General features: G+C 65.3%; 49 protein-coding genes, 2 pseudogenes and 2 riboswitches (2 of these 53 cut by a window edge). Of the genes and pseudogenes, 19 read left to right on the forward strand and 32 right to left on the reverse strand.

The window, feature by feature from the left end; translation table 11 throughout:
• From RMR04_RS12800 to RMR04_RS12820, 5 genes are all read right to left on the reverse strand, one after another.
• A protein-coding gene (locus tag RMR04_RS12800; RefSeq protein WP_311914994.1) for an aminotransferase class V-fold PLP-dependent enzyme crosses the window boundary here: on the reverse strand, positions 1-497 show its 5' portion. 646 nt of this gene lie to the left of the window's left edge; 497 of the gene's 1,143 nt are visible here — the first part of the coding sequence; its start codon is at positions 495-497; its stop codon lies off the left edge, out of view.
• A gap of 10 nt (positions 498-507) precedes the next feature.
• Positions 508-1,236: an amino acid ABC transporter ATP-binding protein gene (locus RMR04_RS12805; protein WP_311915822.1), complete on the reverse strand. Its 729-nt coding sequence runs from the start codon at positions 1,234-1,236 to the stop codon at positions 508-510.
• A 71-nt stretch (positions 1,237-1,307) separates the two neighbouring features.
• Positions 1,308-1,967 (reverse strand): ABC transporter permease subunit, encoded by a 660-nt coding sequence (locus RMR04_RS12810; RefSeq protein WP_311914995.1) that lies wholly within the window; start codon positions 1,965-1,967, stop codon positions 1,308-1,310.
• A gap of 3 nt (positions 1,968-1,970) precedes the next feature.
• The gene (locus RMR04_RS12815; protein ID WP_311914996.1) at positions 1,971-2,687 is read right to left on the reverse strand and encodes an amino acid ABC transporter permease; all 717 of its coding nucleotides are present in this window, start codon (positions 2,685-2,687) and stop codon (positions 1,971-1,973) included.
• A gap of 28 nt (positions 2,688-2,715) precedes the next feature.
• Positions 2,716-3,615 (reverse strand): amino acid ABC transporter substrate-binding protein, encoded by a 900-nt coding sequence (locus RMR04_RS12820; protein ID WP_311914997.1) that lies wholly within the window; start codon positions 3,613-3,615, stop codon positions 2,716-2,718.
• A 284-nt stretch (positions 3,616-3,899) separates the two neighbouring features.
• On the opposite strand from RMR04_RS12820, the gene RMR04_RS12825 reads away from it, so the two are divergent.
• Positions 3,900-4,880: a LysR family transcriptional regulator gene (locus RMR04_RS12825; RefSeq protein WP_311914998.1), complete on the forward strand. Its 981-nt coding sequence runs from the start codon at positions 3,900-3,902 to the stop codon at positions 4,878-4,880.
• A 90-nt stretch (positions 4,881-4,970) separates the two neighbouring features.
• Here the strand turns inward: RMR04_RS12825 and RMR04_RS12830 are convergent, their stop codons facing one another.
• The 3 genes from RMR04_RS12830 to RMR04_RS12840 form a co-directional block, all read right to left on the reverse strand.
• Positions 4,971-5,513 carry a flavin reductase family protein gene (locus tag RMR04_RS12830; protein WP_311914999.1) on the reverse strand — a complete coding sequence of 181 codons (543 nt, stop codon included), beginning with the start codon at positions 5,511-5,513 and terminating at the stop codon, positions 4,971-4,973.
• A gap of 129 nt (positions 5,514-5,642) precedes the next feature.
• The gene (locus RMR04_RS12835; protein ID WP_311915000.1) at positions 5,643-6,098 is read right to left on the reverse strand and encodes an RrF2 family transcriptional regulator; all 456 of its coding nucleotides are present in this window, start codon (positions 6,096-6,098) and stop codon (positions 5,643-5,645) included.
• A gap of 270 nt (positions 6,099-6,368) precedes the next feature.
• Positions 6,369-7,313, reverse strand: a complete 945-nt coding sequence (locus tag RMR04_RS12840) for an NADPH-dependent oxidoreductase (protein WP_311915001.1) — start codon at positions 7,311-7,313, stop codon at positions 6,369-6,371.
• A 346-nt stretch (positions 7,314-7,659) separates the two neighbouring features.
• Between RMR04_RS12840 and RMR04_RS12845 the strand changes: the two genes are divergently transcribed.
• From RMR04_RS12845 to RMR04_RS12865, 5 genes are all read left to right on the forward strand, one after another.
• Entirely contained in the window at positions 7,660-9,006 is a 1,347-nt protein-coding gene (locus RMR04_RS12845; protein ID WP_311915002.1) for an LLM class flavin-dependent oxidoreductase, read from the forward strand.
• Between the two features lie 75 nt (positions 9,007-9,081).
• Entirely contained in the window at positions 9,082-9,978 is an 897-nt protein-coding gene (locus RMR04_RS12850) for a helix-turn-helix transcriptional regulator (RefSeq protein ID WP_311915003.1), read from the forward strand.
• Between the two features lie 292 nt (positions 9,979-10,270).
• On the forward strand, positions 10,271-12,559 hold the full coding sequence (locus tag RMR04_RS12855) for a TonB-dependent siderophore receptor (RefSeq protein ID WP_311915004.1): 2,289 nt from the start codon (positions 10,271-10,273) through the stop codon (positions 12,557-12,559).
• A 32-nt stretch (positions 12,560-12,591) separates the two neighbouring features.
• Entirely contained in the window at positions 12,592-13,518 is a 927-nt protein-coding gene (locus RMR04_RS12860; RefSeq protein WP_311915005.1) for an alpha/beta hydrolase, read from the forward strand.
• Complete coding sequence (locus tag RMR04_RS12865) at positions 13,515-14,648, forward strand: ABC transporter substrate-binding protein (protein ID WP_311915006.1); 1,134 nt, start codon at positions 13,515-13,517, stop codon at positions 14,646-14,648. The genes RMR04_RS12860 and RMR04_RS12865 overlap by 4 nt, the downstream gene beginning before the upstream one ends.
• A 157-nt stretch (positions 14,649-14,805) precedes the next feature.
• Here the strand turns inward: RMR04_RS12865 and RMR04_RS12870 are convergent, their stop codons facing one another.
• The 9 genes from RMR04_RS12870 to RMR04_RS12910 all read right to left on the reverse strand — a co-directional run bounded on the left by RMR04_RS12870 (position 14,806) and on the right by RMR04_RS12910 (position 24,187).
• On the reverse strand, positions 14,806-15,138 hold the full coding sequence (locus RMR04_RS12870; protein WP_069691812.1) for a cupin domain-containing protein: 333 nt from the start codon (positions 15,136-15,138) through the stop codon (positions 14,806-14,808).
• A 41-nt stretch (positions 15,139-15,179) separates the two neighbouring features.
• Positions 15,180-16,058 carry a branched-chain amino acid ABC transporter permease gene (locus RMR04_RS12875; protein ID WP_311915007.1) on the reverse strand — a complete coding sequence of 293 codons (879 nt, stop codon included), beginning with the start codon at positions 16,056-16,058 and terminating at the stop codon, positions 15,180-15,182.
• On the reverse strand, positions 16,051-16,836 hold the full coding sequence (locus tag RMR04_RS12880; protein ID WP_311915008.1) for an ABC transporter ATP-binding protein: 786 nt from the start codon (positions 16,834-16,836) through the stop codon (positions 16,051-16,053). The genes RMR04_RS12875 and RMR04_RS12880 overlap by 8 nt, the downstream gene beginning before the upstream one ends.
• The gene (locus RMR04_RS12885) at positions 16,833-17,798 is read right to left on the reverse strand and encodes a branched-chain amino acid ABC transporter permease (protein WP_311915009.1); all 966 of its coding nucleotides are present in this window, start codon (positions 17,796-17,798) and stop codon (positions 16,833-16,835) included. The genes RMR04_RS12880 and RMR04_RS12885 overlap by 4 nt, the downstream gene beginning before the upstream one ends.
• Positions 17,767-18,507 carry an ABC transporter ATP-binding protein gene (locus tag RMR04_RS12890; RefSeq protein ID WP_311915010.1) on the reverse strand — a complete coding sequence of 247 codons (741 nt, stop codon included), beginning with the start codon at positions 18,505-18,507 and terminating at the stop codon, positions 17,767-17,769. Before RMR04_RS12890 ends, RMR04_RS12885 begins: the two co-directional genes overlap by 32 nt.
• Complete coding sequence (locus RMR04_RS12895; protein ID WP_311915011.1) at positions 18,504-19,643, reverse strand: ABC transporter substrate-binding protein; 1,140 nt, start codon at positions 19,641-19,643, stop codon at positions 18,504-18,506. Before RMR04_RS12895 ends, RMR04_RS12890 begins: the two co-directional genes overlap by 4 nt.
• A gap of 89 nt (positions 19,644-19,732) precedes the next feature.
• A complete protein-coding gene (locus RMR04_RS12900; protein WP_311915012.1) occupies positions 19,733-21,301 on the reverse strand; it encodes a hydantoinase B/oxoprolinase family protein in 1,569 nt (522 codons plus the stop codon).
• A gap of 23 nt (positions 21,302-21,324) precedes the next feature.
• On the reverse strand, positions 21,325-23,388 hold the full coding sequence (locus RMR04_RS12905) for a hydantoinase/oxoprolinase family protein (protein ID WP_311915013.1): 2,064 nt from the start codon (positions 23,386-23,388) through the stop codon (positions 21,325-21,327).
• A gap of 4 nt (positions 23,389-23,392) precedes the next feature.
• Positions 23,393-24,187, reverse strand: coding sequence for an IclR family transcriptional regulator (locus tag RMR04_RS12910; RefSeq protein WP_311915014.1), 795 nt, complete (start codon positions 24,185-24,187; stop codon positions 23,393-23,395).
• 364 nt (positions 24,188-24,551) lie between these two features.
• Here RMR04_RS12910 and RMR04_RS12915 point away from each other — a divergent pair, with 364 nt between their 5' ends.
• Positions 24,552-25,928, forward strand: a complete 1,377-nt coding sequence (locus RMR04_RS12915; protein WP_311915015.1) for a M20/M25/M40 family metallo-hydrolase — start codon at positions 24,552-24,554, stop codon at positions 25,926-25,928.
• A 26-nt stretch (positions 25,929-25,954) separates the two neighbouring features.
• Here RMR04_RS12915 and RMR04_RS12920 read toward each other — a convergent pair whose 3' ends face one another.
• Positions 25,955-27,499, reverse strand: coding sequence for a GMC family oxidoreductase (locus RMR04_RS12920; RefSeq protein ID WP_311915016.1), 1,545 nt, complete (start codon positions 27,497-27,499; stop codon positions 25,955-25,957).
• Between the two features lie 635 nt (positions 27,500-28,134).
• Here RMR04_RS12920 and RMR04_RS12930 point away from each other — a divergent pair.
• The gene (locus RMR04_RS12930) at positions 28,135-29,757 is read left to right on the forward strand and encodes a B12-binding domain-containing radical SAM protein (protein ID WP_311915017.1); all 1,623 of its coding nucleotides are present in this window, start codon (positions 28,135-28,137) and stop codon (positions 29,755-29,757) included.
• A gap of 15 nt (positions 29,758-29,772) precedes the next feature.
• Here the strand turns inward: RMR04_RS12930 and RMR04_RS12935 are convergent, their stop codons facing one another.
• A complete protein-coding gene (locus tag RMR04_RS12935) occupies positions 29,773-30,480 on the reverse strand; it encodes a DUF1345 domain-containing protein (protein ID WP_311915018.1) in 708 nt (235 codons plus the stop codon).
• 97 nt (positions 30,481-30,577) lie between these two features.
• On the opposite strand from RMR04_RS12935, the gene RMR04_RS12940 reads away from it, so the two are divergent.
• A complete protein-coding gene (locus tag RMR04_RS12940; protein WP_311915019.1) occupies positions 30,578-30,763 on the forward strand; it encodes a hypothetical protein in 186 nt (61 codons plus the stop codon).
• Positions 30,764-30,788: 25 nt separating this feature from the next.
• On the opposite strand, the gene RMR04_RS12945 is transcribed toward RMR04_RS12940, so the two are convergent.
• Positions 30,789-31,448 (reverse strand): HD domain-containing protein, encoded by a 660-nt coding sequence (locus tag RMR04_RS12945; protein ID WP_311915020.1) that lies wholly within the window; start codon positions 31,446-31,448, stop codon positions 30,789-30,791.
• Between the two features lie 34 nt (positions 31,449-31,482).
• Positions 31,483-32,763 (reverse strand): MFS transporter, encoded by a 1,281-nt coding sequence (locus RMR04_RS12950; protein ID WP_311915021.1) that lies wholly within the window; start codon positions 32,761-32,763, stop codon positions 31,483-31,485.
• 139 nt (positions 32,764-32,902) lie between these two features.
• On the opposite strand from RMR04_RS12950, the gene RMR04_RS12955 reads away from it, so the two are divergent.
• Positions 32,903-33,805 carry a LysR family transcriptional regulator gene (locus RMR04_RS12955; RefSeq protein ID WP_311915022.1) on the forward strand — a complete coding sequence of 301 codons (903 nt, stop codon included), beginning with the start codon at positions 32,903-32,905 and terminating at the stop codon, positions 33,803-33,805.
• Between the two features lie 128 nt (positions 33,806-33,933).
• On the opposite strand, the gene RMR04_RS12960 is transcribed toward RMR04_RS12955, so the two are convergent.
• The 6 genes from RMR04_RS12960 to RMR04_RS12985 all read right to left on the reverse strand — a co-directional run bounded on the left by RMR04_RS12960 (position 33,934) and on the right by RMR04_RS12985 (position 39,910).
• Positions 33,934-34,671 carry an ABC transporter ATP-binding protein gene (locus tag RMR04_RS12960; protein ID WP_311915023.1) on the reverse strand — a complete coding sequence of 246 codons (738 nt, stop codon included), beginning with the start codon at positions 34,669-34,671 and terminating at the stop codon, positions 33,934-33,936.
• A complete protein-coding gene (locus RMR04_RS12965) occupies positions 34,668-35,690 on the reverse strand; it encodes a FecCD family ABC transporter permease (RefSeq protein ID WP_311915024.1) in 1,023 nt (340 codons plus the stop codon). Before RMR04_RS12965 ends, RMR04_RS12960 begins: the two co-directional genes overlap by 4 nt.
• Positions 35,691-35,710: 20 nt before the next feature.
• On the reverse strand, positions 35,711-36,787 hold the full coding sequence (locus RMR04_RS12970) for an ABC transporter substrate-binding protein (RefSeq protein ID WP_311915025.1): 1,077 nt from the start codon (positions 36,785-36,787) through the stop codon (positions 35,711-35,713).
• Positions 36,787-38,916, reverse strand: a complete 2,130-nt coding sequence (locus RMR04_RS12975; RefSeq protein WP_311915026.1) for a TonB-dependent siderophore receptor — start codon at positions 38,914-38,916, stop codon at positions 36,787-36,789. The genes RMR04_RS12970 and RMR04_RS12975 overlap by 1 nt, the downstream gene beginning before the upstream one ends.
• Before the next feature lie 357 nt (positions 38,917-39,273).
• A complete protein-coding gene (locus RMR04_RS12980; RefSeq protein WP_311915027.1) occupies positions 39,274-39,486 on the reverse strand; it encodes a hypothetical protein in 213 nt (70 codons plus the stop codon).
• A gap of 139 nt (positions 39,487-39,625) precedes the next feature.
• Positions 39,626-39,910: a hypothetical protein gene (locus RMR04_RS12985; protein WP_311915028.1), complete on the reverse strand. Its 285-nt coding sequence runs from the start codon at positions 39,908-39,910 to the stop codon at positions 39,626-39,628.
• Positions 39,911-40,288: 378 nt separating this feature from the next.
• On the opposite strand from RMR04_RS12985, the gene RMR04_RS12990 reads away from it, so the two are divergent.
• On the forward strand, positions 40,289-41,149 hold the full coding sequence (locus tag RMR04_RS12990; RefSeq protein ID WP_311915029.1) for an ATP-binding cassette domain-containing protein: 861 nt from the start codon (positions 40,289-40,291) through the stop codon (positions 41,147-41,149).
• A gap of 35 nt (positions 41,150-41,184) precedes the next feature.
• Positions 41,185-41,925 (forward strand): invasion associated locus B family protein, encoded by a 741-nt coding sequence (locus tag RMR04_RS12995; protein WP_311915031.1) that lies wholly within the window; start codon positions 41,185-41,187, stop codon positions 41,923-41,925.
• 43 nt (positions 41,926-41,968) lie between these two features.
• On the opposite strand, the gene RMR04_RS13000 is transcribed toward RMR04_RS12995, so the two are convergent.
• The 3 genes and pseudogenes from RMR04_RS13000 to RMR04_RS13010 all read right to left on the reverse strand — a co-directional run.
• Positions 41,969-43,096 carry a ribonucleotide-diphosphate reductase subunit beta gene (locus RMR04_RS13000; RefSeq protein WP_311915032.1) on the reverse strand — a complete coding sequence of 376 codons (1,128 nt, stop codon included), beginning with the start codon at positions 43,094-43,096 and terminating at the stop codon, positions 41,969-41,971.
• A 172-nt stretch (positions 43,097-43,268) separates the two neighbouring features.
• Positions 43,269-46,145, reverse strand: a complete 2,877-nt coding sequence (locus tag RMR04_RS13005; RefSeq protein ID WP_311915033.1) for a ribonucleoside-diphosphate reductase subunit alpha — start codon at positions 46,143-46,145, stop codon at positions 43,269-43,271.
• 164 nt (positions 46,146-46,309) lie between these two features.
• Positions 46,310-46,511: riboswitch (cobalamin riboswitch) on the reverse strand.
• Positions 46,512-46,653: 142 nt separating this feature from the next.
• Positions 46,654-46,834, reverse strand: a pseudogene (locus RMR04_RS13010) (Tn3 family transposase); the annotation flags it as partial.
• Between the two features lie 180 nt (positions 46,835-47,014).
• On the opposite strand from RMR04_RS13010, the gene RMR04_RS13015 reads away from it, so the two are divergent.
• From RMR04_RS13015 to RMR04_RS13045, 7 genes and pseudogenes are all read left to right on the forward strand, one after another.
• On the forward strand, positions 47,015-47,515 hold the full coding sequence (locus RMR04_RS13015) for a DinB family protein (RefSeq protein ID WP_311915034.1): 501 nt from the start codon (positions 47,015-47,017) through the stop codon (positions 47,513-47,515).
• A 337-nt stretch (positions 47,516-47,852) separates the two neighbouring features.
• Positions 47,853-48,614 carry a precorrin-6A synthase (deacetylating) gene (gene cobF, locus RMR04_RS13020; RefSeq protein ID WP_311915035.1) on the forward strand — a complete coding sequence of 254 codons (762 nt, stop codon included), beginning with the start codon at positions 47,853-47,855 and terminating at the stop codon, positions 48,612-48,614.
• Between the two features lie 69 nt (positions 48,615-48,683).
• Positions 48,684-48,903, forward strand: a riboswitch (cobalamin riboswitch).
• A 110-nt stretch (positions 48,904-49,013) separates the two neighbouring features.
• A complete protein-coding gene (gene metE, locus RMR04_RS13025) occupies positions 49,014-51,374 on the forward strand; it encodes a 5-methyltetrahydropteroyltriglutamate--homocysteine S-methyltransferase (protein ID WP_311915036.1) in 2,361 nt (786 codons plus the stop codon).
• 175 nt (positions 51,375-51,549) lie between these two features.
• Positions 51,550-53,358 carry an aminodeoxychorismate synthase component I gene (gene pabB / locus RMR04_RS13030; protein ID WP_311915037.1) on the forward strand — a complete coding sequence of 603 codons (1,809 nt, stop codon included), beginning with the start codon at positions 51,550-51,552 and terminating at the stop codon, positions 53,356-53,358.
• Positions 53,359-53,525: 167 nt separating this feature from the next.
• Positions 53,526-53,780, forward strand: a complete 255-nt coding sequence (locus RMR04_RS13035; RefSeq protein WP_311915038.1) for a DUF2171 domain-containing protein — start codon at positions 53,526-53,528, stop codon at positions 53,778-53,780.
• 36 nt (positions 53,781-53,816) lie between these two features.
• Positions 53,817-53,990: pseudogene (locus RMR04_RS13040) on the forward strand (encapsulin); the annotation flags it as partial.
• The gene (locus RMR04_RS13045) at positions 53,987-55,267 is read left to right on the forward strand and encodes an NAD(P)/FAD-dependent oxidoreductase (RefSeq protein WP_311915040.1); all 1,281 of its coding nucleotides are present in this window, start codon (positions 53,987-53,989) and stop codon (positions 55,265-55,267) included. The pseudogene RMR04_RS13040 and the gene RMR04_RS13045, both read left to right, overlap by 4 nt.
• A 56-nt stretch (positions 55,268-55,323) precedes the next feature.
• Here the strand turns inward: RMR04_RS13045 and RMR04_RS13050 are convergent, their stop codons facing one another.
• On the reverse strand, positions 55,324-56,418 hold the full coding sequence (locus tag RMR04_RS13050) for a hypothetical protein (protein WP_311915041.1): 1,095 nt from the start codon (positions 56,416-56,418) through the stop codon (positions 55,324-55,326).
• Between the two features lies 1 nt (position 56,419).
• Positions 56,420-56,788: the 3' end of an AMP-binding protein gene (locus RMR04_RS13055; RefSeq protein WP_311915042.1), read on the reverse strand. It continues 1,161 nt past the right edge of the window; only the last 369 of its 1,530 coding nucleotides appear in the window; its start codon lies beyond the right edge, outside the window; the stop codon is at positions 56,420-56,422.

A 56,788-nucleotide genomic window follows, 5' to 3' on the forward strand; every position in this document is an offset into this window, starting at 1 on the left:
AGGCAGCCGGCAGGACGCGGCAACGCGGCGATGGCCGCAACCGGCTGGCGCAGGCCGTAGCCGCTGCTGACCACGGGCAGGCAGACCGCGATCGTCCGATCATCGATCAGCGCCGCGGTTCGTGCGACATCGATCAGGCCGGCCTCGTCCATGGGCATGATCTCGATGACCACGCCGCAGTCGCGCCGGAGCTTGAGCAGGTTGAGGATGTTGCTCGCCCATTCCGAGCGGGCGACCAGTATCCGGGCCCCGGCGGTCACGGGCCGGCTCAGCAAGGCCATCGCCCAAAGGCGCCCGGCGCTGGGGCCAAAGGCGATGTTCCGCGCGCGGCATCCCAGCAATGCCGATGCGCTGCTGCGGACAGCGTTGAGCCGCTCGCGTGCTTCCGAAGCAGCCCAATGCGGCCCCATCTCCGCCTCGCGGCGGAGATGGTTCACGATCGTCTCGGTGACGATCGCTGGAGGCAGGCCGGCCCCGGCTGCGTTCAGATGAAGCATGACGGCAGTCTCAATGCTGCAGGATCTTCGACAGGAAGCTCCGGGCGCGTTCGCTTCGTGGCGCTTCGAAGAAGGCCGTGGTCGACGCTTCCTCCAGGATCTGGCCGCCATCCATGAACAGGACCCGGTGAGCGACCCGGCGGGCGAAGCCCATCTCGTGCGTCACGACCATCATCGTCATGCCGTCCGCCGCGAGCTCCGTCATGACGTCGAGAACCTCGTTGATCATCTCCGGATCGAGCGCCGAGGTCGGCTCGTCGAAGAGCATCGCGATCGGGTCCATGGCGAGCGCGCGCGCGATCGCGACGCGCTGCTGCTGCCCTCCCGAGAGCTGCCCCGGGAAGCGATCGGCCTTGTCGGCCAATCCCACGCGGGCCAGCAGTGCCTCGGCCTTGCCGATTGCCTCGTCGCGGGAGCGCCGCAGGACATGGCGTGGCGCCAGCGTGATGTTGTCGCGAACGGTGAGGTGGGGATAGAGCTCGAAATGCTGAAACACCATTCCGATCCGCGATCTCAGGCGTGTCAGATCGGTCTTCCGATCCCCGACCGACAGGCCCTCGACGCTGATCGAACCCGATTGGAACGGCTCGAGGCCGTTGACGCATTTGATCAGCGTCGATTTTCCAGAGCCCGACGGGCCGCAGACGACCACGACCTCGCCGCGGGCGACCGAGGTCGTGCAGTTCCTCAGCACCTGCAGGGAGCCGTAGGCCTTCGAGACATCGTCGATGGCGATGATTGGCGATTTGGTCTCAGGGCCGGTTCGGGGCATGGCCGTGCCTTTGAGGCGGGACTGCGGAAACGGAGCTGTCATGACGTCGCTATCCGGCGTTTCAGCGCCTGGACCGACTGTGAGGCAGCCAGGCACAGCGCCAGGTAGATGGCGGCTGCGAAAAGGTAGAGCTCGATCAGGCGTCCCTCCCGGTTGGCGGTGATCGACGCGGCCGTCATGAAGTCGTGAAGGCCGATGACATAGACCAGCGAGGTGTCCTGGAAGAGCGCGATGCTCTGGGTCAGCAGGATCGGCGTCATGCGGCGGAATGCCTGTTGCAGGACGATGAACCGGTAGGCCTGGAGCCGGGACATGCCCGCTGCCTGCGCTGCCGCCATCTGGCCTCGCGACACGCCCTGGATTCCGGCCCGGATGATCTCGGAATAATAGGCAGCCTCGAAAAGCGTGAAGGCTACGATCGCCGAAACGAAGGCGCCGACCGGCCGGCCGATGATCAGCGGTACGAGCAGATAGAACCAGAAGATCACCATGATCAACGGCACGGAGCGCAGCCCGTTGACATAGCCTGCCGCGATGGCAGCGATAGGCCTGGGCGCGGAGAGGCGCAGCATGGCGATCACGGTGCCGAGCAGGATGCCGCCCGTCATGGCGATGGCGAGCAGGGTCAGGCTCGTGATCATGCCGCTCCATAGGAAGGGCAGGGCGAGCCGGACCGCATCGACGTCGAAGGCGTGCATCGATCAAGCCCTCGCCAAGGTGCCGGGGATGGCGGTCGCCCGCTCCACGCTCCGCATCGCGGCGATCACCAGCATCGTCAGCAGCACGTAGATCAGCGTCGCCGCGGTGAAGGCCTCGATGCCCTGAAAGGTGTTGCTTTCGATCTGGCGGCTCTGGCCGGTGAGTTCGAGGACGCCGATGGTGAGAGCCAGCGACGAGTTCTTGACGATGTTGAGGAATTCGGAGGTCAGCGGCGGCACTATGTTGCGGGCCGCGATCGGCAGCAGCACATGGCGATAGGCCTGGGCGGTGGAGAGGCCGCTCGCGGCTGCCGCCATGGCCTGGCCGCGCCCGACCGCCTCAATGCCGGCGCGCACCTGCTCGGCGACGCGGGCCGCGGTGAAAAGACCGAGCCCAAGTGCTGCCGTCCAGAATTCCGGCATCGGCAGGTCGCGCTTGATCCAGCGACCAATCTCCGCCGGCAGCAGCTCCGGTATCACGAAATACCAGAGGAAGAGCTGCAACAGCAGCGGGATGTTGCGGAAGATCTCGACATAGACCGCGCCGAAGGCGCGCGCGGTTCGTGATGGAAGCGTGCGCAGGATACCGATCCCGGTTCCGATCAGGAGCGCGACGATCCAGGCGACCCCTGCGACCAGAAGCGTCCATGTCAAGCCTGACAGCAGCCAGCCCAGATAAGGCTCCGTGACGAGCACGCTCCAGTTCCAGCGATAGGTCATCGCAGCCTCCGAGATGGGCGCGCGGGTCTCAGCGCGGCAGGGCCTGGATCTCAAAGGCGGCCTTAAGGATCGGATCGATCTCGATGCCGAGCGGCCCGAACCATTTGGCGTAAAGCTGTTCCGCCTCGCCGGCGCGGAAGGTCTCGGCGAAGACGCGCGAGACCAGCTGTGCGAATTCCGGGTCGCCGCGCTGGATCATCACGCTGTAGGGATCATAGGTCAGCAGACGCCCGACCACGGAAAGCGAGCCTTTGCGCTGCGCGCGCGTCGCGGCGTAGACCTTGATCTGGCCGCCATCGGCAGCGAAGGCGTCGACGCGATCGGTCTCGACCAGAAGCGCGCCCTCGCCGAGATCCTTGGCATAGACCAGGGAGATGTTGAGCTTCTTGCCGTCGTTGAGTGCGCGCAGCGATTGCTCGTTGCTGGAACCCTGGAGCACGGCGACGCGCTTTCCCGCCAGGTCCTCGACCTCCTTGAAGCCGCTATTGGTCTTCACCAGCAATTGCGTGCCGGTGATGTAGAAGATCGGCGAGAACGCCACCTGCTCATGGCGGGCGAGCGTGTTGGTGGTGGTGCCGCATTCCAGGTCGATGGTGCCGTTGGCGACCAGCGGAATGCGGTTGGTCGTATTGATCGGCACGTAGTTGATCTGCAGGCCGGGCTTGCCGAGACGTTCCTTCACCGCCTCGACGACCTTCAGGCAGAGGTCGACCGAGTAGCCTTCGACCTTCTGCTCCCGGTCGATGTAGGAGTAAGGCACGGACGCCTCGCGATGGCCGATCGTCAGGGCATTGCGCTCGGCGATGCGCTGGAGGATGGGGCTGGTCCCGGCGCCGCTGCCCGCGCCCTGCGCCAGGCAGGGAGGCGCGGCCAGGACCAGGGCGCCAAGAAGGCCGGCGACCGCCAGCCCTTGCACGAATTTCGACATGATGATGCTCCCCTCTGCGTCGGGCATGACGGCATGGCGCCCGAACGCTGCTGCTCGGACGGGCCGCGGATCCTGGAATACGGTCGTTCCCGCCGGTCTTGACCGCAGAGGGCTTGCTGCCCCGCAGCGATATGCCAGCTTTCGACCCCGACAATGCTGGGCCGAGGACAGGCTGGCCAATGCGGATCGCTGGGTGAGCGATGAGATATCCGCATGGCGGCGCCGCGCCGGCCGTGACATGCTCAGCGTCGCCCCGATCGCTGCCGGCCCCTTTGGAGAGAGCCATGCTGGACATCCGCTGGCTGGAAGACCTCATCGTCGTCGCGGAGACGCGCAATCTCACGAAGGCGTCCGAGATCCGCAACGTCACGCAATCGGGCCTGAGCCGCCGGATCCAGTCGCTCGAGCACTGGGTTGGCGCGCCGCTCATTGATCGCCGCAAATCGCCGCTGGATTTGACCGAAGCCGGCTACAAGCTGCTGGAGGTCGCCAACGACACGCTGGGCCGCCTCAAGGGTGCGCGCCGGGCGATCCGCGAGGATCAGGACGAACGCCTGCGCAGCATCCGCTTCGCTGCTCCGCACATCCTCTCGATGACGTTCTTTCCACGCTGGATTCCCGCGATCCAGAGCAGCCTCGGCGCGACGCGGCTTTCAGTCATGTCCGACAACCTGCCCGGATGCGCCAGCGCCTTCGAGGATGGCTCGGTCGATTTCGTCGTCTGCCTCGCCGATGCGGGGGATGCGATCTTCAAGGCGGCTGGGCGGCCGCTCTCCATCGAGGGCTGCGCCTCCCTGACCATCGGCCGCGAGACGCTGATCCCGCTATCGGCTCCAGACGGCAACGGCGGCCCGCTGCACCGGCTCGACATCGGCCCGCGGCTGTCGACCTCCTATCTCGGCTACAGCCGCGAATGCTCGCTGGGTTGGGCAGTCGAGCAATTGATCGCCACGCGCCGCGACCTGCCGCAGCTCAATGCGCTCTATGAGAACTCGCTCGCCGACGGGCTTCGCTCGATGGCGCTGTCGGGGCTCGGCGTCGCCTGGCTGCCGCTGACGACGACGCATAACGACATCCTGCGCCGCCGGCTGGTGCGCGCCGGCGATAGTGCGCTCGACCTGACGCTCGACATTCGCATCTACCGGCCGCCGCAGAAACTGCCCCGGCGCGCGGAGGAACTCTGGACGAAGCTCTGCACTGACGGGCCTGGCCTGATCCAGAGCGAGCCGTCGCTGCAGATGGAGGAACTCGCGGCGCTGCGTTGAGGTCGCCGTAGGCGGCCATGCGCCCATCGGCAAGGATTTGGAACTCTGTCGGTCAGCCGCAACCGCGCCGCAGGGCGCCTCCGGCTTCCGTCAGATGCCGGCGCCGTATTGCAGGGTCTCGTCGAGCTTGCCGTAGATCCCGCGCCAATAGAGCAGGGCGCCCTCGGTCTCGGCTTCGCGGATCGCCTTGACGCGGCCGATCAGGATTGTATGCGAGTGCCGCTCGATCGCCTCCTCGGTCTCGCAGTCGAGGATGGCGAGCGCCCCTTCCAGCACGGGAGCGCCCGTGACCAGGCGGGTCCAGTCGCCCTCGCCAAAGCGCTCATCGCCCTTGAACCCGCCCCGGCCGGCGAAACGGTCGGCGATCGACTGATGCCGGGCGGCCAGCACGTTGATGGCGAAATGGCCGGCGCGCTCGATTGTCGGCCAGGCCGATGCCGTTCTGTTGACGCAGACGATCACGGCTGGCGGCTCGGCCGACAGGGCCGTCAGGGAGGTTGCGGTCAACCCCGCGCGGGCGCCGCCATGCGTGGCTGTCACGATGCTGACGGCGCCTGCGACGTTGCGCATCACGGATTTGAACGCCACGGCTTCGATATCGGCCGGCCTGAAGCCGCTGACCTGCTGATTCATGGAAACTGCCCGGGAAGGATGGGGAAGGGGCGCGGAACCGTGGCGCACCCGAACGGACAGTCAGCCTAGGATCCTGATCGGAAATTGTCTATAGAGAAACTAGACAAAATCAGAGTAGGTTGCCGCCTGCTAGAGCGCGAGCTGTCCCGCTGGTGCGGCCTGATGCCCGCGAGACCGCGCCACGAGGTCGGCGATGGTGGTGTTGTCGACGACCGAGGCCATGGCGTCGCGAACCTCGCTCATCACCGAGCGGACCGCGCAGGTTTCGATGTCGCCGCAATCCTCGCAGGCGCGGAAGGCCGAGCGGCTCGCGCAGGCGATGGGTGCGATGGGGCCTTCCAGGGCGCGAATGACGGCGCCCACCTTGATCGCTCGCGCGGGTTTCGCCAGTGCGTAGCCGCCGCCAGGTCCCTTCTTGCTGCGCAACATGCCGGCGTTGCGCAGATCGAGCAGGATTGCGTCGAGGAACTTCTTCGAGATGTTGTTCGTCTGCGCGATGTGAGCGACCTGAGCGGTTTCGCCTGCTTCCAGCTTGGCCAGGTGAATGATCGCCTTGATGCCGTATTTGCCTTTGTTGGTGAGCATCGCGCCAATCCCCGTTTATGCTCTTATTTGTATATGGCCTATCTCAATTTCTATGGCTGCATCAACATAATTTTCTCGTTTGATCGGCTCCGGCGCGGCGCGCATGCCGATCAGGCGAGGTTGCGTAGATCAAAATTCCGGAGCGGGCTCCCGGCTTGAGGATCGCGCTGTCGCGTCGAGCGCCGCACGGACCGACCCCACGGCAATATGCGCTCCAGGGTCGGTGCTCTCAGGCGATGACCAAGCCGGTGAAAGCCGCGCAGCCTTGCTTCAGCGCAGGACGAAGCCGAGCCCGGCGAGGGCGTCCCGGATCCGGTCGCGCCCGCTCAGCGATTGCGGCCCTGCGACGCGGTTGAGCGCCTGCCGGGACCATGGCATCTGGGGAATGCCCTGTTCGACCTGAAGGCCCTGGATGGCGGCGTCATAGGCAGCGACCGCCGCCGATTCATAGCCCGCGCCATAGGTTTCCTGGTGCAGGACGAGCGAAGGCGCGAGCCTGGGCTTGATGCCGGAGACGACCTGCGGATCGGGATAGCCCAGGCAGAGCCCGAAGACCGGCAGCACCTTCGGCGGCAGGTTCAGCTCGGCCGCGACCCGTTCCGGGTCGTTGCGCAGGGCGCCGATATAGACCGTGCCAAGGCCCAGGCTTTCGGCGGCGATGACGGCATTCTGGGCGGCGAGTGCCGCGTCGATGATGCCGACGAAGAGCGTTTCGAGATAGTCGAGCGCCTCGACCTGCTGCTGCCGCTCCTCGCCGAGCGCATTCAGCCGGTTGAGGTCGGCGAGCCAGACCAGCAGCACAGGAGCTTGCAGGATATGCTTCTGGCCGCCGGTGACTTCGGCAAGGCGCGCCTTGCGGGCCGGGTCGGTGACCGCGACGACGCTCCAGCTCTGCAGGTTGGACGAGCTTGCCGCCGACTGGGCCGCCGCGACCAGCGTCTCGATCGTGCCCTCCGGCAAGGGATCAGGTTTGTAGGCGCGGATGGAGCGATGGGCGAGCAGCGTCGCCAGCACATCATTCCAGTCGCGCGGCGAGGCTGGATCGTCTGTCCGGTAGCGCGCCGCAATCAGGGCGTCCGGACCATCCTGCGCAGTGACTTCGGAGAGCGCGGCGGTTTTCGGCAGCGGGGCGGCGGCATGGTGGCTCGAGGTCTGGTGGGTCAAGGTCTGGAGCTCCGGAAAGAGGGAGGCGAAGATCACAAGCGAGATCGGCATATGCGCGGCAGCGCCTACATTTGGAGGGATTGGGGGATACCGAGCCTGACCATGGATCGTGCCCTGGTCAATGGAATGTTCTTTTTAAAGAACCATCGAACTCCAAACGCATCTCTCGCAATATGCAGCCTCCTGGGAAGGTTTTCGCTTCGGCTTCTCCCCAAGCCGAACGGTCGCCGCGAAATTCATCCCGACCCCGAAGCGCGGATCTTCTCTAGAGTGCGTTCGATTTAAAATACGGTTCTCTTGACCGTCTCAGCCCCGGCCGAGCATCGTTGCGGGTAGGCCGCTGCGGTGCGCTGGCCGAGTTGAGGCCGAGGCGTAGCAGCACGCAACGAGGTTCCCCATGTCCAGTTCCGATCGCCAGCTGACGTTGAACCTCTTCATCTATCCCGGCGGCCACCATGAAGCGGCCTGGCGCTACAAGGAATCCGAGCCCAAGCGGGTGCTCGACATCAGCTATTATCAGGAGCTTGCTCGGCGCGCCGAGGCTGCGAAGTTCGATGCGATCTTCTTCGCCGACGGGCCGTCCTTGCCCGAGAATGTGCGTTATTCCTCCCGGCTGCGCTTCGAGCCGATCACCTGGCTCGCGGCGATCGCGGCCGCCACCAGCCGGATCGGACTGATCGCGACGGCTTCGACCACCTATACCGAGCCCTATAATCTTGCGCGGCTCTTCGCCTCACTCGACCATATCAGCCATGGCAGGGCGGGTTGGAACATCGTCACCACCAGCGACGCCGGAGCCGCGCAGAATTTCGGCCTGCCCGAGCATCCACCGCATGCCGACCGCTATGAGACGGCGCGCGAATTCCTCGAGGTCGTGACCAAGCTCTGGGACAGCTGGGAGGACGATGCGCTGGTCGCTGACGCGCAAAGCGGCGTCTTCGCCGACAGCGACAAGGTTCATCGCATCGACCATGCCGGCAAGCACTACAAGGTGCGCGGGCCGCTCAACATCGCTCGCACGCCGCAAGGCAGGCCGGTCTATGTCCAGGCGGGCTCCTCCGAGGACGGCCGCTCCTTCGCAGCCCAGCATGCCGAGGCGATCTTCACGGCGCATCAGACGCTGGCGAGCGCGCAGGGCTTCTACGCCGACATCAAGAAGCGCGCCGTGGCACTGGGCCGCCGGCCCGAGCATATCCGCGTGCTGCCTGGCATCAGCCCCTATCTCGGCTCGACGCAGGCCGAGGCGGACCGGCTGGAAGAGGAGATCAATGATCTAATCCAGCCGGCGGCCTCGCTCGAGCAGCTCAAGCGCATGATCGGGCTCGATCTCTCGGGGTTCGATCTCGACGGGCCGTTCCCGCGCCATCTCGTCGACACCAATGGCCCGAAGGGTGTCGCCAGCCGCTTCCAGCTCGTCATCGACATCGTAGACCGGGAGAAGCCGACCATCCGCCAGTTGATCAAGCGATTGGCCGGGGCGCGGGGGCATTGGGTTCTCGTCGGCACGCCGGAGCGGGTCGCCAACGAGATTCAGACATGGTTCGAGCAGGGCGCGGCCGACGGCTTCAATGTCATGCCGCCCTGGCTCACCGGCGGCTTCGATGCCTTCGTTGCCGAGGTCCTGCCGATCCTGCGCAAGCGCGGCCTGTTCCGCGAGGAGTATACGGGCGAGACGCTGCGCGACCATTACGGCCTGCCGCGGCCGGAAAGCGGCTATGCGCTGGCGCGGCGCAGGAGCGCCTGAGAGGACAGGCTTCTCTAGATTGACTATAAACTGTTGAGATTGCTATAATATTCTCGATTTGCTAGCTTTGGGGAGATGATCCCCTCAGCCGATAGAAGCGACACCGTTCGCCCGCTGTTCCGGACGAGCCGCGCCGGCTATCTCGATGACCAACTCGTCATCTCCACCGGCGAGAACGAGTTCGACCTGCCGATGCGCGTCGATACACCGCTCAGGCGTGGCCTGAAGGTCGCGGTCACGCTGAACGGCAAGATCTCCTGCCGCATCAACGATCAGGCCGTGTCGGACATGGTCGGTCCGAGCGTATGCCTGTTCGTCAGCAACGATGCTCCGCACCGTCGCGAGCAGATTTTCGCGCCCGGAACGCGCCTGCGCTACGCCATCGTGCAGATGACCCCGGCCTTGATCGAGGATAAATTCGGGCTTCCCTTCGAGCGCCTGATGACGATGGGCAAACGCCATGATGGGGGCCGGGACCCCGTCTTCCTGACCTGCCCGGCCGACAAGGTCATCCAGTCTATCGCCTCGAAAATCATGGGCTGCCCGCTGCAGGGCATCACTCGCGACCTGTACCTGATCGGCAAGGCTCTGGAGCTCGTGGCGATGTCGATCGAGCAGCTCCTGCCGAGCGTGCGCGGGCAGCAAGGGGTGTCGCTGCCCCTGTCCGAGATCGAGCGTATCCAGGCTGCCCGCGAAATCCTCGTGCTGCGATACCGCGCGCCGCCTTCGCTCACGGCGCTGGCGCGCGAGGCCGGCCTCAACACCCGCAAGCTGAACAGCGGCTTTCGCCAGCTTTTCGGCATGACGGTCCACGCTTTCCTGCAAGAGCATCGCCTGCAGATCGCCTATCAGAAGATTTCCGGCAGCGAGGCGAGCATCTCGGGCGTGGCCTATGAGGTCGGCTATGCGCCTGCCCATTTCGCGACGATCTTTCGCAAGCGCTTCGGGCTTTCGCCGAGCGAATTGCGCTGAAGCATTTTCGAGCGAAGTGGACACCGGTTCGCGTGAAGAAAATGCGATAAAATAAAGAGTTGGAGCATTTCTGCGATTCGAAGAAACGCGGAAATTCTCTAGATCTCGATGCATGCAGCCCAGACCATCTGCAAATCCGTCTAAACTAGAACGAAAGAAACAGTCCGTTCTGCGAAAGCCGCTTTCGTTCCAGCAGCGCGCCTCACCCCCTAAAGCTCTCGCGGAATTGGGCGGATTCGACGCGTTCCTTGGACGCCTCCCGCCGGAACATGCTGGGGTGAGGCTTTCGACCATGTCCAAGAGACGCAATCTCAAGAGACACAATCTCAAGATGCGCAATCTGCTGTGCGGCGCCGGTGTCGCTGCGCCGGTCCTGGGAACCGCGCTCGTGGTGCTCATGGCCGTGGCGGTTCGAGCCCAACAGGCCGAAACCGGCGTGATCGACCTCGACACGATCAACGTCTTCGGCGCGGAGCGCAGCGCGACCGGCCCGGTCAACGGCTATGTCGCGCCAAGCTCGGCCACCGGAACCAAGACCAACACGCCGCTGATCGAGATACCGCAGTCGATCTCCGTGATTTCGCGCGAGCAGATCGAAGCGCAAGGTGCGCGCACCGTCGCCCAGGCCTTGCGCTACGAGCCCGGCGTCGTCTCCGAGACACGCGGCGGCGGCCGCTACGACACCGTCTTCATTCGCGGCTTCGGCGGCTTTGGCGGCAACGCCAACTACGTTCAGTACTGGGACAATCTGCGTTTCCCCAAGGGAGTCTCCTACAACGTCGCCTCGATCGATCCCTATCTGGTCGAGCGGGTCGAGGTTCTGCGCGGGCCGGCCTCGATCCTTTACGGCCAGAACAATCCTGGCGGCCTGATCAACCTCGTCAGCAAGCGCCCGACGGCCGAGCCTTCGAACGAGATCTTCACGCGCCTGGGCAATAATGGCCTGATCGAAAGCGGCTTCGATGTCGACGGCCGTGCCGACAAGGACGGGACGCTGCTCTACCGCGTGGTCGGGCTCGGCCGCTACAGCGAGACCGATGTCGACCATACGCATGAAAAGCGTTTCCTGATCGCGCCGTCCTTCACCTGGCGCCCGAGCGATGCCACCTCGCTCACCATCCAGGCCAGCTACCAGCACGACCCCAAGAGCTTCTACACCTATTGGATGCCGGCATTGGGGACGCTCCAGGCGAACCCGAATGGCCGGATTCCCTACAAATTCTTCAGCGGCAATCCGAGTTTCGACGGCTTCGAGCGCAAGCAGTCCTCGATCGGCTATCAGTTCGAGCACCGTTTCGACGATGTCTGGACCATCCGGCAGAATGCCCGCTACGTCCATGTCGACAGCGATTTCAAGGCGCTCTCGGTGTCTGGCTTCGGCGCGGCCTCGACCTGCGGCGGCGTCGCCAATCTCTGCCTGGCCCGCAGCGCCACGCGCTATATCGAGAGCCTCGACAGCGCCCTGATCGACAATAATGTCGAAGCCAATCTCCGGACCGGGCCGCTCGAGCACAAGCTGCTGATGGGGCTGGACTATCAATGGCAGAGCGCCGATGCGCGCTACGGCACCGGCGCGACCAGCTATCTGAACTATCGCAACCCGGTCTACGGCCCGGTCGCCGAGCCCTCCTTGACCACCTATCAGGAACAGACGCGCCAGCAGCTCGGCGCCTATGTCCAGGACCAGGTCAAGTTCGGCAACTGGCGCGCTCTGCTCGGGCTGCGGCACGACTGGTCCCGCGTCAATACGAGCACGACCGCCTTGACGACCGGCACGGGCACGCAGGCGACGACGGCAGATGAGGCCTTCACCGGCAAGGCTGGGCTGCTCTACGAGTTCGACAACGGCATCGCGCCTTATGCCAGCTACTCCTCCTCCTTCGAGCCGACGACGGGCACAGGCTTTGGCGGCCTGCCGTTCAAGGCGACGACCGGCCAGCAATACGAGGCAGGGGTAAAGTACAAGCCCACGGCTTTTGAGGGCCTGTTCACGCTGTCGGCCTTCAACCTGACCCAGCAGAACGGGCTGACGACCGATCTGGCGCATACCAGCACCAATACCGCGACGACCTTGTGCAGCAGCACGATCTGCCAGACGCAGACTGGCGAGGTGCGCTCGCGCGGCATCGAGTTCGGCGGCAAGGCGACGCTCTTCACCGGCTTCAGCCTCGTTGCCGCCTATACCTATACCGATGCGGAGGTGACCAAGAGCGCGGTCTCGGGCGTGACGGGCAAGGTGCCAGCCGGCGTGCCCGCGCATACTGCCTCGCTCTGGGGCGACTACCGGATCCAGTCCGGTGCGTTCCGGGGCCTCGGCCTTGGCCTCGGCGTGCGCCATATCGGCTCGTCCTATGGCGACCAGACCAATACGGACGCCATGCGGGTGCCGGCCTATACGCTGGTCGATGCCGGTCTCACCTATGATTTCACCGAGCTCGGGCCGATGCTGCGCGGCTGGCGCGGCTCGGTCAATGCGACCAATCTCTTCGACAAGCGCTACGTTTCGGCCTGCGCCTCGACCACGCAATGCTTTTATGGCGCGGGCCGCGCGGTCGTCGCCACCTTGGCCTATCGCTGGTGAGACGGCCGCTCGATCCTCCGGCTGGGCCGGTCATGATGGTTGCAAACCCGCAGCAGAGGCCAGGCCCGACGGAGCCGGCCGATTCGCGGCTCGGCGCGGGCTCGCACCCCGTCACCCTGCCGCGGAGCGAGCAGTTCGCGCTGCGCTCCCGGGTTGGCCGCGCCTACCGCATCTTCGTCGCCTGGCCGGCCTCGCCGCCACCGGCTGAAGGGTTTGGCGTGATCTATCTGCTGGACGCGAACGCGACCTTCGGGACCATGGTCGAGGCGATGCGGATGCAGTCGCGCCATCCCGGCGCGACGGGGGTGGCGCCGGCGCTCATCGTCGGTATCGGCTATCCCACCGAGGAGCCGTTCGATGTCGAACGTCGCACCTACGACCTGACGCCGGCCGCGAAGGGGGGACAGCCGGGAGCGCTGGCGACGGGTGGTGCGGCCGAGATGCTCGATTTCATCGCCGACGAGGTCATGCCCGTGATCGAGCGGCGTTTCACCACCGACGGCGCGCGCCGCGCCCTGGTCGGACATTCCTTCGGGGGGCTGTTCGTGCTGCATGCGCTGTTCAACCGGCCAGCGCTGTTTTCCGCCTATCTCGCGGCGAGCCCGTCGATCTGGTGGCAGGAGCGGGCGATCCTCGACCATGAGCGCCGATTCTATGTTCGCGGGCAGATGACGGACCGGGTTCCGAAGGTCGCGATCATGGTCGGCGAACTCGAGCAGGTGGCGGAGCCGGCCTTTCCCGAAGCCGGCTCCCGGCGGGCTGCCGATCTGGCGGCTCGGCGCATGGTCGATAATGCGCGCGATATGGCCGGGCGTCTCGCTGCGTTTGGCCTCCGGGTGCAGTTCTCGGTCCTGGCCGGCGAGACACATCCCTCCAGCTTGCCGATCGCCATCAACCGCGCCTTGCGTCTGCTCTCGGAGCCAGTGCCTGGTGGCGTCGAAGCGTCGGAGGCGACATGAACCGGCGCAACGTCCTGCGCGCCGCTGCGACGGCTCTCGCGTTCGGCATAGGCAGCCGGCGGGGAAGCTCGGCGCTTGCCCAGACGCCTATCGCGCTCACCGATATAGCCGGGCGGACGATCACGCTACCGCATGCGGCGCGCCGCATCCTGTTGGCGCAGGGACGGCAATTGCCGGCTCTGGCACTGGCGCATTCCGCGCCTGTCTCGCTGCTCGTCGGTCTCGGCGGCGAATTCCAGCGGCAGGACCCGGAGACCTACGCGCTGTATCGCGAGCGTTTCCCTGAACTCGACGCGATTGCGCGCATCGGCGACGGGACCGCGGCCAATTTCCCGGTCGAGCTCGCCATTGCGGCAGGGCCGGACGTGATCATCGCCAGCCGCAGCTTCATCGGGTCCCTGGACGCTGCGGGATCGAGCGTGCTGATACGCCAGATGGCGGCGGCCGGCATCGCCGTGGTCATCGCCGATTTCCATACAAGGCCGTTGCAGGACACCTTGCCCAGCCTGCGGGTCCTGGGAGAGCTTCTCGGTGAAGCGCAGGCGGCGCAAGCCTTCGGGCAGTTCTACAGCACGCGCCTCGAGCGGATCAGGTCGCGTCTGGCGCAGGCCGCGCCCCGGATTCCGACGGTGTTCATGCATGCCCATGCCGGCGGCATGCCGTGCTGCTTCACGCCCGGGCGCGGCACCTTCAACGACTATATCGCGGCTGCGGGCGGCCATAATATAGGCAGCGACATGGTTCCCGGCGTCAGCGGCCAATTGAGCCTTGAGCAGGTGCTGGCGAGCGATGCCGAGTTCTATGTCGCCACCGGCGGCACCCATCTCGCCAGCCGCGGCGGTCTCGTGCTCGGCACCGGCGTCGGGGAGAGGCAGGCACGGGCGAGCTTCGCGACGCTGCTGAAACAGCCCGGCATCTCCGGCTTGTCGGCAGTCGCTGGTGGGCGGGCCTTCGGGCTCTGGCAGTCCTTCACCGACACACCGCTCCATATCGTCGCGATCGAGGCGCTGGCGCGATGGTTCCATCCCGAACTGTTCGCCGACCTCGACCCGGACCGAAGCCTGTCGGAGATCAACAGCCGGTTTCTCCCTGTGCCTTTGCGGGGCGTCTACTGGACCTCATCGACATGATTTCATCCGGCTCTCATCAAGGAATGAGAGCAGGTGGCAGCGTCCAGATCGTGCCGGACGCTGCCACGAGCTGAGATCGAGCTTGCGCGTCATCGTTCCGGCTGGAGGCGAAGCAGGGGTTGCTGAATCGATTCAAGATGATGCGCGATTTACTTAATCAGGCGTATTCGGGCCTGCGCGGCGTGAAGACGTCGAGATTGATCACGGGCTCGTCGCCGACGACCTCGCCCCAATGCTCGACATTGGCCGGCACGACTAGGAGCGAGCCCGGCCCCAGGAGATGTTCCTCGCCGCCGACGACGAAGCGGATCGTGCCGCTGACGATATAGGCGATCTGCTCATGCGGGTGGCTGTGGGGCTTGGGCTCGTGGCCGGGCATCAGCTTGTGCAACGCCAATGTCGCGGCGCTGCCCGAAAAGGCCTTGCGCTCTACGCCCGGGCGCACCGGCGTCCAGGGGAGCTGGCTCCAGTCGATCTTGTGGATGTCCATGACTTGTCTCCTGTCGTGATAGGCGGGCTCACTTGGCCGCCTCACTTGGCCGCGCCGAGAATTCCCGATGGGCGGATGAAGAGGAACAGCAGCAGCACCGACAAGGCCGCGACGGTCTTGAGGCCGGCGCCGAAGACGACGATGGCGAGCGCCTGCATCAGGCCGAGCAGCAGCCCGCCGAGAAAGGCCCCGAAAGGACGCCCGAAGCCGCCGACGATCGCGGCGATGAAGCCGCTGATGGCGAAGGGCACGCCGACATTGAAGGCGGTGTACTGTGTCGGCGTGATCAGGATGCCGGCGATGGCGCCGAGCGCGGCGCTGAGCGCGAAGGCCAGCGCCAGCATGCGCGAGACCGGGATGCCTTGCAGCGCCGCCGCCTCGCGGTTGATCGAGCAGGCCCGCATCGCCTTGCCGGTGCGGGTCAGGGCGAAGAAGGCGGCAAGCAGTGCGACGATCGCGAGCGAGCCGCCGACGATCCAGAGGAATTGCGTGCCGATCGCGACACTGCCGACCATCAGGGGCGGCAGGTCGGTGAAGACCGGCAGCGTCTTGGGTTGGTCGCCGACCGCGATCAGCGTCAGGCGCTCGATGACGATCTGGGCTGCGAGCGTCGCCAGGATCATCACGAACATCGTCGCCTTGCGGTTCCAGAGCGGCCTGACGACGATCCGTTCGATCGCGACGCCGAGCGCCGCGACGGCTGCGACCGCGACCAGCGCCGCCACCGGCAAGGGCAGGCCGTGGCGGCTGAACAGCGTCTGGGTGATCATGCCGCCGAGCATCACGAAGGCGCCTTGGGCGAAGTTCACGATGCCGCTGGCGTTGTAGATCACGCAGAAACCGATGCCGATCAGCCCATAGACGCAGCCGATGCCGAGCCCGCTGACGAGGACCTGGGGGATATAGGACCAGTCAGCCATGGGCCGCTTCCTTGCTGGCGGGAGCGCCGAGATAGGCCGCGATCACGGCCGGGTCGGAGCGGATCTGCGCCGGCGTGCCCTCGGCGATCTTGCGGCCGAAATCGACCGCGACGATCCGGTCGGCCGTGTTCATCACCAAAGTCATGTCGTGTTCGACCAGCAGCACCGTCGTGCCCGTCTCGGCGATGCGCCTGATGATCCGCGACAGGGCGGCCGATTCCTCGGCGTTCAGCCCCGCCGCCGGCTCGTCGAGCAGGATCAGGCGCGGACCCGCGGCCATGGCGCGAGCCAGTTCGAGCAGGCGCTGCCGGCCATAGGGCAGGCTGGAGGCGGGTTCCTCGGCCAGCGCAGCAAGGCCGGTGAAAGCCAGGAGCTCGCGGGCGCGGCTTTCGACCTCGGCTTCCTCGCGCCGGGCCGAGGCCGGGCGCAGCAAGGCGGAAAACAGGCCGGCCTTGCCATGCAGATGGCAACCGACCTTGACGTTGTCGAGCACGCTCAGATCCTCGAACAATCTGACGAGCTGGAAGGTGCGCACCAGCCCGCGCGTCGCGATCCTGACCGGCGGCAGGCCGGTGATGTCCTGCTCCTCGAAGATGATCTGTCCCGAACTCGGGGGCAGGAAGCCCGAGATCAGGTTGAACAATGTGGTCTTGCCGGCGCCATTGGGGCCGATCACGGCCGTGACACCCTGGGCCGGCACGGAAAAGCTGACATCGTCGACGGCAACGAGGCCGCCGAAGCGGCGCGTCACGCCCTCGAGCCGCAGGCGGCGGGTCATGAGCGGCCTCGCGTCGAGAACAGGCTGGCGAGACCGCGCGGCGCATAGATCAGGAGCAGAATCAGCGCCGCGCCATAGGCGAGGTCCTGATAGTCCTTGAAGGCGCGGAAGGTCTCGGGCAGCAGGCTGACGATCAGCGCGCCGATCAACGGCCCGGCGACGGTGCCGATGCCACCGACATAGAGCATGGTGAAGGTGACGATGACCATGTGCAGCCCGAACACCTCGGGGCTGACGAAGCCGACGACATGGACGAAGAGCGAGCCCGCGAGCGCGGCGAAACCTGCCGAGAGCAGGAAGGCCATCAGCTTGTAGCGCGCGACATCGATGCCCAGCGCCTGGGCGGCTTCCTCGCTGCCCGCAACGGCCGACAAGGCGCGGCCGAAGCGCGAGCGGCGAATGCGCGCCGCGGCGAAAGCGCCGCCTGCGACGACGAGCGCCAGCATGACGAGCTGGCCGCGATCCGAGGAGACCTCGTAGCCCACCAGGCTCAGCGGCGGGATGCCGGAAATGCCCATATAGCCTTGCGTCACGGACTGCCATTCCACCGTGATCTCATAGGCGATCAGGCCGATGGCGAGCGTGCCCATGGCGAGGTAATGGCCCTTCAGCCGCAAGGTCGGGAAGCCGATGATGGCGGCGGCCAACACGGCGGCAGCCATGCCCAGCGCCATGGCGGGCAGGGGGCTCCAGCCATGGCTCGCGGTGAGCACGGCCGAGACATAGCCGCCGATCGCCGCGAAGGCGTTCTGGCCGAAGGAGACCTGGGCGGCAAAGCCCATGAACAGGTTCAGGCCGGTGACGAAGACGGCATAGATCAGCGCGAAGGAGACGACGGTCGCCGCATAGCCGCCGACAAGGATGGCATAGCCGACGACCGCGCCGGCGAAGAGCCAGGGCAGCAGGCCGACGAGCCGCAGGCGGCGCCGGTCAGGAGAGGTAATGCTGGGCGAGATCGTCATGGGATGTGATGTCACGCGGATCGAGTTCGGCGACGATGCGCCCCAGGGAAAGCAGGTAGACTCGGGCTGCGAGCTTCAGCGCCAGCGGCGCCTTCTGCTCGACCAGCACGATCGCGAGGCCCTCGCGGTTCAGGAGGCCGAGCGTCTCCAGGATCTCGTCGGTGACGCGGGGCGCCAGACCAAGCGAGGGTTCGTCCAGGAGCAGGACCTTGGGGCCGGCCATCAGCGCGCGCCCGATGGCGAGCATCTGCTGCTCGCCGCCCGACATCGAGCCCGCTATCTGCCCCAGCCGCTCCTTCAGGCGCGGGAAAAGCGTCAGCACGCGCTCGCGCCGGCGGGCGAATTCGGACTTGTCGCGCAGGCGGTAAGCACCGAGCTCGAGATTGTCGGCCACGCTCATCGGCCCGAAGATGCCGCGCCCCTCCGGCACCAGGACGATGCCGCGCGAGGCGACGGCGACGACATCCTGGCGCGGCAATGGCGCACCCCGGAAGCGGACCTCGCCCGCATTCGAGACCAGCCCCATCAGCGCCCGCAGCAGGGTCGACTTGCCGGCGCCGTTGGGACCGAGCACGGCGACGAGCTCGCCTTCGCCAATCCGGATATCGAGCGGATGCAGCGCCTGGACATGACCATAGCGGGCCGAGAGCCCTGTCGCCGCCAGTATCGACGCGGGAGCCGCAATGCCCGGCGCCGAGGCCAGGTTCATTGCACCACCTTGACCGCGCCGTTCTGGATCGTCGCCAGCACGAACGGGTTTTCGGTGATGCCCTGATGCAGGTCGGGCCGGAAATTGTAGACACCGGTCGTGCCCTGGAAGCCCTTCAGCTCCTCATAGGCCGCGCGAACCTTCTCGCCCTCGAAGGATTTGGCCTGTTCGACCGCGGCGACGGTGAGCATCACGCCGTCCCAGCCGCGCGAGGCCCAGTTCGGGTCGCGATCCCGGTACTTCTCGCGCCAGGGATCGAGAAACGCCTTGATGCCGGACTTGAGCGGGCCGTCCGGCAGCGCCTCATAGACCTGCGAGGGCGAGGCGACGAAGAAGAACTTGTCGCCCAGCACCTCGGCTACGGGGCCGAACACGGCGAGATCCTCGAGGCTGGTCAAGAGCAGCATGTCGGCGCCGAGCTGCTTGATGTTCTTGGCGGCGGTCAGCGTGGTGCCGCCGAGCCCGATCTTCAGGATGGCGCCGGCCCCGGCCGAGCGCGCCTTGCTGATCTGGACGCTGAGATCGGCATCGTCCTGCTTGTATTGCTCGATCGAGACGATTTCGAGCCCGTATTTTGCGGCGTTGCGCTCGGCCACGGTCTTCTGGAGATTGGCGTAGGGCGTCGGGTCGTGCAGCACCGCGATCTTGCGGACTTGAGTCTTCTCCTTGAGGAATTCGAGGCGCTTGTCGACCTCGAAACCGGCCGGCGGCAGCGTCGTGAAAGCCCAGGGCAGATGCTCCGCCAGCTGCGGTAGGATCGAGCACAGCATCATCGGCACCTTGGCGCGCAGCAGCAGGCCGGCGGCGGCGAAGTTGCCGGCCGAAACGCAGCCGCTGACGAAGACGTCGACCTTGTCGGAGCTCAGCATCTTTCGATAGACCGTCACGGATTCCTGCGGCTCGGAGCGGTTGTCCTCGACGATTACCTGGATCTTGCGGCCCATCACGCCGCCCTTGGCGTTGACGGCGGCCGCCGCGAGCTCGACGCCGTCGCGCCAGGCGCGATCGACGGTCGCGGCATAGCCGGTGAGCCCGGCTGAGACGCCGATCTTGTAGTCCTGCGCGCCGGCTATCTGCGGCAGAGCCGATGCGAGGCAGGCGGCGAGCGCGGCCGCCACGGCTGTGGATGTCTTCATGGGTTCCTCCCGTTTCCCTTGCTTTCGGGTCGTTCGCCGCAAGCTGCGGCGCGCCCTTTATGGTCTTGATGGTGGGCTTCACGCCTCACTCAGGCTGCTGGTTTTCCGTATCCGCCGCCGCCGGGCGTTTCGAGGAGCACGACGTCGTCGGGCTGCATCGTCAGCTTCTTGGCTTCGCTGACAGGCTTGCCGTTGACGAGGAAATGGCCGGATGCGCCGGGCAGTCCGCCATCGATACCGTCGGGACCGCGGTTCAATCGGCTCGGCACTGCGTTCAGCAGCCAGGGCGCCTCTGTGCGCATGTGGAACTGGATGCTCTGGCCGTCGCCGCCCTGCATCCGCCCCTTGCCGCCCGAGCCGCGCCGCAATTCCTTGCGGTCGAACACGATCGGCATCGTCGCCTCCAGGATCTCGATCGGCACCGCCGCGACGCCGGTCGGATAGCAGGTCGCACTGGGGCCGGGCTTGTTGGCGCGGGCGCCCATGCCGCCGGAATAGTTGAACATGGAGGAGGTGAAGGCCTGGCCGTCCTGCCGCTTGCCCTGGATCTGCATGGTCCAGACCGCGCCCGAGCCTTCGGCCAGCACGCGCTCGGGCATGACCTGATGCAGCGCCTTCAGGATCGGCATCGGCACATACATGCCCACCACATGGCGCGCGTTCACCGGCGCGGGATAGGCACAGTTGATGATCGAGCCCTCCGGCGCGCGCACTTCGATGGGCGCGAGAGAGCCGGTGTTGTTGGGCAGATCAGGGTTGAGGCAGGAGCGGATGGCGAAGGTCGAATAGGCGTGGGTGTAGTTCAGCACGACATTGATGCCGGTCGCGGTCTGGGGCGACGAACCGGCGAAGTCGACGATGATCGCGCCGGCCTCGACATCGACCGTCACCGCGGTCTTGAGCGTGATGATCTCGCCGCCGGGCACGTCGAAGCTGGTTTCTCCGTGATAGGTGCCGGGCTTCAGTTTGCGGATGGCGTTGCGCGTCGCCTCTTCCGAGCGATTGATGATCTCGTCCGACAAGGCTTCGATATCGGCGACGCCATAGCGCCGGCACAGCGTGATCAGGTATTCGGCCGCCGCCTCGCCGCTGGAGACCTGGGCGGATAGGTCGCCGAAGACGGCGTCCGGCGTGCGCACATTGCGCCGGATGATGTCGTGGAGGACCTCATTGGGCTTGCCGCGCTCATAGAGCTTGAGCGGAGGAATCCACAGCCCTTCCTCATGCACGTCGCGCGCGCCGGCGCCGATGCCGTAGCCGCCGATATCGGTGTGGTGGATGGTCGAGCCGATATAGGCGATGAGATTTGGCCCGTCGAAGATCGGCGTCAGCACCGTGATGTCGAAGAAATGCCCGGCCGAAAGCCAGGGATCATTGGTGATCAGCACGTCGCCGGGCTCGCAGCGCCCCTCGAAAATGCGCACGAGATGCGCGCCGGCGAAGGCGAGCGAGTTGATGTGGCCGGGCGTGCCGGTATTGGCCTGCGCCACCATGCGCCCGCGCTGGTCGAACAGAGCGCAGGCGAGGTCGCCCGCCTCGCGCACGATCGGGCTGAAGGCGATGCGCTGCAGCGCCTTGGCCCGCTCGTTGACGATGCCGATCAGGTTCGACCAGAGGATTTCGAGTTCGACTCCGTCCATTGCAGGCGACTTTGCCATTGGATGTGACCCTGCCATCGGTTTCAGCCTTTCCTGGCGATGATGCAGCCGAGGCTGTCGATCGTGGCGTTCCAGCCGGGGGGAAGCGCGGTCGTGGTTTCGCGCTCCTCGATGATGGCGGGGCCTGCGATGGTCTGGCCCACAGCGAGCGCGGCGCGCTCATAGACGGGGACCGACTGGCCGTCCTGCCAGGCATGGACCGGGCGATGGCGCTTGGCCTGCCCGGGCGCGATCTGGGGACGGGTCTGGCCGTCGAAATGCGGCGAGGGGCCGCGCGCCACGACGCGCCAGGTCACGATCTCGATGGGAACATGCGAGGGGTTGACGCCGTAGAGCGTGCGATAGGCCGCCTCGAACTGCTGGGCGAGGGCGCTCGCATCGCGGCTTTGGCGCGGGTCGGTCTCGAAGATGACGGTGACCTCGTGCTGCTGGCCGACATAGCGCATATCGGCGCCGACCAGGATCGTGACGTCCTTGGGCGCGCAGCCGGATTGGCCGAGCGCCGCCATGCCCTCGCTTTCGAGGTCGCCGAGCACGCGGTCGACGCGAGCCCAGTCGAGATGAGCGACCAAGGTCAGGTCGCTGCGCACGAGATCGAGCCGGACCGGCGTCACCAGCGTACCGAAGGCCGAAAGCACGCTCGATTGCGGCGGCACGATCACGCAGGTGCTCTGCAGCAGGTCGGCGACGCCGCAGGCATGCAAGGGGCCCGCGCCGCCGAAGGCAAACAGCGGCAGGCCGCGATAGTCGACGCCGCGATCGGTGGCGTGGGTGCGCGCGGCCGAGGCCATCGCCTCGGTCACGATCCTGTAGATGCCGCGTGCCGCCTGGATGGGGGAGACGTTAAGCGCCTGGCCGAGCCGCGCCATCGCGGCCTCGCAGGCCGGCTTGTCCAACGACATGTCGCCGCCGAGGAAGTTTTCCGCATCGATCAGGCCGAGCACGAGGTCGGCGTCGGTCACGGTCGCGCTCTGGCCGCCACGGCCGTAGCAGGCGGGGCCGGGATTGGAGCCGGCGCTTTCCGGACCGACCTTGAGCAGGCCGAGATCGTCGACATGGGCGATGCTGCCGCCGCCGGCGCCGATCTCGATCAGGTCGATCGAGGGCACGGTGACGGGCAGGCCGCTGCCCTCCTTGAAGCGATAGCGCCGGTCGACCTCGAACAGCCCGGTGACCAGCGGGGTGCGGTTCTCGATCAGGCAGGCCTTGGCGGTGGTGCCGCCCATGTCGAAGGACATCAAGCGGTCGATGCCGAGCAATTCGGCATAGTGGCAGGCGGCCAGCGCGCCGGCGGCGGGGCCGCTCTCGATCATGCGCACCGGGTTCTTCCCGGCGGTTTCGGCGCCGACGACGCCGCCCGAGGACAACATGATCAAGGGCGTGTTGGCGAAGCCCTCGACGCGCAGCCTGTCGCTGAGGCGCTTGAGATAGGGCTGCGAGATCGGCATCGCATAGGCGTTCACCGTCGCCGTCGAGGCGCGTTGATATTCGCGGATCTGCGGCGCGACCTCCGAGGAGGTGCAGATGAAGACGTCGTTCAATTCGCGCGCCAGCGCTGCGGCGACGAGGGCCTCGTTGGCGGGGTTGGCGAAACTGTTGAGAAAGCAGATCGCCAGCGCTCGCGCGCCGCTGGCGCGGATATCGCGCGCCAATTGCGCGATATCCTGCGGGGCGGGCGCGATCGCGATCGTGCCGTCGGCCAGGACACGTTCCTTCAGGCCGAAGGTCAGCTCGCGCGTCACCAGCGGCTCGGGGAACTCGATCTGGGGATCGTACATGTCGTAGCGGTGCTCGTTACGGATAGAGAGCACGTCGCGAAAGCCCTCGGTCACGACGAGCGCGGTCGGCAGGCCCTTCCGCTCGATCAGCGCATTGGTGACGACCGTCGTGGCGTGGACCACCAGGCCATCGACGGCGCCGGCTGCGACGCCGGCCTTGCCGAGTACGGAATCGACGCCCCGGAAGAAGCCTTCGAGCAGGTCGTGATGCGTGGTCAGTGTCTTGTCGACGCTGAGGCCGCCCTTGGAGTCGCGCAGGACGATATCGGTGAAGGTGCCGCCGATATCGACGGCCAGCGAATAGCTCATGGCTTCAATCTTTCCAGGTCAATCCCCGCGAGATGCGTGCGGCGCTGCCGACGACTTCGCGGATCTGTTCGGGATCGGGTTCGGGCGTGATGAATTGCGTCGAGCCGACGATGGCGATCGAGCCGACGAGGATCTGGCGGTGGTCGAATACGGGGGCGGCGAGTGTGTTGACGCCGGTGATGACCTCGTCGGGTGCGGTGGCCCAGCCGCGCTCACGTACGGCGTCGAGATCGGCGAGCAGGGCATCCCGCGTGACGATCGTTGCTGGCGTCCAGGCCTTGAGCTCGCCATTGGCAATGGCGGCTGTGCGCTCCTGCGCGCCGAAGGCGAGCCAGATCTTGCCATGCGCGCTGGCATGGAAGGCGAGCCGCGTGCCGGGGCGCGTGGCGAATTCGATGAGCGTGCGGCCCTGGATCAGTTCGAGGACGATCAGCTCGGCGTCGATCGCGGCGCAGACCGTGACGGCCTGGCCGGTGCGATCGCGCAGGGTCATCAGCTCCTCGCGGGCGGCGCTAACGATGTCGAAGCGCTGCCGCAGCGACTCGCCCAGCACCAGGAGCTTGACGCCGGCGTCATAACGCCCAGTCTCGGGGTCCTGCCGCACGAAGCCGTGGCGCTGCAGCGTCACCAGATGCCGGTAGATCGTGGCTTTCGATGCCCCCAGCGCGCCGGCGATCTGCGCCAGCGCGACTGGGCGGCTCTGCTGCACCAGATACTCGACTGCCCGCAAGGCGAGATCGAGCGTGCTGGTGCCGGCCGGCGCGGCTTTGGCCGCAACTGGATCGGGTTTCGTCGGCAAGGGCGTTCCTCTAGGTCGTATTTCATTTAATGAAATATCATTTTGTTATTTGATACGCTATGATGAAAACCGCAGAGAGGTCAATGCCTCTGTTCGCGGTGTTGTTCAGTTTTCGTGGGATGCCCGGATCAGGGCGTGCGCAGCCCTCAGTCATCTGGTGCTGTCAGAAAGGGCTGGCGAATTGGTTGCGGCTCAGGTCTCGCCAGTAAGGCTCGAGAGGCTTTGGGAGAGCCGAAGGAAGCCGAGCAAAGATGCTGGCGTCCCGATAAAGCGTTTCGTCAAACATCGGGCTCAACTATCTAGAAACAAGTCATGAGGCGTTCTACGCCTTCAAGCCCATCCGTTCTCCGTCAGGGACAAAGTCATGCCTTCCTCCGATGCGCTGGCTGCGGTTTTCGAGCATATCGAGACGAACCGAGCGAGTTTCCTCGATCGCCTAATCGCCTATCTGCGCCATCCCAGCATCAGCGCCGAAAATATCGGCATCGCTGAAGTCGGGGCTCTGCTGGTGGAGATGCTGACCGATATCGGGCTCGAGACCAGCCTGATGCCGACCGAGGGGCATCCCATGGTCATCGCGCGCTGGGAGAAGGCGCCGGGCAAGCCGACGGTGCTGCTCTACGGCCACTACGACGTGCAGCCGCCGGACCCGCTCGAGAAATGGCTCTCGCCACCCTTCGAGCCCACCATCCGCGATGGCCGCCTCTATGCTCGCGGTGTCGGCGACAATAAGGGCCAGCATTTCGCGCAGATCCTGGCGATCGAATCCCACCTCAAGGTGCATGGAACTCTGCCCTGCAACGTCATCCTGATGCTGGAAGGCGAGGAGGAGATCGGCAGCCCGAACATCGCCGGCTTCGTGCGCGCCAATAGGGAGGTGCTGAAGGCCGATCTCGCGGTGACCGCCGACGGCCCGCGCCATGCCAGTGGGGCTGCCGCGATCAAATTCGGTTCGCGCGGCGTGGCGTCCTTCGAGCTGCGCTGCCGCCATGCCAGCCGCGACGTGCATTCCGGCAATTTCGGCGGCGTTGTGCCCAACCCGATCTGGACGCTGGTGCATCTGCTCGGCACCATGAAGAACGAAGCTGGCGAGATCACCATTGCGGGCTTTCATGACGGCATCGAGCCCCCTTCAGCGGAGGAGCTCGCCGCGATCGAGCGCCTGCCGCTCGATGTCGAGGCGGTGAAGCAGAGCCTCGGGCTTGCGCGGCTCGATGCGCCTGCGGAGCGGCCCTTCTACGATCGTCTTTGCTTCCGCCCGACCTTGACCATCAACGGCTTGCACGGCGGCTATGGCGGGCCCGGCTCCAAGACGGTGCTGCCCAACGAGGCCTTCGCGAAATGCGATGTCAGGCTGGTGGGCGCGCAGGACCCGGAAGATATCCTGCGCAAGATCGCGGCTCATGTCGCCAGGCATGCGCCGGAGGTCGAGTTCATCGCGGCCGAAAAGGGCATGCAGCCTTCCAAGACGCCGATCGCCTCGCCCTTCACCCCCATGCTGCGCCGGGCCTTCGTCGCAGCCCAAGGCGTGGAGCCGCTGCTGATTCCGGCCGGCTTCGGCAGCCTGCCGGGCTATGTCTTCACCAAGATCCTCGGCATTCCCGCCTTCGTCACGCCCTATGCCAATCCCGACGAGGCGAACCATGCGCCCAACGAGAACCTGACGCTCGACTGCTTCTATAGCGGGCTTCGCACCGGGGCCGCGCTGCTGCACGAACTCGGCGAGTTACGAGCGCCTTGAGCGGACCAGCTACGTAAAGCCTTGTTCTAGGCGCGCATCCGTCGCGCCAGGGCCTCGCCGATCATCACGCAGGTGAAGTGCAGGTTCGCCCGGCAATCCGTCGGCATGATCGAGGCGTCTGCGACCCTTAGCCCCTCGACGCCGCGTACCCGAAGATCCGGGTCCACCACGCCGCGCGGGTCGTGATAGGCGGTCATGTGGCAGGTGCCGGCGGCGTGCTGGATGTCGCTGGCCTCCTGCAGCATCAGCGCATCGAGCTCGGCCTCCGGCAGGGCTGCGGCCTCTTCCGGGCTGAGCGGGGTTTCACAGAAGCGGATATCGTCGCAGACCGCGCGCAGGGCCGGCTGCTCGGCGAGCGCGGCCAGCCGCCGCACCGCGTCGCGCATGCGCAGCCGGTCGCGCGGATCGGCCAGCATGTTCTCGTCCACGATCGGATTGGCGTCCGGATCGGCCGAACTCAGGCGCAATTCGCCGCGCGAGAACGCATCGTAGAGCGATACGCCGACCCCTCCGCCCGGCCCGGGCATGGCGCCCACGAAGCCGCGATGGTTGTAGGAGACCATGATCATGTCGCGCCGGCCGCCGCCGCCGAGGCCGCTGCTATAGGTCAGGCAGCAATTGGTGTGGCGGGCATCGGGGTCATGCGCGACGAAGTCGGGCTTGAGAGCCAGGCTGAGGCGCAGCACCGGATGGTCCATCAGGTTGCGTCCCACAAAAGGCTGGTCGCGCAGCACGGGGATTCCCAGCGCCGCCAATTGCGCGGCCGGGCCTAGCCCCGAGCGCATCAGGATGGTGGGGCTGTGGATCGCGCCGGCGCAGAGCACGATCTCGCGGCCCTCGATCTCCGTCCATTCCTCGCCGGCAAAGCGGACCCGCACCGCACGGGCGCGATGGCCGTCGAATAGGATCTTGTCGACCATGGCGCCGCCACGGATCTCCAGATTCGCGCGTCCCCGCACCGGCTCGAGATAGGCGTCGTTGGTGGAGATGCGCGCGCCGTCACGGGAGTTGATCGGGTTGGTCGCAACCCCTTCGCCCTGCAGCGCATTGAGATTGCCGAGCCAGGGGTAGCCGGCAGCCAGAGCCGCATCGCGGAAGGCGAGGTCGACATGGCCCCAGCTGCTTTCCGGCGCGCGATACACCGGCAAGGGCCCGGCGGTGCCGGCCTGCGGATCACCTTCGATGGCGTCGAAGATCGGCAGAACATCCTCCGAGGACCAGCCTTCGCAGCCATATTCGGCCCAGCTGTCGAAGGCTTCCGCGACGCCGCGAATGGCGATCTGCGCATTCACCGTGGAAGAGCCGCCGAGCGCTCGGCCGCGCCAGTAGAAGCGCGGCTCCTGCCCCGCGGTCCGGCGGGTCATCAGCTCGGGCCACTGCCATTCCGCCTGATGTACCGGATCGTGCATGAACGGGATGATGTTGGCGCTGCGCAGCGCGTGCGGCGCATCGGCGGCGCGCCAGTCGCGCCCGGCCTCCAGCAGCAGCACACGGCGGTTCGGATCCTCCGAAAGCCGGGCGGCCAGCGGCGCTCCGGCTGAGCCGGCACCCACCACGATCACATCGTACATGCGCTCAGATTCTCCCTGTCCACACCGCGTTCTGACATGGCCGGACACCACGCGCCAGACGATCGGCGCGGGGCTGGGCTGCACGACCTCGGCGGGCTTCGGCAGTCTGCCAAGCTTATGTCTTCACCACGATTCTCGGCATTGCGGCTTTCGTCACGCCCTATGCGGCGAACCGTGCTCCCAACGAGAATCTGGCGCTCGCCTGCTTCTATAGCGGGCTGCGCACGGAGGCCGCGCTGCTGCACGAGTTTGGCCAGCGACGAGCGCCCCGAGCGTCGGAGTCGATGGAAGAGGGCTCCATATTTTGGAGCGTCCTCCAAGTTTTCGATCTCGATTTGAATGATTTCGTTCCAAATCGACATGACATTTCTGCTGAAGCGACGTGGGTAATGCAATTTTTCTAGGCTCGATACTTCCGTGCTTGCGCTCCGTTGCGACGGGTTCGAAGGCGCTTCCGCCTCAGGGTCGGCAAATTCTGTTTTGGGACCGCAGACAGCCGGCGCCGGCTGAGACGATTTCTTGACATTATTCTCAGGCAACAAGGTTCCGACACTGCGCTGGCGGTTCCGTCGTCTGGGGCCTTGCCAGCCATGCACACCGCACCGCGTCGCGCCCAGCGCGAAGAAGGAGATGGCATGCACTCCGGTCGCAACAAAGTCCTGATGATCTATCCACGCTTCAACGCGGGCTCGTTCTGGAACTACAAGGCGACATGCGAACTCGCCGGCGCGCGCCATCCGGCCGCGCCTCTCGGGTTGATCACGGTTGCGGCCCTGCTGCCCGCCGATTGGGAGATTCGCCTTGTCGATCTGAATACGGAGGAGCTTGACGAACAGGAGCTCGCCTGGGCCGATCTCGTGATGACGGGCGGCATGCTGCCACAGCAGGACGGCTCGCTGGCGGTGATCGAACTATGCCGTTCGCAGGGCAAGCCCGTCGTGGTCGGCGGGCCCGATGCAACCTCGACGCCGCAGCTCTATGCGGCCGCGGATTTCCGCGTGCTCGGCGAGGCCGAGGAGATCATGGCCGATTTCGTGGCGGCCTGGCTGTCGGGCGCGCGGACCGGCGTCTTCCAGTCCGAGATGGGCAAGACCGATGTCGCCAAGAGTCCGACGCCGCGTTTCGACCTCCTGAAATTCGAGCACTATCTGCATGTTGGCGTCCAGTTCTCGCGCGGTTGCCCGTTCAATTGCGAGTTCTGCGATATCATCGAGCTCTATGGGCGCGTGCCGCGCACCAAGACCAACGCCCAGATCCTGGCCGAGCTGGATACGCTGTATGCGCTCGGCTATCGCGGCCATGTCGATTTCGTCGATGACAATCTCATCGGCAACAAGAAGGCGCTCAAGCGCTTCCTGCCCGACCTCAAGCGCTGGATCACCGAGAAGAACTTCCCCTTCGAGTTCTCGACCGAGGCATCGATCAACCTCGCAGACGACGAGGGCCTGATGCGGTCGATGAGCGAGGCCAACTTCTTCACGATCTTCGTTGGCATCGAGAGTCCCGATACCGACACGCTGATTTCGATGCAGAAGAAACAGAACACCCGCCGCAGCCTGCAGGAGAGCGTGCACAAGATCTATCGGGCCGGGCTGTTCGTGAACGCTGGTTTCATCCTCGGCTTCGACAGCGAGAAGGGCAGCGTCGCGCGCGGCATGATCGATTGTATCGAGGACACGGCCATCCCGGTCTGCATGGTCGGGCTGCTCTATGCCCTGCCCAACACCCAGCTTACCAAGCGGCTGGAGCGCGAGGGTCGACTCGGCATCCCGGAAGAAGCCGACCACTCGCAGGGGCAGGGCGATCAATGCACTGCCGGTCTCAATTTCCAGACCAGCCGCCCGCGCCGCGCCATTCTCGCGGACTACAAAACGGTCCTGGAGGCGGTCTACAAGCCGAGCGCCTTCTTTGGCCGGGTCAGGCGTGTCGGCCGCGCGCTCGACTGCACTAATCGTCGGTTGGAACTGCCGAAATCGATGGAGTTGCAAGAGCTGAAATCGTCATGGCGTCTGTTCTGGCGCATGACGACGGCAAAGGGAGGCGTGCGCGGCGAGTTCTGGAAGACGCTGATCGATTGCCTCGCGCATAATCGCCAAGCCTTGCCCTATGTGATGATGATGGTGGCGCTTTATCTGCATCTCGGCCCGTTCTCCCGGCAGGTCATCGCCCAGGTGCAGCGGCAGATCGACGAGCTGGATGGCGCCGGGTATCGCGCGCTGCCGGTTGAAGAGGGCACGCGGGAGGTGGCGGCCGCTTAGCCTGCCGGGCTGTGGTCAGATCAGGCCGGCGGCGATGTTGATGGTCAAGCCGAGAATGGCCAAATTGAAGAAGAAAGCCAGGACGCAGTGGACCAGCGCCACCCGGCGAATCGAACGCGAAGTGATGTTGATGTCGGCCGTTGCCGAGGCGACGCCGATCACGAAGGAAAAATAGAGAAAGTCCCAATAGTCGGGGCAATCTTCATTACCTGGAATGTCGAGACCGCCGCGCATTTGCGGCTTCGCTTCCGGATGGGACCGCCATTCGTCGAAATACTCATGCGCATAATGCAGCGCGAACATCACATGGACGAAGCCCCAGGCCGAGATGATCGTCAGGAAAGCCAGGCCGAGATGGAGCCCTTTCACGATCCCGACTGCATCCTTGACCGAGCCGAGCTCGGCCACGATGGCGCCGATGCTGGCAATAGCCGCCAGGATCGCCAAGGATAGGATCAGGAACTGACCTTCATCCTGTAGGGCCGCGTTACGGCGTATCGTGTGATGCGTCGCGCGTAGCATCATCGCGATGATGCTGACGAGGAACGCGATCGTTGCCGCATTCCAAGCCACCAGCGCACGCGTTGTCGGGCGCCAGGCTTCGGGCAGGACCAAGCTGACCAGAACGCCCAGGACCGCGCAGAGAAACAGGCGCGGTCTCGCCCGCACATAGCGGATCGGCAGCCAGCGCTGGCGATGTTGGTCAAGCGCCGAGCTGTCCATGGTCCATCCTTAGCGCGATTCCCGGATACCTTCCCCAGCATTACGAGCGCGGCGAAGGAATCCAAGAGCCGTCGAGCGAGGCCTCCTAGATTGCTTCGTGGCTTTGCCCCTCGCAATGATGATCTGCGGCCCCTCCATACCGCGAAAGCGCGGGCATCGGCCGCCATGCATGGTGCGCCGGCTCGATGCCCCCGTGACGCGCGCCGAGGCGCTGTTCATGGAGATCTGCGACGGACAGATGGCGCGCTATGTCGATCAGGAGATGGGCGAGCTGACCGCGTAAAGTCGAAGCCGCGCGTCTGGATGCATCAGACCGCGGGTTTCCTGGCGGTCAGATTCGCTGCGAGGCCGGCCATCGTTTCCGGCTTGATGAGTCCGAGCGCTCCCGCAACGTGCCACCAGCCATGGTCGGCCTGGCGCACAATGGTGCATTCCGCGCTGACGCCCATATGTTGCCCTTCGAAGGAATGCCCCACGGCGATGTGAGCGACCTCGTCGGGTAATCCTACGGTCAGGCAGACATGCATGCCGAAGACCGAGTGCCGGAAGGTCGGAAAGCCGCTATCGGCCGGAGCGGCGGCCCAGCGCTGCCTATTGCTGGGGTCGAACTCATAGGGCTTGCCGACGTCGTGGCAGGCGGCGCCCGCGAGGAGGATGTTCCAGTCGATCTGCGTTTCCGGATAGGCCTGCTCGAATTCCAACGCGATGACCTTCGCGTAGCGTAACACACCGCGCAGATGATCGGCTTGCGTTCCTTGCCGAAGCACGGGGGCTCCCGGATTGCCGTCGGGCGGGATTTCGGAGATGCGCGTGAAGTCCGAGCAGCATAGGGAATAGGCCCAGGCATCGACGACCTTCTCCCGCAACGCCTCGTCGGGGACCATGGCGATCTCCGGGAAATCCTCCATGATGTTTTGACGAAGCAGGTCTGTCACGGGGCGGCGCGGCCGCGAATAGTGCTGGATCATGTCTGTCTCGCTTTCGCGGGATTGGAGAGAGGCCTCAAGCCGCTACCGGCGCGTGTTGCGGTGCGATCGGCTTGCGGGCCAGCGTCAGCGTTGCGATCGCTCCGCAAACCAGCAGCGCTGCCGCGATGCGGAAGGCCCAGCTGTAGCCGCCCGTTCCCGAGACGACATAGCCCGTGATGATCGGGGCGATCAGGCCGAAGGAGTTGCCGCCGAAGGCCGTGATCGCGATCACGCGGGATACGTCGCGCGGATTGCGTAAAAGGTCGCTGGCGAGCGTGAAGTTGAGGCCAGCCCCTGTCGTGCAGCCGGTCAGAACCACGGTCAAAACGGCCAGCAGCTGCCAGAGTTCGCCAACGACCGGAGCCAGCAGGATCGCGGTCGCCAGCAAAGCCATCGCGGCGATGAAGTAGCGGCGCCGGCCGGCCCGTATGGCCTCCGACGAGAGGCTGCGGTCGCTGATGCGGGCGATGATCAGGCCGAGCACCATCGTGAGGAGATAGGGGATCGCGGTGAGATAACCCGTGTTCATCGTCGAAAGTTCGCGGGTCGACTGCAGATAGGTCGGTAGCCAGGTCAGGAAGAGATAGGCGGTGTAGACGAGGCAGGCCTGGGTGATGATCAGGCCCCAGATGCTGGCTTGCGACAGGAGATAGCCCAGCGATGAAGGGGCAGGGTCGTTTGCCGCGTCGCTCGCGCGCTCACCATTGCGCTCGGCAAGGATCTTCTGGCGCTCGGCGTCGGGAAGCCAGGAAACCTTGTCGGGCGTCTCGTACCATGTCCACCAGAATGCCAGCCAGACGAAGCCGATCACACCGAGGACCACGAAGGCCGTGCGCCAGTCGAAGGTGCTGACGAGCGCTGCAACGACAATCGCCCCCAGTGCCGGCCCTGCGGAGGAGCCGCCATTGAACAGCGTCGTGACGAGGCCGCGCTCCTTTTCAGGAAACCAGTCCCGGATCACACGTCCGCAAGCCGGGAATGTCGTCGCTTCGCTCGCTCCCATCACGAGGCGCGCTGCAAAGATCGAGTACAGGCCGGTGGTCGCTGCGGTCAGCGCCGTGGCTGCCGACCAGATCGCGATGCCGCCGCCGACCATCTGCTTGGCGCCGATGCGCTCGACGAGAAGGCCAAGCGGGATCAGGCAGATCACATAGGTCCAGAGGAAGCCAGAGAACAGATAGCCCATCTGAATCGGCGACAAGCCGAACTCGGCCGCGATCGGCTTGGAGGCGACCGACAGCGCGATGCGGTCGATGTAGTTGATGATGACGGCCGTAAAGATCAGCAGCGCGATCCAGGCGCGGCGATAGGTCATGAGATGTCTCCCCCGAACGAATCCCGTCGACCGGCGACGGATTGAGCGCGGGTCTTTGGGCCCGCCGATCCTCAGGGCTATATTCATAGGGAGATCGGGTCTAATTGGATAACTGAGTCGGAATTCATAGGGTTTTCTGATGAGTCGTTTCTCCATCGCGCAGCTTGAGGCGTTCTACTGGACCGCTGAGCTCGGCTCCGTGCAGAAAGCGGCGGAGAAGCTCAACATCGCGCAGCCGACGCTGTCGCTGCGCCTGCGCCAGCTCGAATCGGATCTGTCATCGCCGGTGTTGGAACGTGCCGGGCGTGGCATTCGCCTGACGCGAGAGGGACATACATTTCTCAGGCATACCCAGCTGGTGCTGGCTGCCCATCGCGAGCTTCAGGCCTCCTCGCTGGTCGCCGAGGTCAGCGGCGCCCTTCGCTTCGGCGTCGCGGAGGGATTTGCCGTGGCGTGCCTGCCGCGGATCATCCCGGGCCTGCGCGAGGCATTTCCGCTGCTGCGGCCGGAATGGACGGTGGGAACCAGCACGGGGCTGGAGCAAAATCTGATCGACGGGCGGCTCGACATCGCCATTCTGGTCGATCCCATCGGCCAGCGCGACATTCGCCTGTCCTCGCTCGGGATTCAGGGAAATGTCTGGGCCGCCGCTGCCGGCTCAGGGCTGCGGGGCGGGGAGACGGCGAGCGAGCTTGCCCGGCTGACCATCATAACGACGCCTCCGCCCACGCCGATGTACAGGCTCACCATGAGCTGGTTCGCCGATGGGCAGGAGCAGCCCGGCCCGCTTTGCATCTGCTCGAGCCTGAACGCGTCGCTTCAGCTGGTCTCCGCCGGAATCGGGATCGGCGCCTTTCCTGCAAGAATGGTGGAGGCTTTTCCGTCGGGGGGTAGCATCATGACGTTCCAGTCCGACCCACCGCTTCAGCCCGGCCGCGTCTACGTGGCCGACAGGGCGGATTCCGACCACGCCCGGACTGCGGCGGTCATTCGGGTCCTGGAGACGGTGACGCGGGAGATGGATTACTTCTCGGCCCCCTGAGGACAGCCACTCCCGGCGAAGATCAACTGGATTTGTCGACGCGATGCCACGGTCGCGCTGGCAGCGCCGCTCTAGTCTGCGGGGCACAAGGCCGACCACCCACCACCATTCAAATCGATCCGGTCCCGTCAATGCAGCGGGATGATCGTCTCGACTAGGCCGTGGCCTTCGATCGCGACCTGGCGGCGGCGCAGCGGCGTGCCGTAGAGAGCGCTCAGATTGCTCTCGCTCATCACTGTGTCGACGGGCCCCTGGCGCTGATCCTCCGGCCCCATCAGCAGCAGCGCCTCATCGGCGACCTCAAGCGCATGGGTCGGCAGATGCGTGCTGAACAGGATCGCGTGCTCGCCGGCAGCGCGCAGGTCGCGCAGCACGGCGACGAGGCGGCTCTGATTGGCGAGATCGAGCGCCGAGGCCGGCTCGTCGAGCACCAGGACGGGCGATTGCGTCGCTAAGGCGCGCGCCAGCAGCACGAGCTGGCGCTCGCCGCCCGAGAGCCGGTCGAGCCGCTGCTCGGCGAAGGCCTCGGCGCCGATGCGTGCCAGCGCTGCGCGGGCGATGTCGTAGTCGGCGCGGCGCGGCGTTCCGAACAGGCCAAGCGACCGGGCGCGCGCCATCACCACGACATCGAGCGCACGATAAGGCAGGGGCGCGATCACCTGCGGCACATAGGCGACGAGCGGCGGCGCCTCGCGCGTGCCTTCGTCCAGCTTATCGAGCCCCGTGACGGCCTTGATCAGCGTGGTCTTGCCGCGCCCGTTCGGGCCGAGCACGGCGACGCAGCGCCCCGGCGCCAGCGCGAGGTCGAGCCCGCGGAAGATCCAGCGCTCGCCGCGGCGGATGCCGGCGCCTTTCAACGCGATCATGCCGCCAGCTCCCGGCGCTGACGCTGGCGCAGCAGCAGTGCGAAAACTGGAGCACCGACGATCGCGGTCAGAACGCCGAGCGGGATCTCGGCGGCCACCGCCGTGCGGGCGATGGTATCGACCAGCACCAGATAGGATGCGCCGAGCAGGGCCGAGGCCGGGATCAGCAGGCGATGATCCTCGCCGGCGACCATACGCGCGGCATGCGGCACGACGAGGCCGACCCAGCCGATGACGCCGGCGAAGGCGACGACGGTCGCCTCCATCAGCGCCACAGCCAGGAAGACGAGCCAACGGTCGCGCTCGACCGGCAGGCCGAGCGCGCGCGCATCGTCCTCGCCGAGCGAGAGCACATTGATGCGGAAGCGCAGGCCGAGCACGAGCATGAGGGCGAGCGCGAGCACGGGAGCGGCGGCTGCGAACTGGCGCCAGCTCGCCGTGGCGAAGCTGCCCATCAGCCAGAACACGATCGCCGGCAATGAACTGTCGGGCTCGGCGACGAATTGCGTCAGGCTGACCAGCGCGCTGAACAGCGCCGCGACGATGACGCCGGTCAGCACGACGGTGACCGTGCCCGAGCGACCATCGACGCGGGCGATGGCGCCGACCAGCAGCAAGGCGGCGGAACCTGCAAGAAAAGCCGAGCCGATCAGGAACCAGCCGGACAGGCCGAGCAGGATCGCGACCGCGCCGCCGAAAGAGGCGCCGGAGGAGACGCCGAGGATATGCGGCGAGACCAACGGGTTGCGCAGCACGCCCTGCATAGCGGCGCCGGCGGCCGCAAGCGCGGCGCCGCAGATGGCGGTGAGCAGGACGCGCGGCAGCCTGACCAGCAGCACGATGCGCTCCTGCAATTCGCTCCAGCTTGGGTCGACGGGAACGATGCGGGAGAGGACGATGCCGAGCACGGTGCCGGGCGAAAGCGAGAGCCGGCCGGCGCAGAGGGCGGCGACCATGACAAGGCCGAGCCCGACCGCCAGGGCGACCATGACGAGGGTCGCGCCACGGTCATACGACACCGATCCGCCAGCCGCGATGCTCATGGCCGTGCGAAGCGCGAATAGGCCCGGGACGAGCCGTTCACATCGAGCCGCAGGACCTGGTCGAGATCGCTCTCCGAGGCTGCGAAACCATAGAGATCGCGAAAGCCCTCGCGCAATTCGTGGCGCAGGTCGATAGCCGGGCCGGGCTCGTGCAGCAAGGCCGCGAGCCAGAGCCAGAGGAAGGGGTTCTCCTGCGTCGGCGGCTCCCAGCGATAGGCGCCGGTCGGGATCTTGTACACGCGCTTGTCCTTCGCCGCCCGCGTGCCCGACAGGATCGGATCGTCGAGGACGGTCTGCGGCGTCAGGTCAGGGATGGCGCTGTTGAGCAGGATGACATCGGGGTCCCAGATCATCATCTGCTCGGCTGAAGCCGTCTTGGAGCCTGTCAGCCCATCGGCAGCATTGCGTCCGCCCGCGAGCGAGATCGCGTACCCCATGATGCTCTCCTCGCCCGTGGCGACGAAGCGCCCGGCCGAGCGGGAGAGGAAGAGGATGCGCGGCGCCTTTGCGCGGAGTTCGGGCGTCCGCAAGGGCGCGAGCCGCTCCGCCACCGCCTTGCGCCAGCCGATGATGGCTTCGGCGCGCGCATCGGCGCCGATCGCGGCGCCCAGCATCGCGATGTTGCGGCGGCTGATTTCCTCGTCGCCATAGATCACCAATGCGGTGGTCAGGCCGGCATTGATCAGCGGGCCGATGATGTCGGTGCCGCGCTCGCCCCGTTGCAGCACGAGGTCGGGCCGGGTTGCCGCGATGGCCTCGACATTCGGCATGAAGGCGGTCGCGCCCGGCATGACGAAGTTGGTCTCGACCTGGGCGATCCCGGGGAAGATGCGCGCAAGCAGGCTCTCGCGCGCAATCGCGCGCACGATCGGATGCATGCCGAGCAGCCGCTTGGGCGAACGGTCCAGCGCCATCAAGGTCGGCGCGGCCGGGATCGGCAAAGCGATGATGCGCGAGGCCGGGGCGCTCAGCGAGATCGGCCGGCCGGCGAGATCCTCGAAGGCGACGGGCTGGGCCTCGGCCAGCCCCGCCGACAGTCCGGCAAGCAGCGCCCCGAGGACGAGCCCGCGCATCAGAAGCCGAGCCGCGCCGTCAATACGGCCTGGAAAGGCTCGCCGACCGCGACATTGAGATTATTGACCGCGGAGGGGTAGTAGACCTTGTCGAACAGGTTCTTGACGTTGAGCTGCAGGTCGAGTGGGTGGCCGTTGAGCTTGGTCTCATAGGACACGAAGAGATCGGCGACGGTGTATTCCGGCAGGTAGAACGAGTTTGCCGCGTCGCCCGGGCGACGGCCGACATAGCGCGCGCCGGCGCCGGCGCGCAGCCGCCCCGGCCCAATCTGGCCGAAATCATAGGTCAGGAACAGGGCGCCACTGTTGCGCGCCACGTTGGGCAGGCTGGAGCCCGGCGCCAGCGTCGGATCATCCGAGACCTTGAGGTCCGTATAGGCATAGTTGGCGGCGATCGAGAGCTGCTCGGTCAGATTGCCGGCGAGCTCGAACTCGGCGCCGCGCGAGCGCACCCGCCCGGCGGTCCGCGCGATCGTCGTGCCGCCCACCGTCTCGGTGTAGAGCACGTTGCGCTTGTCGATGTCGAAGATCGCCGCCGTGGCGGTCAGGCCGAAAGGCAGCTCCGCCTTGGCGCCGACTTCGTAAGACTTGCCCTCCTCAGGCGGCAAGGCGCCGATCGCCTGCGAGATCGAGGAGTTCGGCTTGAAGGATTCGGTGTAGCTCGCATAGACCGAGACCGCCGGGGTGAGCTTGTAGAGGATGCCGGCGCGCGGGATCACCTTGTTGCCGCTGATGTCGGTATTGACTAGGAACGGCCGGCCGCGCCCGGCATATTGGTCGAAGGCCTGGATGCGCGCACCGCCGACGAGGCTGAGCTGATCGGTCAGCCACAGCGTGTCCTGGATATAGGCCGAGGCCGTCTCCAAGCACTCGGTCTGGTCGCTGTCCGAGGCGACGACGCTCCGGCTTGCGGCCAGCCGCCCGTGCACCGGGCGGTAGATGTTGAACCCGGTCGCGTTGGCGCTGCGGATCAGGTCGGTGCGAATGACCTTGCTGTAGTCGTAGGAGGCGCCGATCAGGAATTCATTGGTGAAGCCGAACAGTTTCTCGCGCCCGGTCAGATCGACGCGCAGGGCGTGGACGTCGAAATTGGAATCCTGGGTCGCGTCGGCGCGGCGGGTCACGGCCCCTGTCGCGGAATTATAGGCGATCACCCGCGCCTGATTGTCGTTGTACCAGTTGTGGCTGTAGGCGTAATGCGCCTTCAGGGACCAGTTCGCGTTGAAGCGGTGGTCGATCTCGATTCCGGCGAGCTGGTTCTCGCCCTCGGTGACGTTGTAGCGCTCGTCGAAGCGGTGGCGCGACGAGACGCGCACGGGCCGCCCCGTAGCGGTATCGAAGATCGTGCCGCGGTCGAACGGCACCTTGTACTGCGAATATTGCGCATAGACGCGGATCGTCGTGTCGGGCCCGAAATAGGTCAGCGAGGGCGCCAGCATGCGCGTGCGGTTCATGCCGTATTCGCGCCAATAGTCGCTGGTCTGGACATCGCCGATCAGGCGATAGGCGAAGCCGCTCTGGCCGATCGGCCCGGTCATGTCGACGGTCGTGCCGCCGCCATTCTTGCCGCCGCCGAAGCTGCTCATCCGCGTCTCGATGGTGTTGCGCGCGGTCAGCTCCGGCTTCTTGGTGATGATGTTGACGATGCCGCCGGGGTCGACGATGCCGAAGAGCAGCGTCGCGGGGCCTTTCAGCACCTCGACGCGCTCGGCCGTGGCGTCGAAAGCGCGCGGGGAGGCGACACGGAGACCGTCGCGCATGATCGAGCCGTCGCGATTGTCGCCGAAGCCGCGCTTGGCGAAGGCGTCCTGCGTGCCGCCAAGCGTATTGGCCTGGACGACGCCGGCGACATTGGCGAGCGCGTCATCGAGGCTGCGCGCCGCCTGATCGCGCAGCACCTGCGGCGACACCACCGTCACGGATTGCGGGATATCGACGAGCGGCTTCTCCGCGCCACCCGCGACCGAGGAACGCAAGGGTTGGTAGCCGCGCGCTGCGCTCTCGCCCTGAACCCTGATCTCGTCGAGCACGACGGTGTCGGCCGCAGCCTGCGTCTGTGCGCCTGCTGCCACGGGCCAGGCGCAGGCAAGCGATGTCATCGCAAGGAAGGGGCGGCGCAGGCTGGTCATCGTAACACTCGCAGCAGAGTTTCCGGCGCGGGCGCCAGTTCAGGCTGCGTGTTAATCGTAGTGGATGTGCGGTGCAATATTGAGTTAGTAGATTATAATTATACTAAATTGAAATATTTGCGAGCCCCGGCCGGAATTATACTCAAAGAGCTCAGTGTCTCTCTCGGAAACAAGGCGAGACAATGATCGATCTGTGCCTCGTCAAATGCGAGGCCGAGCCTGGCCATGCCGGCGTTTCAGCATGCGTCATCGCTGGCGTGCAACGCTGCTGACTCGATGGCTGATGCGGCAAGCGCAGTGAGACCGATTAGCCCCATCAACACTAAGGCGATACCGGGTCTGCCGCTGCTTTAGCCGTCAGCCGCCAGCCGTCTCCTTGGCCATCGCCTTGTCGAGAATGCTGACGGTTTCCTCCAGGCTTTCCTTCACGCCCAGCATGAAGTCCTTGCGAAAGCCGATGATCGTGTCAGGCGGTTCGCCCTTGAAGGCGTAGACGACGCTGACTTGCGCAGGGTTGACGTAGACGGGCTTTCCATCGGCAGGCGATGTGAACTTGCAGAGCTTTGGCATGGGCTTCTCCCCGGCGCGATTCGGCGGAGGCAGCTATACGACAGGCAGTCCCTGCAACGGAAACGTCCGGACCTCGCGCGCAGCAGGCGCTCCGAAAAGCGCTAGTCAGTCTGGAGCGGACTGCCGGTTGCGTTGCCCGTCATGACAGCCGCCGATCGCGAATATCGAGGATGCGCTGACAGATCAGCGAGTGATCGGCGAGCAGTTGCTGGAGGGGGCCTATCGGCCGGAAGGCGCGCATGTCCTGGTCTTCCTCCCCCGCCTCGATCCAGTTCGCGATCGCCTCATCGGCAACCGCGATCTGATTCTCGGACGGATCGCCGCCAGGCTGCTCGCCCGCCTCCTCGGCGATCCGCAGGGCGATCTTTCGCCGAAGCTCCTGTTCGAGGGCCAGAAGCGGATCGAGTTCGTCAGTGTATGCCATTACGCCATCATCCTAACCTCATGAGCCCGCTAGCTGATATCCCATACAGCCGTCGAGGGCATCGGTAGCCGTCGCGCCGGAGCCAGCTCGTCACAGCATCCTAATATGCGGTGGCAACTGCCTCTGTGTGGCCTATGGCGGGCGGCTGGCGGATGCAGAAGAATGGACGGCGAGCGGAGGCAGAGATGCCCAAAGTCCGCTGCCCGGGCCCGCCTTCTCTAGAATCTATCTAAATCATTGTTGTTGTGAGAGAATTCTGCATTGTCTAAGCGATGCGGACTCTCCGCGTGCCATGTGCGCGAGATCGTTGTTCAACCGCGTCGGTGAGCGTAGCGGGGCCGGCGCGATCTCGCTCACCGTTCCGATCAGGTTCAGTCGATGAAGCCGTTGTTCAAGACCGCCTCCAGCCTTGCCGAGACCGTTTCTTCGGATCGTGCAGGTTCCTGGCTGGCCTCCGCCGGCGAAGAGGCCCTGTTCGCACTCGATGCGGTCTCCTTCTCGATTCCGGGGCGCGTGCTTCTGGAGCCGTTGACCCTGACGCTGCCGGCCCGGCGCGTGGTCGGGCTGATCGGCCATAACGGCTCGGGCAAATCGACATTGCTCAAGATTCTTGCCCGCCAGCAGCCGGCGAGCAGCGGCACGGTCCGCTTCGAAGGCAAGGCGCTTGGCGACTGGGGCGACCGGCTCTTCGCCCGCAAGGTGGCATACCTGCCGCAGCAGACGCCGCCGGCCTCCGGCATGCTGGTCAGGGAACTTGTCGCACTCGGTCGCTACCCCTGGCACGGCGCGCTCGGGCGCTTCGGGACTGTCGATCGCGAGAAGGTCACTGAGGCGATGGCGCTGACCGATGTCGAGGCTTTTGCCGACCGTCTCGTCGACACGCTGTCAGGCGGCGAGCGCCAGCGCGTCTGGCTTGCGATGCTGGTGGCGCAAGACGCCGAGTGCCTGCTGCTCGACGAGCCGATCTCGGCGCTCGACGTTTCCCATCAGGTCGAAGTGCTCTCGCTGGTGCATCGCCTGTCCAGCGAGCGCGGGCTCGGCGTCGTCGTCGTGCTGCACGACGTCAACATGGCCGCGCGCTTTTGCGATGAGATCATTGCCCTGCATTCGGGAAGGCTGATCGCGCGGGGGGCGCCCGACGACATCCTCACGCCTGGACAACTCGAGGCCATTTACGGCGTGCGCATGGGCGTGATGCCTCATCCCGAGACGGCACGTCCGCTCGCCTTCGTCTGCTGAACTCAACCCAACGCCCACTTTACAAGAGCCAGACCATGTCCCGCGAACGTCGCCGCCTTCCGCTGATCCTCTCTATCGGCCTCACCATAGTTGCGATCGGCGTTTTCCTGCCCCGTTGGGCATCCGCGCAGGATGCTCCCGTCAGCGACGTAACGGAGGAAGCCCCCGCGGCTAAGCCCGAGGCTGCCAGGCGAGTTGCGCAGCCAAAGCCCGCTCCCAAGCCGGTCGCGGTCAGGCCGCCGGCGCGTCCGGCCCCGGCAACGACGCAGGCCCAAGCTCAACCGCAAGTGCCGTCCGTAAGCCAGCCCGCATCCGGGCCGGCGACACTTCCCAACGGCGCCAGCGCCATCAATGAGAGCTATGGCGACTGGACGGTCGATTGCCGCGTCACCGAGGGCCAGAAGCTCTGCGTGCTCGCCCAATCGCAGGGCAATAGTCAGAACAATCAACGCCTCTTCGCGATCGAGCTTCGCACGCCGAGGGACGGCCGCGCCGACGGCACCATCCTGATGCCGTTTGGATTGAAGCTCGAAAACGGCGCGATCCTGCGGCTCGACGACAAGGATCTCGGCCAGGGTCTACGCTTCTCGACCTGCATTCCCGCGGGCTGCCTGCTTCCGGTGTCGTTTCCGACCGTCGCCACCGAAGCGATGAAGACCGGCAAGACCTTGACCGCGGCTGCGCTGAACCTCTCCAGCGGCGACCCTGTCGCCTTCAACATCTCGCTCAATGGCTTTGCGGCGGCGCTCGCCCGCATCGGACAGCTCGGCGGATAGCCGCTCTGGCCGCCCGAGCTTGTCGAAAGCGTTCATCCGCGCCTCACTCCCAGCTCAGCGCGCCGCCATTCTGGTATTCGATCACGCGGGTCTCGAAGAAGTTCTTCTCCTTCCTGAGATCCATCGCCTCGCTCATCCAGGGGAACGGGTTCTCGGTCTCGGCGAAGACGGGAGCGAGCCCGAGCTGGGCGCCGCGGCGGTTGGCGATGAAGTGCATGTACTGCTCGCAGGAGGCGGCATTCAGCCCGAGGAAGCCGCGCGGCATCGTGTCCCTGCCATAGGCGGCTTCGAGCTCGGCTGTATCGCGCACCATGCCGCGCAATTCGTCCTGGAACGCTTTCGTCCAGAGCTGCGGGTTCTCGATCTTGATCTGGTTGATCACGTCGATGCCGAAGTTCAGGTGAATGCTCTCGTCGCGCAGGATGTATTGATACTGCTCGGCAATGCCGACCATCTTGTTGCGCCGGCCGAGCGAGAGGATCTGGGCGAAGCCGGTATAGAACCACATCCCCTCGAAGATCACATAGAAGGCGACGAGATCGCGCAGGAAGGACTGGTCGGCCTCGGGCGTGCCGGTCTCGAAATCGGGATCGTCGAGATGCTGGGTGTGCTTCAGCGCCCAGGCCGCCTTGTCGGTGATCGAAGGCACCTCACGGTACATGTTGAAGAGCTCGCCTTCGTCGAGGCCGAGGCTCTCGACGATGTATTGGAAGGTGTGCGTGTGCACCGCCTCCTCAAAAGCCTGGCGCAGCAGATATTGCCGGCATTCCGGATTGGTCAGGTGGCGGTAGATCGCCAGCACGATATTGTTGGCAACGAGACTTTCGGAGGCCGCGAAGAAGCCGAGATTGCGCTTGATCGCGCGGCGCTCGTCCTCGGTCAGCCCGTCCCTCGACTTCCACAGCGCGATATCGGCCTGCATCGAGACCTCGGTCGGCATCCAGTGGTTGTTGCAGCCGGCGAGGTACTTCTCCCAGGCCCATTTGTATTTGAGCGGCAGCAGCTGGTTCACATCGGCGCGGCAGTTGATCATCCGCTTCTCGTCGACAGAGACGCGGCCGCCGGTACGGTCGATCTCGCCCAGGCCGGTGGCGTCGGCCGCCGGAGCTGGATCGGGTAGGATGGCGGGATTGGCCGGCGTTGCCGGCTTGGGGTCGGACCAGTCGAGCATGGGTGGGTTCCGTTCAACAGAAGTGAGAGGCTGGCCACAGCCTCCCGTCATGCTCGCCCTTGTGGCGAGCATCCACGTTTTGAACGCCGCCCGCGAAGGACGAAGACGTGGATGGTCGGGACAAGCCCGACCATGACGAGGGAGCGACCGCGCGACAAAGCGGGAAGGCGCCTTACTGGCAGGCTTCGCAGGTCGGATCGTCGATCGAGCAGGCGTTCGGCAGGGCCATGCCGTTCGCGAGCGGGATGTCGACCAGGATCGGTTTGGCCGCGACCGGCGCGCTCGACGACACCGCGTTGAGCTTACCGTCGGTGCCCTTCAGCGTCGATTTCTCGACATGGGTCGCCGACAGCGCGCGCAGGTAATAGGTCGTCTTCAGGCCGAGCCGCCAGGCGAGACGATAGGCCTCGTCGAGCTTCCGGCCCGAGGGCTGGGCCATGTAGAGGTTGAGCGACTGGCCCTGGTCGATCCATTTCTGCCGGCGCGCCGCGGCGCGGATCAGCCAGCTCGTCTCGATCTCGAAGGAGGTGGCGTAAAGCGCCTTGAGATCGTCGGGCACGCGGTCGATCCCGCTGACCTTACCGTCATAATATTTGAGGTCGGAGACCATGACCTCGTCCCAGAGCCCGCGCGCCTTGAGGTCATGGACCAGCCCGGCATTCACCACGGTGAAGTCGCCCGACATGTTGGCCTTGACGTAGAGCTGGCTGTAGGACGGCTCGATCGATTGCGAGACGCCGACGATGTTGGAGATCGTCGCTGTCGGCGCGATCGCCATCGTGTTCGAGTTGCGCATGCCGGTCGTGACGACGCGCTGGCGCAGCCCCTCCCAGTCCAGCGTCGAGGAGCGATCGAGCTCGACATCGCCGTCGCGCGCTTCGCTCAGGATATCGAGCGAGTCGATCGGCAGGATGCCCTTCGACCAGAGCGAGCCCTCGAAGCTCGGATAACGCCCGCGCTCGGCGGCGAGATCGACCGAGGCCGAGATTGCAAACCAGCTGATCGCTTCCATCGAAGTGTCGGCAAAGGCGATCGCGCCTTCGGAGGCTGCCGGCAGCCGAAGCGCCTGAAGCGCATCCTGGAAACCCATGATGCCGAGCCCGACCGGGCGATGACGCAGGTTGGAGCGGCGCGCTTCCGGGATCGTGTAGAAATTGATGTCGATGACGTTGTCGAGCATGCGCATCGCAGTGCCGACTGTGCGCGCCAGACGCAGCTGGTCGAGCCCCTCCGCCGTGACATGGGCGGCGAGGTTGACCGAGCCGAGATTGCAGACCGCGACTTCGTCGGCCGAGGTGTTGAGCGTGATCTCGGTGCAGAGGTTCGAGGAATGCACCACGCCGGCATGTTGCTGCGGCGAGCGCAGGTTGCAGGCATCCTTGAAGGTGACCCAAGGGTGCCCGGTCTCGAACAGCATGGTCAGCATCTTGCGCCAGAGGTCGAGCGCGGCCACGCGCTTGAACACCTTGATCTCGCCGCGCTCGGCCTTGGCCTCATAGGTCTCATAGGCTGCCTTGAACGGTTTGCCGTAGAGATCGTGCAGGTCCGGAACTTCGTCGGGCGAGAACAGGGTCCATTGTCTGCCAGCCTCGACGCGCTGCATGAACAGATCGGGAATCCAGTTCGCCGTATTCATGTCATGGGTGCGGCGGCGGTCGTCGCCGGTGTTCTTGCGAAGGTCCAGGAACTCCTCGATATCGACATGCCAGGTCTCGAGATAGGCGCAGACCGCGCCCTTGCGCTTGCCGCCCTGGTTGACCGCGATGGCCGTGTCGTTGGCGACCTTCAGGAACGGCACAATGCCCTGGCTCTCGCCATTGGTGCCCTTGATATGGGCGCCGAGGCCGCGCACCGGCGTCCAGTCATTGCCGAGCCCGCCGGAATATTTGGCGAGCAGCGCATTGTCCTTCACCGCCTTGAAGATGCCGTCGAGATCGTCGGCGATCGTCGTGAGGAAGCAGGAAGAGAGCTGCGGCCTCAGCGTCCCGGCGTTGAACAGGGTCGGTGTCGAGGCCATGAAATCGAAGGAGGAGAGCAGGTCGTAGAATTCGATCGCCCGCGCCTCGCGGTCGATCTCGCGGATGGCAAGGCCCATCGCGACGCGCATGAAGAAGGCCTGCGGCAGCTCGAAGCGGCGGCCAGCGACATGCAGGAAATAGCGGTCGTAGAGCGTCTGGAAGCCGAGATAGTCGAATTGCAGGTCGCGCTCCGGTTTGATGGCGGCGGCGAGCCGGTCGAGATCGAAGCGGGCAAGCTCAGGGTCGAGCAATTCATTAGCGATGCCGGTCCGCACATAGGCGTGGAGATACTCGCCATAACGCTCTGCCATCTCGGCTTGCGTCGCCTGCTCCGGCCGGCCATGGACGAAGCTCAGCGCCTCGCGCCGCAGCTTGTCGAGCAGGAGCCTGGCCGAGACCTTGGCGTAGTTCGGCTCGGTCTCGACCAGCGTCCGCGCCGCCAGGATCGGCGCCTGGGCCAGTTCGTCGAGCGAGATGCCGTCATAGAGGTTGCGCCGCGCTTCGGTCAGGACAGCCTCGGCCGAGACGCCGTCGAGCCCGGCGCAGGCCTCGCGGATCACCGTCGCGAGGCGCAGCGCGCCGAGCGGCACCAGCGCGCCATCGGCGCCCTTCATCCGCAGCACCGGCATTGCGGCGACCGAAGGCTTCGCCTCTGCCTTGGCTCTGGCCCGCTCCTGCGCGCGTTCCTCGCGATAGAGCACATAGGCACGGGCGACCTTGTGGTGCTCGCTGCGCATCAGCGCGAGCTCGACCTGGTCCTGCACGTCCTCGATATGGGAGGTCCGGCCGGCATCGGCGCGGCGGATCAGGCTGGCGACGATCTGCCCGGTCAGCTCGGCAACGACATCATGGATGCGGCGCGAGGCGGCGGCATTGCTGCCCTCGACCGCCAGGAACGCCTTGGTCAGTGCGACCGTGATCTTCGAGGCATCGAAGGGCGTGACGCCGCCATTGCGGCGAATGATCTGATAGCCCGGCTCGGATGTCGGTCGCGCCTCGACGCCAGGTGAGGTGGCTTGACCAGGTGACATGGCTGGATTGACGAGGGCAGGGCGGGTGGTCTCAGTTGCGAGGGACATCGGCTTTCAAACCCCAAATTGCTGGGGGCAAAGGCGAAAGCGGAGTCGCAATGCGGGCGTCACGGCGAAAACGCCAGCGGACGCTGCCAAGCGATCCACCGGGACACCCCGCCCGAGGAACTTCATGTCGTCGCGGCAGGTCTCCTGGCTCGCGGGTCGTCGCTCTTGTCCGTCTTCCCAAGGCCTTGCGGCCTCAGTGACATAGGCTGGACTTAAGAACTCGCCGCTGACAGTTGCGGGGGCAGCGCCGGCTTCACACCGGCTTCCCTCTTAGCTCTCGATCTTGCGATTCGAGAGACCGTGACAACCACATCTAGTAGCGGGCGCCATGGAGGTGTCAATGGCTTGTCTTGAGCGCTTGCGAACGCTGTGAACAGCGGGGACAGCCAGCCCAGCTGTGGCCGTGTCGTGCAGACGCACAAGACGGGGTCGTTTGCGGGAGGGGTGGAATCCTATGCCAAGGTTTTCGCCACCGATATTCTCCGGTGAGGTCGATGCGCTCTCATTGCCAGCAGCGAGACATGGGTCAGCAGATCGGGCGATAGCAGCTTTCCCTCACGCTTCTGGATGGTAACGACGTCGCCAAGCTTCGCGGTGTTCCAGAAGATGATGATGGCCGCGGGCAGGTTCATTCCGGCGATTCACGTTGATGCATGGTTGTCGGAGAACAGAAAAATCCTATATTTGTTATCGAAGTGCAGCAAATTCCGTCACCCAGGCGATCAGCCTGGCACTCAGCAACGTGACGCGGATTGCATAGGACAAGGCTAGTCCGTCCGGCACTGTTCCAGCCAAACATCGATAAATTTTGGAGGATGAGAATGATCTCAGCCGGATATTGCCGACTTATGTCCCGTTACAACACTTGGCAGAATGCCTCGTTGGTAACTGCCGCCGATGGGCTCACCAATGAGGATCGTTGGAAGGATCGAGGTGCTTTCTTCCAATCGATCGCAGCTACATTAAACCATCTTTATTGGGCGGATGCCCTGATACTGGAGCGATTGAAGGGGAACGAGCGTCCAGAAGAAACCATCAAGCACTCTCTCACAAGTCCATCAGATTGGAGTGATTTCAAAGCGCTCCGTTTGCAAAGGAACGTGGAAATCGAAGAGTGGTCCGCGAGATTGCTCGACGCGGACCTGCGCGGGATGCTCGTCTGGTATCCCGGGGATGGCTCTACGCGGATCGAGAAGTCAAAAGCGCTCTGTGTTGTACAGCTCTTCAACCACCAGACACACCATCGGGGTCAGGTCCACGCAATGCTGACAGCAGCGGGCGCGAAACCGGAGCCGACTGATCTTAACATGCTGGAATACTGAGTTGGGCACGTTCCTCACGCGGAAAGATGCGGGCTGCGCGCATAGAATTCGGACGCCCTTAGCGTAGGATTTCGCCCCCTCCCGCAAACGCCCCCACGACAGATGATCGGCTCGTCCAACGATGAAGCCCTCTGCGCCTCGATCATCCCGGCAACCACGTCTCGATCACGGATTTGAACCACACCAGATTGGGACCACGACAGGCTTGGACCACGACAGGCTTGGACCACAGAAGAATCGCGGCGCAAAAGCACTATGGCGGCGCTGCTCACATCGCCTTGCCGCATGTTATGCCTGAGAGCCCGCTTTGGGATGCGGGCTTGGACATGAGGACCGAATGCGCAAAATTCTGATCATCGGGATCGGGGCCGGCAATCCCGACTACGTCACGGTCCAGGCGATCAATGCCCTCAACCAGGTCGATGTCTTCTTCATCCCAGACAAGGGTACGGACAAGGCGGCGCTGCAGCGATTGCGCAAGGACATCTGTGAGCGCTTCATCGAGGGCTCTGACTATCGCATGGTCCCGGTGCCGATTCCAACGCGTGCCGCTGCAGGACAAGATTACCGCGGCAGCGTCGATCAGTGGCATGAGCAGCTGGCGGACGACTATGAGAGCCTCATCATGGAGGAACTCGGGGAGGGCGAATGCGGTGGCCTCCTCGTCTGGGGCGACCCCGCGCTCTATGACAGCACATTGCGAATCATCGACCATATCCAGGCCAAGGGATATGCGCTGGAGTACGATGTCATCCCCGGCATCAGCAGTGTGCAGGCACTGGCGGCCCGGCATCGCGTCGCGCTCAATCGCATCGGCCAACCGGTGCTGATCACGACCGGGCGCAAACTCTCTGAGGGATTTCCCGACAATCTCGACAGCGTGGTCGTCATGCTCGACGGCGACCAGGCCTTCAAGCGTATCGAGGCGGATGATCTCGATATCTATTGGGGCGCCTATCTCGGCACCGAGGACGAGATCCTGGTGGCTGGAAAGCTCTCTGAGGTGGCGGGCGATATCGAGCGGATTCGACGGCAAGCCCGCGAGGACAAGGGCTGGATCATGGATACCTATCTGCTCCGCAAGGGCGGCAAGAGCTGATCGAGTCAATCTTGCATAGAGACATAAGGATGTCTTTATGTCTTGGCTTGACCGCATCTGGCTGTTGCCCCATAGTCGCCTCGTCGTGGTTCTCTGGGCCCCATTGCAGGGGTGCCAGAGCTAAGAGGGAATCCGGTGAGGCGTTAAGCCCAATGCCGGAGCTGCCCCCGCAACTGTGAGCGGCGAGCCGCTGTCCATTCGTGTCACTGAGACCGCCAAGGTCTCGGGAAGGCCGGACAGCAGCCCTGACCCGTGAGCCAGGAGACCTGCCTCGACAACATGAACGTCCTCGGGCGGGGTGTCCCGGTGGTGCGGTTGCGATTCCGCGCCGGCTCTCCGCTGCGGGGACGCATACGTATCCGCTATGGCCTTTTGCCCCCAACTTATGGGGTTAAGCCGTTGTCTACTTTCTCACTTCCTGCACTTCCTGTCGCCACATTGGGTACGCCGCGGATCGGTCCGCGCCGTGAACTCAAGCTCGCTCTCGAAAGCTTCTGGTCGGGCAAATCCGACGAGACCGCGCTCCTCGAGACCTCTGCCGCCTTGCGCGCCGCCAACTGGGCGCGTCAGAAGGCGCTTGGCGTCACGATCATCCCATCGAACGACTTCTCGCTCTACGATCAGGTGCTGGACACCAGCGCCATGGTCGGCGCGATTCCGGCGATCTATGGCTGGAAAGGCGGGCCGGTCTCGCTGGATGCGTATTTCGCCATGGCGCGCGGCTCGCAGGGCGAGACCGAGCGGCATACCTCCTGCGGCCACGCCCATCACGACCATGACCATTCCCACGGCGCTCCGGCGCAGGAAATGACCAAGTGGTTCGACACCAACTACCATTACATGGTGCCTGAATTCGCGACCGGACAGCGTTTCGAACTCTCCTCGCTCAAGGCCGTCGATGAGTATCGCGAGGCCAGGGCGCTCGGCTACGAGACCCGGCCGGTGCTGCTCGGGCCGGTGACCTATCTCAAGCTCGGCAAGAGCAAGGACGCGACGCTCAATCCGCTCTCCCTTCTGGGCGAATTGCTGCCGGTCTATATCGACGTGCTGCGCCGGCTCGCCGCGAATGGGGCGGAATGGGTGCAGATCGACGAACCCTGTCTCGTGCTCGATCTCGATGCCGCCGCCCGCGAGGCGTTGCGCCGGAGCTATGCGACGATCGCCCATGCGCTGCCGCCGCTGAAGATCATGCTGACGACCTATTTCGGCGGGCTCGGCGACAATCTCGATACGGCGCTGTCGCTTCCGGTCGCCGGGCTGCACCTGGACCTGATCCGCGCCCCGCGCCAGCTCGACGACGTCCTGGCGAAGGCGCCGCAGGGGCTCGTCCTGTCGCTCGGCGTCATCGATGGCCGCAATATCTGGCGCGCCGACCTGCCGGCCCTGCTCGACCGGCTCGAACCTGTCGTTGCGAAGCGCGGCACGGACCATGTCCAGATCGCGTCATCCTGCTCGCTCCTCCACACGCCGATCGATCTCGAATTGGAGCCCGATCTCGATCCCGACCTGAAGACCTGGCTGTCCTTCTCCATTCAGAAGATGGGCGAACTCGCCACGCTCGGCCGGGCGCTCAGCGCTGGTCGAGCTTCCGTCAGGGACGCGCTTGCGGCCTCAGGCCAGGCCGCAACGGCCCGCAAAGCCTCGCCGAAGGTGCATGATGCGGCGGTTGCCGCACGCATCGCCGCCGTGACAGCCGGAATGGCCGACCGCAAAAGCGCCTTTGCAGCCCGTGCGAAGATCCAGCGCCCGCGCTTCAACCTGCCTGCCTTCCCGACGACGACGATCGGCTCGTTCCCGCAGACGGCCGAGGTCCGCAAGGCCCGTTCGGCCCATGCCAAGGGCGCGCTCAGCGATGCCGATTACGAGCAGTTCCTGCGCGAGGAGACCAAGCGGACCATCCGCTGGCAGGAGGAGATCGGTCTCGACGTGCTCGTCCACGGCGAATTCGAGCGCAACGACATGGTGCAGTATTTCGGCGAGCAGTTGGCCGGTTTCGCCTTCACCAAGCATGGCTGGGTGCAGAGCTACGGCTCGCGCTGCGTCCGCCCGCCGATCCTGTTCGGCGACGTCTCGCGGCCGACGCCGATGACGGTCGGCTGGTGGACATATTCCCAGTCGCTGACGACGAAGCCGATGAAGGGCATGCTGACCGGCCCGGTGACCATCCTGAACTGGTCCTTCGTCCGCGACGACATCCCGCGCAGCGCCGCCTGCCGGCAGATCGCGCTGGCGATCCGGGACGAGGTCGCCGACCTTGAAAAAGCCGGCGCCAGGATGATCCAGATCGACGAGGCCGCCCTACGCGAAGGCCTGCCGCTTCGGAAGGGCGAGTGGAAGGGCTATCTCGACTGGGCCGTGGGTAGCTTCAGGCTTTGCGCCTCGGGTGTTTCCGACGAAACGCAGGTCCATACCCATATGTGCTATTCGGAGTTCAACGACATCATCGACGCGATCGGTGCCATGGATGCCGACGTCATCTCGATCGAGACCTCGCGCTCGAAGATGGAGCTCCTGGATGCGTTCCGAACCTACAAATATCCGAACGAGATCGGTCCCGGCGTCTACGACATCCATTCGCCGCGCGTGCCGGAGGTTGGGGAGATGACCGATTTGCTCGGGCTTGCCCGGCAACGCCTGGCGGATGGGCAGCTCTGGATCAATCCGGATTGCGGGCTGAAGACCCGCAAATGGGAAGAGGTCCGGCCAGCGCTCGTCAACATGGTCGAGGCCGCGCGGGCCATTCGCGCAGCCGCTCGATAAGCACCTGAATCATGTTGCGGCCGCGCTCGGCGCGGCCGCAACATCGGATTGTCGGATATGGCTGGAAGGCCCAGGCTCAGATGCCCCTCGGCATGTTGCGCCTTGCCTTCTATCTGGAACGCGCAGGGCCGATTCGGGCGTTGCGCCGCCTATCCAATCAGAAGCCACGCTGCAGATGCCGCTTTCGATCCAGACCATACTGAGCTCACGGCAGCCATTCGTGCTGCTGGAGGATCGTCTCGCCGGATCGGCCCCAGCGCGGCTTTATTGCGATCCGGTCGAGATCGTCTCCTGTGTTCATGGCGACGACGTTCCGGCCGCGTTGCGTAGGATCGAGGACGGCCTGGCGCGTGGGCTCCATGCCGCCGGCTTCCTGGCTTACGAGCTGGGTTATGCCTTCGAGCCTCGGCTCGTGGCGTCGATGCCCTCGAACCGCGCATTGCCCCTGCTGTGGTTCGGGCTGTTCCGCGAGCCGTTGGAGGTCGCGCCGGTTGAACTCGACCGGCACTTCGCGGGTCTGGCTCCGCCGCTGCCGCTCGGTCTGGTTCAGCCAGGGCTCGACGCTTCCGCGCATGCCGCCAGGCTCGGGCGCGTGCTCGACTATCTGCAAGCCGGTGACGCCTATCAGATCAATCTGACCTTCCCGGTCGACTTCCGCTACGATGGCGAGCCGCTCGCGCTTTATGCCGCGTTGCGAGCCAGTCAGCCGGTATCGCATGGGGGGATCGTCGCCTTTGAAGACGCCACGATCCTGTCGGTCTCGCCGGAGCTCTTCCTGGAGGTGGAATCCGGTCGGGCGACGACGCGCCCGATGAAGGGAACTGCGTCGCGTCTCGGCGAACCCGTGGCCGATCGGGTCGCCATGACGGCGCTGCAGGCCGACCCGAAGCAACGCGCTGAAAACCTCATGATCGTCGACCTGTTGCGCAACGATCTGGGGCGGATCAGCGTGCTGGGTTCGGTCGCGGTGCCGAGCCTCTTCAAGGTCGAAACCTACCCCACATTCCACACGCTGACATCGACCGTGACATCCAGCTTGCAGCCCGGCCTTTCGCTCGAAGAGCTCATGCGGGCGGCCTTCCCGTGCGGCTCGATCACCGGTGCACCCAAGCTGCGGGCGATGCAGATCATCCGCGAGATCGAGGACGGTCCGCGGGATGTCTATACCGGAGCGATCGGCGCAATCGCTCCCAATGGCGATCTGCGCTTCAACGTCGCCATTCGCACCGCGGCGATCTTTCCCGATGGGGCAGGGCGCTATGGTGTCGGCGGTGGCATCGTGGCGGATTCAGAGGCCGCGAGCGAATACACTGAGGCCTTGCTCAAGGCCCGCGTCCTGACCGATCTCGCCGAGGATTACGGCCTGATCGAAACATTGCGCTGGTCATCGGAAACGGGTTTCGCACGCCTGCAATTGCATCTCGACCGCCTCGACCGTTCGGCAAGCGCGCTTGGCTTCCATTTCGACCGCCACGATGCGCAAGCCAGGCTCGACAGCCTGGCGGCAACCTTCGACACGCAAGACGATCGGCGCATCCGCCTCGAACTGCGCCGCGACGGGGTTCTCGATGTCGCCGCACCGGTGTTGGCGGAGGAGCCGGAGCGACGGCTCGGCGTCATCGTCGCAGCCGACAGGACCGACGCCGCCGATCCCTTCCTACGGCACAAGACGACGCGCCGCCGGCTCTTTGAGGCCGCCTACGCGGCGGCGCTCATGCAGGGAGCCGATGAGGCGATCTTCCTGAACCGCGCCGGCTTCGTGACGGAATCGGCGCGCAGCACCATCTTTGTCGAGCGGGGCGGGATCCTGCTGACGCCGCCGCTGAGCGATGGCGTCTTGCCGGGCGTGCTACGCCAAAGCCTGATCGAAAGCGGCGAAGCCATTGAGCAACAACTCGTATTTGATGATCTTGCGCGCGCGGAGCGCTGGTTCCTGGGCAACAGCTTGCGCGGACTGAGACATGCTCAACTCGGGAACCTATAGCGACGCTTTGGGAGAAGCCGGAGATCGCGGGCGAGGATGAATTGGAACAGGCCTGACCGGCGGGGGGTTACAGTCTTGCTCGCGCCGATCGACGCGTTTCCTGCCGTGGCTGCATATGTCCGGCACGGCTTCATGATCGACCAAAACTCAGCAAGGAGAAGCTCGCGATGAAAGACAGCGTCAAGGAGAACATGGAGGTCATCGGGGCCGACGGTGTGCGTGTCGGGACGGTCGATCACTTCGAGGGCGGCCGCATCAAGCTCAAGATGAGCGACAGCTACGGGAAGCACGAGGGCCATCATCATTACATCGAGGCCGGCTTCGTGGCTGGCGTCGAGGGGAACAAGGTTCGCCTCTCCGCGAATGCGGATGTCGCCGTGACCCTGGAGGAGGAAAAATCCGGACGGCCCGTGGTCCTCTGATGCCTCTCGAGGCGGTCGCATCGGCTGCCTCGATAAGGCTTCGTGCTGACGACCCGCAGCAGCGATTTCGAACTCCATATTGGTCAGGACATCTCGATCGGCTATCCGGGCCGCTCCAGCACGATGGTTGAGCTCTATCTGTGGGAATCGTATACGTTTCCGATGCTGACGTCAGAAGCCGCTGTCGTCCTGGCGCCGGTGAGCCCATGACCGCTTCGTCCGCACATCATGTCGTCATCGTCGGGGCCGGCTTCGGCGGCCTCGAAGCGGCGCGCGATCTCGCAGGCGCGCCGGTGCGCATGACCGTCATCGACCGGCGTAATCATCACCTGTTCCAGCCTTTGCTCTACCAGGTGGCGGTTGCTTCGCTCGCGACATCGGAGATCGCCTGGCCGATCCGCTCTCTGCTGCACCGGTACAAGAACGTCACGACGCTGCTGGGGAGCGTCGTTGGCGTGAAGGTCCAAGAGAAGGAGGTTTTGCTGGACGGCGAGCCGCCGATCGCCTTCGACACCCTGATTCTGGCGACCGGCGCGCGCCATGCCTATTTCGGCCATGATGAATGGGAACCCTATGCGCCCGGCCTGAAGACCCTCGAGGATGCAACCAAAATCAGGCGTCGCATTCTGTCGGCCTTCGAGCAGGCCGAGTGGGAAACGGATGAGGCCCGGCGCGCCACATTCCTCACCTTCGTGATCATCGGCGCAGGTCCGACTGGCGTGGAGCTCGCCGGCACGATCGCCGAGCTCGCCCGAGATACGCTGCACGGCGATTTTCGCAATTTCGATACCCATAGCGCGCGTGTCGTCCTCATCGAAGCCGGCCCGCGCATCCTCGCCGGCTTCAGCGAGGATCTGTCGGCTTATGCCCACCAGGCGCTGATGCGTCTCGGGGTCGAGATCAAGCTCGGGCACGCTGTCTCAAAATGCGGCGAGGATGGTGTCGAGCTCGGCGAAGAGTTTCTCCCGGCAAAGACGATTTTGTGGGCCGCGGGCGTCGCGGCTTCGCCGGCGGCCGATTGGCTGAACGCGCCCGCTGACCGGGCCGGGCGGGTTCTCGTGGAGGGCGACCTCGCCCTCCCGGGACATCCGGACATCTTTGTGATCGGCGATACCGCCCATGTCGCAGCAGTGGATGGAAAGCTTGTTCCCGGCGTCGCGCCGGCGGCCAAACAGGGGGGCCGCTATGTCGCCGCGGTGATCAAGGCCCGGTTGAGCAACGGAAGCGTGCCGCCGCCATTCCATTACAAGAACGCCGGCAATCTCGCGACGATTGGAAAGCGCGCGGCCATCGTCGATTTCGGCTGGATCAAGCTGAAAGGGCGCCTGGCCTGGTGGATGTGGGGCATCGCTCACATCTTCTTCCTGATCGGACTGCGCAACCGTCTCACCGTCGCCTTGAGCTGGCTGTGGATCTATATCAGCGGGCAGCGCAGCGCCCGCCTCATCACGCAAGGCCAAGCGAAGAAAGGTGAGGCACCGAATTAGAGTACGACGACCTTACTTCTGGCGTTAAACTGGGGAGAGCAGGCGGATGGACGCTTCTAGCGATCGCCGGCGGCGATATTCATAAGCCGATCTCGGACGCCAAGCAGGGTTTCGCACAGGCTTTCCAGCTCGCTGACCGAGAAGCCGGCTGCGAGTTCGGGCAGGTGCGCTGCCAGCCGGTCGCGCAGCACGCCGTTGAAGCGGGCCTCGCCAGCCGGTGAAACCACCAGACCGTTCTCCTGCTCGAACGCCGCGTTCCAGGCCACTGCCTCCTCCTGGGCTAAACCCGCCGGCAGATCGAGTTTCAGTGTTCCCTCGCTCAATCGCACGGGATAGCCGCCCGGCAAGCCGTTCGGCCCCGGGACATGGCCGCGCCACTCCCGGCCTGCCGCCATGGCGAGCAGCATCGGCACGCCGCTGGCGCCGGAAATCTCGATGACCGGCTCGGGCGTCAACTGGATGTCGGCGAAGCGCGCGAAGGCATCACCGACCTCACGGCCGTCGATCCAGACGCGCGGCGGCGTTCCACCCCGTTGCGCCGGCGGGCGTCGCCAGGCCGCGAGGTTTTGATAATGGGCGAGAACCTTGACCTCCGCGCCGGCGGGAACGGAAGCCGAGCCGGCGAAGACATTGGACAGGATGGCGACATTGCCCATGCCGCAGGCGACATCGTGGCCGAGCGCCGTGATGATGCTGTTGACGACATCCGGGAAGCTGCAGTTCACGAGTGTGACCGGCTTACCCGAGCGAGTGATCGCCGCCGCGACGCGAGCGCTGATCAGCGCCTGGAAGACGGCGGTCGCGCTCAGGCCGCCCTCAGCGACAAGGTTCGTCCAGGCATTGCCGCGCTGGGCAATGACCTGCGAGGTCTGGATCGAGGCGGCCTGCACCAGGATGCGCGGGCCGGTCGCGGCGAGCAATGCGTCGGCGGCGTCGGGCGCCAACAGGTCGATTGCATGCGTGTCGAAGCGCGCCGGCTTGCCGAACAGGGCGGCCCGGGCGTTGGCGGCCGTGCGCAGCCAGCGCAACCGTTCCTGATTGCGGCCGGCGATGGTGATGTGCACCGGCTCTTCCGCCGTCGCGGCGATGTCGAAGGCGATGCGCGCGGCAAAGCCGCCCGTGCCGGAGATCAGAATGTCGCAGGCGGCCATCTCAGCGCTCCACCAATGCGGCGCGGTCCCAGCAATCATCGAGCCGGGGCGAGAGCTTGTGCTTCATGATGCGCTGGCTTGCCGTGCGCTCGAACTCATCGACAAGGGCGATGTAGCGCGGGTTCTGATAGGGGGCGAGGCGACGGCCCAGCCAGTCCGACAGGGTCGCGGGATCAAGGATCGCGCCCTCGCGCGGCTTGACGAACAATTTGATGTCCTGCTCGCCGATATCGGCTGCGACGCCGATCATGGCGCAATCCTCCACCGCCTCGTGCTCGGCTGCGACATGCTCGACCTCCCAGGCGGAGACGTTCTCACCACGACACCGCACGCTGTCGGTCATGCGGCCGTGGAAATAGAGGTTCCCATC

The sequence above is a fragment of the Bosea sp. 685 genome (assembly GCF_031884435.1).
GTDB lineage: Bacteria > Pseudomonadota > Alphaproteobacteria > Rhizobiales > Beijerinckiaceae > Allobosea.

Bases quoted from the DNA above. Each gene is read 5' to 3' on its own strand.
- RMR04_RS12810 (WP_311914995.1), bottom strand. From the start codon at position 1,967: ATGCACGCCTTCGACGTCGATGCGGTCCGGCTCGCCCTGCCCTTCCTA.
- RMR04_RS12815 (WP_311914996.1), bottom strand. From the start codon at position 2,687: ATGACCTATCGCTGGAACTGGAGCGTGCTCGTCACGGAGCCTTATCTG.
- RMR04_RS12820 (WP_311914997.1), bottom strand. From the start codon at position 3,615: ATGTCGAAATTCGTGCAAGGGCTGGCGGTCGCCGGCCTTCTTGGCGCC.
- RMR04_RS12825 (WP_311914998.1), top strand. From the start codon at position 3,900: ATGCTGGACATCCGCTGGCTGGAAGACCTCATCGTCGTCGCGGAGACG.
- RMR04_RS12830 (WP_311914999.1), bottom strand. From the start codon at position 5,513: ATGAATCAGCAGGTCAGCGGCTTCAGGCCGGCCGATATCGAAGCCGTG.
- RMR04_RS12835 (WP_311915000.1), bottom strand. From the start codon at position 6,098: ATGCTCACCAACAAAGGCAAATACGGCATCAAGGCGATCATTCACCTG.
- RMR04_RS12840 (WP_311915001.1), bottom strand. From the start codon at position 7,313: ATGCCGATCTCGCTTGTGATCTTCGCCTCCCTCTTTCCGGAGCTCCAG.
- RMR04_RS12845 (WP_311915002.1), top strand. From the start codon at position 7,660: ATGTCCAGTTCCGATCGCCAGCTGACGTTGAACCTCTTCATCTATCCC.
- RMR04_RS12850 (WP_311915003.1), top strand. From the start codon at position 9,082: ATGATCCCCTCAGCCGATAGAAGCGACACCGTTCGCCCGCTGTTCCGG.
- RMR04_RS12855 (WP_311915004.1), top strand. From the start codon at position 10,271: ATGTCCAAGAGACGCAATCTCAAGAGACACAATCTCAAGATGCGCAAT.
- RMR04_RS12860 (WP_311915005.1), top strand. From the start codon at position 12,592: ATGATGGTTGCAAACCCGCAGCAGAGGCCAGGCCCGACGGAGCCGGCC.
- RMR04_RS12865 (WP_311915006.1), top strand. From the start codon at position 13,515: ATGAACCGGCGCAACGTCCTGCGCGCCGCTGCGACGGCTCTCGCGTTC.
- RMR04_RS12870 (WP_069691812.1), bottom strand. From the start codon at position 15,138: ATGGACATCCACAAGATCGACTGGAGCCAGCTCCCCTGGACGCCGGTG.
- RMR04_RS12875 (WP_311915007.1), bottom strand. From the start codon at position 16,058: ATGGCTGACTGGTCCTATATCCCCCAGGTCCTCGTCAGCGGGCTCGGC.
- RMR04_RS12880 (WP_311915008.1), bottom strand. From the start codon at position 16,836: ATGACCCGCCGCCTGCGGCTCGAGGGCGTGACGCGCCGCTTCGGCGGC.
- RMR04_RS12885 (WP_311915009.1), bottom strand. From the start codon at position 17,798: ATGACGATCTCGCCCAGCATTACCTCTCCTGACCGGCGCCGCCTGCGG.
- RMR04_RS12890 (WP_311915010.1), bottom strand. From the start codon at position 18,507: ATGAACCTGGCCTCGGCGCCGGGCATTGCGGCTCCCGCGTCGATACTG.
- RMR04_RS12895 (WP_311915011.1), bottom strand. From the start codon at position 19,643: ATGAAGACATCCACAGCCGTGGCGGCCGCGCTCGCCGCCTGCCTCGCA.
- RMR04_RS12900 (WP_311915012.1), bottom strand. From the start codon at position 21,301: ATGGCAAAGTCGCCTGCAATGGACGGAGTCGAACTCGAAATCCTCTGG.
- RMR04_RS12905 (WP_311915013.1), bottom strand. From the start codon at position 23,388: ATGAGCTATTCGCTGGCCGTCGATATCGGCGGCACCTTCACCGATATC.
- RMR04_RS12915 (WP_311915015.1), top strand. From the start codon at position 24,552: ATGCCTTCCTCCGATGCGCTGGCTGCGGTTTTCGAGCATATCGAGACG.
- RMR04_RS12920 (WP_311915016.1), bottom strand. From the start codon at position 27,499: ATGTACGATGTGATCGTGGTGGGTGCCGGCTCAGCCGGAGCGCCGCTG.
- RMR04_RS12930 (WP_311915017.1), top strand. From the start codon at position 28,135: ATGCACTCCGGTCGCAACAAAGTCCTGATGATCTATCCACGCTTCAAC.
- RMR04_RS12935 (WP_311915018.1), bottom strand. From the start codon at position 30,480: ATGGACAGCTCGGCGCTTGACCAACATCGCCAGCGCTGGCTGCCGATC.
- RMR04_RS12945 (WP_311915020.1), bottom strand. From the start codon at position 31,448: ATGATCCAGCACTATTCGCGGCCGCGCCGCCCCGTGACAGACCTGCTT.
- RMR04_RS12950 (WP_311915021.1), bottom strand. From the start codon at position 32,763: ATGACCTATCGCCGCGCCTGGATCGCGCTGCTGATCTTTACGGCCGTC.
- RMR04_RS12955 (WP_311915022.1), top strand. From the start codon at position 32,903: ATGAGTCGTTTCTCCATCGCGCAGCTTGAGGCGTTCTACTGGACCGCT.
- RMR04_RS12960 (WP_311915023.1), bottom strand. From the start codon at position 34,671: ATGATCGCGTTGAAAGGCGCCGGCATCCGCCGCGGCGAGCGCTGGATC.
- RMR04_RS12970 (WP_311915025.1), bottom strand. From the start codon at position 36,787: ATGCGCGGGCTCGTCCTCGGGGCGCTGCTTGCCGGACTGTCGGCGGGG.
- RMR04_RS12975 (WP_311915026.1), bottom strand. From the start codon at position 38,916: ATGACCAGCCTGCGCCGCCCCTTCCTTGCGATGACATCGCTTGCCTGC.
- RMR04_RS12980 (WP_311915027.1), bottom strand. From the start codon at position 39,486: ATGCCAAAGCTCTGCAAGTTCACATCGCCTGCCGATGGAAAGCCCGTC.
- RMR04_RS12985 (WP_311915028.1), bottom strand. From the start codon at position 39,910: ATGGCATACACTGACGAACTCGATCCGCTTCTGGCCCTCGAACAGGAG.
- RMR04_RS12990 (WP_311915029.1), top strand. From the start codon at position 40,289: ATGAAGCCGTTGTTCAAGACCGCCTCCAGCCTTGCCGAGACCGTTTCT.
- RMR04_RS12995 (WP_311915031.1), top strand. From the start codon at position 41,185: ATGTCCCGCGAACGTCGCCGCCTTCCGCTGATCCTCTCTATCGGCCTC.
- RMR04_RS13000 (WP_311915032.1), bottom strand. From the start codon at position 43,096: ATGCTCGACTGGTCCGACCCCAAGCCGGCAACGCCGGCCAATCCCGCC.
- RMR04_RS13005 (WP_311915033.1), bottom strand. From the start codon at position 46,145: ATGTCACCTGGTCAAGCCACCTCACCTGGCGTCGAGGCGCGACCGACA.
- RMR04_RS13015 (WP_311915034.1), top strand. From the start codon at position 47,015: ATGATCTCAGCCGGATATTGCCGACTTATGTCCCGTTACAACACTTGG.
- cobF (WP_311915035.1), top strand. From the start codon at position 47,853: ATGCGCAAAATTCTGATCATCGGGATCGGGGCCGGCAATCCCGACTAC.
- pabB (WP_311915037.1), top strand. From the start codon at position 51,550: ATGCCGCTTTCGATCCAGACCATACTGAGCTCACGGCAGCCATTCGTG.
- RMR04_RS13035 (WP_311915038.1), top strand. From the start codon at position 53,526: ATGAAAGACAGCGTCAAGGAGAACATGGAGGTCATCGGGGCCGACGGT.
- RMR04_RS13045 (WP_311915040.1), top strand. From the start codon at position 53,987: ATGACCGCTTCGTCCGCACATCATGTCGTCATCGTCGGGGCCGGCTTC.
- RMR04_RS13050 (WP_311915041.1), bottom strand. From the start codon at position 56,418: ATGGCCGCCTGCGACATTCTGATCTCCGGCACGGGCGGCTTTGCCGCG.